We start from the raw sequence: 57,671 nt of genomic DNA, 5'->3' as shown, positions 1-57,671 counted from the left end.
ACTTGAATATTTAACACTATCAGACATCTATTTATTTACCTCCAAAGACCCTAACCAAGCTGTTAGTGGCACATTGGTATATTCATTGAGTTGTGGTTGTGCCGTAATTTCAAACCCCATACCTCATGCGGTAGAAACTTTGAAAAACGGAAATGGCGTATTGTTGGAAAACTTTGGAGATAGTAATGAGCTTGAGCAAAAAATATTGAATCTCATAGAAAACAAAGATAAGCGTGTTAACATGGCCAAAAATGCTTTTGCGAACATTCGATTTACAACTTGGGAAAATGTGGCAATAAAATACGGGTTGCTTTTTGGTAAACTAACAGAGCGCATAGAAGACTTAAGATTTAATTTACCCCCAATTAAACTAGATCATATTAAAAAACTAACCACCGATCATGGTATACTACAATTTTCAAATTTTAGTGAACCAGACATAAATTCTGGCTATACTTTAGATGATAATGCTAGGGCTTTAATAAATATGGTTATGCATTATAATTTATATGGAAAAAACTATGTGCTTAACTATGCAAATATCTATTTAGAGTTTATAGAAAATATACAAAGAAAGGACGGTTGGTTTGACAATTACATGAACCATGAGCTACAGCTAACAAAACAAAATACAGAAACTAATCTTGAAGATGCCAATGGCAGGGCTATTTGGAGTTTAGGTTATGTTATAGGACATCAAGAGATTTTGCCATCAGGTTTAATTAATCGTGCAAAAAAATGTTGGAATAAAATTATAGATAGAATAGATGATATTAATTCCCCTAGAGCCATAGCATATACTATTAAAGGACTCTGCCATTATTATGCAGCATACCAAGAAATATTAATAAAAAGTAAAGTAGACAATTTGGCAAATAAGCTTTTGCAACATTATAAAGTGAATTATGAAGAAGGCTGGCATTGGTATGAGGATTACATGACTTATGCCAATAATATATTGCCAGAGGCTATGATGTACAGTTACCTGATAACTAAAAATGAGGATTATAAAAAAATAGGAGAAATTACTTTTGATTTTTTAATGTCTCAATATTTTATGAAGCGGCAAATAAAAGTCATCTCAAACAGAGGGTGGTTTAAAAAAAAGAATGAACGTGAATTTCATGGCGAACAACCTATAGAAGTGGTTACCACGATTATTACTCTGGATTTATTTTATAGAATAACTGGTAAAACGAGATTTAAGAATCAGCTGGAAATTGCTTTTAGCTGGTTTTTAGGCAACAACCACCTTAATCAAATTATGTATAATCCTGAAAACGGTGCATCTTATGATGGATTGGAAGATACACATGTAAACATTAATCAAGGTGCAGAATCTACCCTGTGCTTTTTTAAGGCGCAAATGATAATGGATAAATATACCAGAAAAGTAACTGTTCACAATCTCCGTAAAGCAGAATCTAAAAGGCAATGGGAAAATGTTATTCCAGCAATTTTAAGTGATTAATTTTGTCTTTCATTAAGGCGGCGGATAAAAACAACCCTGCTTAATCTTGTTGTTTTCTTTCTTCTTTTAGTTGTTTACGTTCAAGTTTTCTAAAATAACCTCGCGTTAAAAAATTATGCTTAAAAGCTTCCATGTTCTGGTTGAACTTATCTGTACCTTCATTAATATTTTTAATGGTTTCTTTAAGGCTTTCAACAAATTCAGCATCATTTGAAAGGTAATTTAGGGCACCCTCACCTTCTTTCACGTTAGCAATTGTTGCATTCATATTAGTAATAACATCTGTAATTTCATTTGTGGAGTTTTCCAAATTAGTAATAATGTTTTTCATTTTTAGAGATTGCAAAGAATCATTTAATAAAGTACCTGCAATACTTTCATTAAAGTTTATTGAAGAAATAATACTGTTTAACTCTTTCATCGATTTTGATGCTTCAATACTCATAATTCTTAACTGATTTACAGTTAGTTTAAGATTGTTAGACACAATAGTATCGTTTATAAGCATTCCAAATGTGCCTTTACTATCTGCCATAGCATCTGCTATTTTTAATAATTTAGCTGTTAATAAAGCAGCATTTTCATTGGTAACACTTAAGGTATTTAGCATATCTGAAGTTCCAATTTTTGTATAGGACTTGATAATATCTCCAGATGAAATAGCCCCATTAACTCCATTACCAGGAATAATGTTTACAATCATATTTCCTACCAATCCATCTGTCCCTATAGTTGCAATTGCATCCTTTTTAATATGATTTATCATTTTTTCCTCTATTAGCATAACTACATTTATTGTAGAATCGTTAACCATAGTTATGGACTTTACTGTGCCAACATTAATACCAGAATAACGTACATTGTTACCATTTATTAACCCATTAACATTATTAAAATTGGTGCTAATTGAAAAGGTTTTAGCAAATATATTTTGGCGTTGACCAATAAAATATATGGCTACTATAAAAATGAATAACCCTATAATAACAAAAATTCCTAATTTTAGTTTTTCGTTAGTTGTTTTTTTCATGATTACTATATTTTATTTAAAAAATGCTTTTATCTTTTCATCTGTAGATGCCTTTAATTCTGCAAAAGTGCCTTCAGCATAGTTAATACCATCTATCAACAAAATCATACGTTCTGATACAACCCGAGCACAATCTACATCATGTGTTATAATAAGCGATGATGTTTGATACTGTCTTTGAATATGTCTCATAAGCTCAATGATTTCTTTTGCTGTTATGGGGTCTAATCCACTTGTAGGCTCATCATATAAAATTATTTTAGGTTTAAGTATTAATGTCCTAGCTAGTGCAACGCGCCTTTGCATACCTCCAGAAAGTTCGGCGGGCATTAAATCTATGGCATCAGCTAATCCAACACTTTCTAAGGCTTCAATAACCAATTGGGTCGTATCGGTAATAGTTCCAAATTTGTGTTTGTGTCGTCTCAAAGGAAACTCTAAATTTTCCCTTACCGTCATGGAATCATATAAAGCACTTCCTTGAAATAAAAACCCGATTTCGGTACGCAATTCATCTAAATCTATACGGTTTAATATGGTAATATCCTTACCCATTACTTTTATACTCCCGGAGTCTGCTTCCATTAAACCAACCAAACATTTTATCATAACTGACTTCCCTGAGCCTGATTTACCCATTATAACCAAATTTTCACCTTCAAAAAGTTCTAAATTAAATCCGTTTAAAACATGGTTATTTCCAAAGGCCTTTTTTAAATCTTTAATGTCAAGCATTAACTTTTTCGAGATTACCGTATCTGCTCTTTCTTGTATGTTTTGCGTTTGTTTCATCTTTTAAATTTCAAAAAATATATCGGTTACAAATACAGCAATAAAGTCGATTATAAATAATAACATGGATGAAAACACAACTGCCGAATTTGCTGCCAATCCCACACCTACAGTTCCTTTTTCACAGTAATACCCCTTAAAGCATCCAACAAGTCCGATAGCAAATCCGAAGAAATAGGTTTTAATGGTTGCAGGAATGATGTCTCCAAACTCTAGCGCATTAAACACTTTGTTAAAGTATAATTGAAATGATACTTCTCCTTTTATGTTTTCAATAATATAAGAACCATAAAGGGCAATAGCATCGCCTAAAATGACTAATATGGGTAGCATGAGTGTTGCTGCTAAAATTCTTGTAACCACTAAATATTTAAAGGGATTGGTACCAGATACTTCCATAGCATCAATTTGCTCTGTTACTCGCATAGAACCTAATTCGGCACCTATACCAGAAGCAATACGTCCAGCAAAAGTTAAAGCTATTATTACGGGGCCAATCTCTCTAATAATAGAAATACTCACCATAGAAGGCATCCAAGATTCTGCTCCAAATTCTTCTAATGTTGGTCGGGTTTGTAAGGTTATTACTAAACCTATTATGAATCCCGTAACTCCTACTAGTAGTAAAGATTTATTGCCTATACTATAACATTGCCTTAATAACTCTTTAAACTCGAAAGGTTTATTAAATAATTCTTTAAAAAACCTTCGAGCAAAATAAGTAAGCTCACCAATTTCTATAAAAAACGACTCTATTTTAACTAATTTCAGCATTTAGCAGATATTATAATTTTAAATTTATGACATCACAGTTACATATAAAATGATTAAAATCATATAGCTACTGATGTATATCATTGTAAAATCAATGGATTGCAATTATCTTTTCAATATTATTTATAAGCACATGAATTTAGGTTTGGTATTATCTGGAGGTGGTATGCGAGGAGCTGCTCATATTGGAGCTATAAAAGCTTTGGAAGAATAAGTCTAAAACCTAACACAACTAGCTGATAGAAGTGTTAATGCTGTTTTAGGGGTGTTTTATGCTTATGGCTATAATTGGGAAAATATTTTAAGGTTTTTTAAAAACTGATGGTCGTCATTTAGTAATCTAAGTTTTGTTTATACATTTAGTATTATAAAAAATCTATTAGTCATGAAAAATACTCAGGATATTCAATTTGTTGATAAAGTTATAGGAGCACTTAGAAAAACAGCTGTAGAATTAGAAGAATTTCAAGTAAAAGCTGCCTTAGGAAAAGCAGATGCTCAAGATAAGTATGAAGAGGTTAAAAAGAAATTTAATCTATTTATACATGATAGTGAGTTTAAAATAAAAGATATTAAAGAAAAAATAGTAGAACTTAACACAAAGTTTGATGAGCTACGTGTACAATTGGCATTAGGTAAAGCCGAGACTAAAGAAATCTTTAAAAAACAAAAAAAGCAAATACTTTTAATAATACATGATATTGAAGTTAAAATAAAAACGAATGAAACTTTAAATAGGATGTATGCATTAACACTTATTGAAATAGAACAATTTAAAATTCAGTTAGAGATTTTAGAACAAAAGTATACTAGAGATAAAAGAGAAGCTAAAGACACTTTTGAAAAAGGAAAAAAAGATTTCAATTCTTTTATTGATAGGTTTAAAGGCAAGTATGGAAAGAAAAAAGAAGAAACAAAACTAGAGCATTTTCAAAATGAAATCTCCGAAGCTTTTGATCATTTTAAAAAAGCATTTTCCAAAGCCTAACCGTTTAAATAAATCTAAAAAAACACAATTTAAATTGTGTTTTTTTATTTAAAATTCATCGTATAACTTTGGGAAATTAATAATCATAATCTCCTTTTTTTATATTATTTACAACTCCAAACCCCAAAATTACTGCTATAATAAAACTTATAATTCCTAATATCGATATACTCCTCCAAAGTGGGTGTATTTCATAAATTATAAATAGTGAAGCTCCAATTATTAAGGCTACCATAATAAAAGTAGTAATAAGTTGTTTTGTTATTCTTTGTAATGTATGTACCATAGGGTCTATACCCTTATGGGTTAAGTCTACTTTTATCTGACCAGAGTTTATTTTACGTATAGCATTCTTTAAATCTGATGGAAATTCTTCCATATAATCTGTAAGTTCTACAACAGAATTTGCAACTTTCTTACCCATTTTTATAAGGTTATATTTTTTCGTTACACTTGTTCTAAGATATGGCTTTGCTATTTCGAATTGTTCCAATTTGGCATCTAGTTTATTAATAACACCTTCAACAGTTACTAAAGATCTCGCAAAAAGAAAAAAGTAAGTAGGAACTTTTAATCCATGAGCAATAATAATATCCTTTAGTTCTAATAAAACTGTACTCATTTCATTTTCATGAATATCTCTCACATAATATTTTTCAACAAATTCATTTATAGCGAACTCCAAATCTCTCATATTAGAAATAGGTTCATTATTTGATAGCTGTTGTAAAGTTTTAATTATATTTTTTACATCCTTGTTTGTAATAGCTACGAATAATTTTCCGAAAATTGAAATATCTCGCGGTAACATACTTCCCATCATTCCAAAGTCTAAATAACAAATATGACTATTAGGAAGTACCAATAAATTCCCTGGATGCGGATCTGCATGAAAGAATCCATATTCAAAAATCTGTTTAAAATAGCTAATAGTAAGTCTTCTTGCAAGAACTACAGTATCAATATTTTTGGCTTTTAACTTATCAATTTGATTGATTTTAATTCCTGAAATAAACTCCATAGCTAAAACTTTTGAAGTTGTAAAAGCCGAATATACTTTAGGAGCCTCGGCAAATTGATCTAAAGTATTATCGTTTTTTAGATTATTGTAAAACCTTTGAATGTTAATAGATTCATTAATAAAATCAATTTCCTTTAGTATTGATTCTTCAAAGTTCTCAACAATTCCTCTTGGGTCAAAACTTTTTAAAGAAGGAATTCTTCTTTCTAAAACGTATGCAATTTTGTACATGGCCTTAATGTCTTCAAAAATAACTTCATCAATGCCAGATCGTTGTACTTTTAAAGCAACACGCTTACCAGAGTGTAGAGTTACATGATGTACTTGCGCTATTGATGCCGATGCAAAAGGTGTTGGATCATACCAAGCAAATAAGTTTTCTACTGTATCTTTTAATTCTGTTTCTACAACTCGTTTAGCAACACTTTTTGGCATTGGCGGCACATTGTCATGTAGTTTTTCTAATTCAATAGTTAACTCTAAAGGAACCAAATCTGGTCTATTACTTAAAATTTGTCCAAATTTCACAAACGTAGGTCCTAGCTCTTCACACACCAATCGCATTTTTGCCCATTTGCTATGGGTAAGGGCATGTTTTCTTGAAGCTTTAGGAATTAATTTTCGCATAAAAGAATATTGATTATTCTCCTCTAGATATTCTACCAAATCTTCAAAGCCATATTTTATTAAAACTTTAAGTATCTGGTTGTACCTAGAAATAGACCTAAAATTCCTTCCAATACCTGTTATAATCCCCATAGTCTTATGCTTCGATTTTATTTAACCTAGCCTCTAATAGCGCAACAGTAGCGTCTAGTTTTTCAAGTTTTTCATTTAGATATTTAATTTCATCCAAATGTGCCACATTTATTTTTTTATAAAACTTAACAATTAATTCTTGTATTTTTTCATTTAACTCTTCCTTTAATTCATGAGTTTTCAAAATTATTTTATCTGCAAATTCTAATTCATTTCCATTTTCGTCTAATTGAGATTCAGACATAATACTATTGAAATTATCTTTCCCTTTTTCTGAAAACTCACTTATTTTATCTAGAAATTTTGTGTCTTTTGCTAAATAATAAATACTAGAACTTAATGTGAGTAGCTCTAAGATTGTTTTTGTTTTCATAACCCTATAATTTGACTTAAACTAATACTAAATGTATAAACAAATAAGATATTTTAACATGATTTTAATCATGTTACAACTTGCATTAATTTTTTAATTTTAAGTTTATTAATAGAAAAAATATTAATTGTAAGGTTATGAAATCTAATTCAATAAAACTCGTAATGACTAAGGATGTAATTTATGTTTCTCCAGAGCAAAATCTTTTAGATGTAAAACATATTTATGAGAAAAAAAGATGGCATCATCATATTCCAGTTTTAGAAAATGAAAAATTAGTTGGAATGGTTAGCCTAATAGATTTCATGTATAATATTGTTGGAGCTGGGATAAATGATGACCATGCGGTTTATAAAAAGTTAAAAGTTAAGGATATAATGACTCAAAAACCTTTTCATTTAACTACTAGTGCAAGCGTTGAAGATGTTGCCAAAGTTTTATCGACTCAACACTTCCACGCTGTTCCAATTCTCGAGAACGGCAAGTTAGTAGGTATTGTTTCTACAGCTGATATTATTAATTATTACTTAAATAAAGCAATATAGTTTGCTTAAAATTGCGTCAATAATTTTCTTAAATATTATCAATAATTTTTCGAAAGATTGATAATTATCATTTCTAATTTTTATAATGAATCATATCTTTATTTCAATATAAAATATTATGAAAACTACGTTATACATACAAAACCTAAAATGCTCAGGATGTAAAACTTCAATAATATCTAAGCTTTCTGCAATAAAAGGCATTTCTAACATATCTATTAAACTTCAATATGAGACCGTCACCTTTGAACATGAAAGCAAAGAAGATGTTGAAGAGGTAAAACAACTATTATCAAAAATTGGTTATCCGCCTTTTGGCGAAAAAAACAATTTAGATTAAAAGGTGAAATCGTATGTGAGTTGCGCTACTGGAAAAATTAAAACACATGGAAACATTACATGAACAAGAAAAAATGGTGTCCTTGCCAAGGATTGGCGATAAAGCACCAGAATTTAAAGCAGTAACAACACAAGGGGATATTAATTTCCCTGAAGATTATAAAGGTAAGTGGGTTATTCTCTTTAGTCACCCTGCAGATTTCACACCTGTTTGTACTTCAGAATTTATAACCTTTTCTCACCTTGAAAACAAGTTTGACAAGGCAAACTGTAAGTTATTAGGACTTTCAATTGATGGTTTATATAGTCATATTGCTTGGTTAAGAACAATTAGAGAAAAAATAGAATTTAAAGGGATTAAAAATGAAGATGTCAAGTTTCCTTTAATTGAAGATATTACTATGGATATTGCCAAAAAATACGGTATGATTCAACCAGGTGAAAGCAAAACACAAGCTGTAAGAGCCGTATTTTTTATAGATCCCAAAGGCATTGTTAGAGCTTTAATTTATTACCCTTTGAGTTTAGGTAGAAATTTTGATGAAATATACAGAGCTTTAATTGCAATGCAAACTTCAGATAAATTTGGGGTTGCAACCCCTGCCGATTGGATCCCTGGGGACGATGTTATTATTTCTCCTGCAGGTTCATGTGGAGTAGCTGAAGAACGTATGACAAACAAAAATGGATTAACCTGTGAAGACTGGTTTTTCTGCACAAAAAAACTGGACAAAGAAACTGTTTTAAGTGAGGTTTTAAAAAATTAACAAAATTACAGCCTGTAAGATGAAGCCTAAAATATATTACTCAGTGGTTTTAGGAATAATTCTATTGGTTGTTCTTAAATTTTGCTGTCCAGGAAATATTGACCACCATATAGTATCATTTGTTTCTAATAATTCTTCCTTAACTCAAGATTATAAAAAGATATTAATTGAAAAGCCTATTACAATTGAAAACTATTTTCAATTTTTAGACTCTGTTGTTCTAAAATATGATTCTTTAGTACCCTATAAACTAAGCGAACATTTTTTAGTAAGAACAAACCCATGGATTATAGATATACTTCAAAACACAGATTATTATAGAATGAAAGCGCAAGATTCATTTGTGTTTAATCAAAAGAAGATGATTGTACTACCAAAAGGATTCTCAATAAAAATCCCTGACTCCTCAACGGCTGTAAAACTTCTAACCCTATTTAATAAAACTACTATAGATATTAATATTCCAGAATTTAAACTTCGTATTTATGAAGGTTCTTCAAAGCTCTATGAATTTCCAATACGGGTGGGACGCAATGAAAAAAAATATCTTAAAATGGCAAACAGAGTTGTAGATTTAAAAACAGAAGTAGGTAATGGTTCTATAATAAATCATGTTCGCAATCCAAGTTATTACAACCCCGTAAATGGACATCAATATTTCGTCACAAAACGAGATGATGGAAAAGTGACCAAACTACCACAAATTCCTTTTATTGAAACTGAAATAAATGGCTTAAGAAACGGACAATTAATTCATCCAACAACTAATCCAATAACCTTAAATAAAGCCTATTCTAATGGTTGTATTGGAACTAAAGAAGATGATGCTTGGATTATTTATTACTACGCTCCCATCGGTACAAAAATAAACTTAAGGTACAGTTTAAATGTAGTAGACGAAAAAGGTGAAAAGCTGGCTTTGAAAGACATTTATGGCTATAACAGATGATTTTTATATTTAAGAATTTTTTAATTCATTTTCTGTTGTCTTTTTGTCATTCCAGCAATCAAAATTATAAATAGTGGTTTCTGATATGTTGGTAAGTGCTTCATCAGTTAAAAAAGCTTGATGCCCCGTAATTAAAACATTGGGAATTGCATTTAACTTAATTATGGTATCATCATTAGGATAATCATAAGAATGGTCTTTAAAAAATAGCCCCTTTTCATTTTCATATACATCTATTCCTAAAGCTCCAATTATATTTTCTTTTAGTCCATTAATAACATGTTCAGTATTTAAAACAGCTCCTCTGGCTGTATTTATAATTATCACATTCTCTTTCATTTTTTGAATTAAATTGTCATCTATTAAGTGATGCGTATTGGTGTTTAAAGGCACATGCAATGAAATAATATCAGCTCTTTTGCATAAATCTTCCAAAAGCATATAACGCATATTATACTTATCAACTAATTCATTATTCTCTTCAATATCATACCCAATCAAATTACAACCAAAACCATACATTATTTTAGCCATTATAGAACCTATTCTACCTGTGCCAATAATCCCAATGGTTTTATTATTTAAATCGAAACCTGTTAGGTTGTTTAAATCAAAATTTAGCTTTTTTGCACGTTCATTTGATTCAATTAGCTTTCGGTTTAATGCTAATAATAAAGCTACAGCATGCTCTGCTATGGCATTTGGTGAGTAAGATGGTACATTGGCCACTTTTATGTTTAACCTTAAAGCAGTATTTAAGTTTACATTATCGTAACCAACTGAGCGCAATGAGATAAACTTAATTTTAAAATCCTTTAGCTTTTCAATAACCAAATCTGATGCATCATCAGCCGAAAATATAGAAATTCCATCAAAACCAATAGCTTTCATAGCTGTTTCAGATGATAAAGCATCATCAATAAAAGTTAGTTTGTGTTTTCTATTATTTGCCTTTTCCAAATAAGGAATTTCAAATTTTTTAGCACTATATATAAGTACTTTCATCTTTATAAATATTTACCGATTTGGTTTAGTTATAATGGCTCTATAATTGATAATCCTCGAATCAATTTATTATCAAATAAAGCTACCCCTTTTAACAAACAGCAACAATGATATTTATCATATCTATTTGTAAGTTGATCAATATCATTGTTTTACACGCTTAGTAGTAGTTACTTTAAAGCAAAATTAATCATGGCTCTTTTTATAGTCATAATAGTATTTATATTGCTTTTAGTGTCTTTGTTACTAGTACCAATTACTATATGTTTAGATACAACATCGAACCAATACTACATAGAATTACAAGGATTGATTAAAGCGGATTTTGAGCGTCATGATGTGGAAGTCTTTAGGGTAGGATTAAAAATATTTTTTATCAAATTTTATATCTATCCATTAAAAAGAAAGCGTTTGAACAAACAAAAAAAAGATAAAGAAAAGGGCTTAGCTAAAGCTAAAAAACATTTGTCCATTATCAAGATATTCAAAATATTAAAAACCTTTAAAGTGACCCATTTTTTTGCAAATATTGATACTGGGAATTATGTTTTGAATGCCAAATTATATCCATTATTCGCTCTGTTAAATTATAACAATGGAAATTTTCACATCAATTTTATAGAAATAAATCAATTGGTCATACATATTAAAAATAGACCAATATATATTTTAAAATCATTCATTAACTCTTAAATTATTACATTATGGATTTACATTTCGAAGAATTATTAGGCAAAATTACAGACTTCATTAAAACTGAAGCTAAAACAGAAACCGTTGTTGGAGAACAATTTGAACTAGGGCAGTTTAAATGTGTCCCAGTAATTAAAGTAGGTATGGGATTTGGTTCTGGTGGCGGAGAAGGCGTTGAAACCAAAACAAAAGCTCGAAAAGGTCAAGGTGCTGGTGGAGGAGCTGGTGTTGGTATAGAACCTATTGGTTTTTTGGTAACAAAAGATGAACAAATTTCTTTTATTAAAGCTGGTAAAACTCATGGTCTCGCCGCTGCTTTTGAGAAAGTACCAGACTTAATTGAAAAGGTTATTGAGAAAAGAAGCAAAGATGAAGTCCCCGCTTAATTATTATTGCTTTTTAACAATTTGTAATCAGGCTGAGTGTTTTTAATTATAAATTAAACAAATTCAGCCTGATTTTTAATATAGTCCCTTTTTACTTTATTAGAATCAAATTTAGAACTATTATCAAACTTTTCTTAAAAAGGTGCTAAATCGGTCTCACTAAATTTTAAGACTTCTTTTATCTCCCCATAAAACCTAAAAAATAATCAGTTAATTTAAAATCAATAATCTTTCAACTTATCTAAGTAAAAATTTTGAGTTTAAAAAACACTAATTCACATAATTAATTAAAAAGTATACTAATTCATTCTTTCAAAAGTTATATTTTTAGCTTTTCAATTAATTCCACAAAATGAAACGTAGTTTTTACTTTTTATTCACCTTAGCTTTTCTAATTATTTGGAGTTCATGTCGTAAAGATTTTGAATTTTCTGCCAGTACAGGTTCACTCGAATTCTCTAGAGACTCAGTATATCTAGATACTATTTTTACAAATATTGGCTCAAGCACTTATAATTTAAAGGTTTATAATAGAAGTGATGACGATATTCTCATACCCTCTATAAAATTAAGGCTTGGTCAAAATTCAGAATACCGATTAAACGTTGATGGATTAGCAGGAAAAGAATTTAACGACATCCAAATTCTTGCTAAGGACAGTATTTTTATTTTCGTAGAAACTACTATCGATATAAATAACTTCCCAAATCCCGATGGTAATTATCTATATACCGACCAAATAGAATTTGATACAGGTGCTAATCTGCAAGAAGTTGAACTTGTGACACTTGTAAAAGATGCTGTATTTATTTATCCCGATAGAGATAATACCACCAAAGTTATAGAAACCTTGACATTAAATATTGGTGGTGACTTGGTAGAAACAGATTTACAAGGTCGAGAACTACTAACTAGCGAGCTTAATTTCACCAATGAAAAACCCTATGTTATTTATGGTTTTGCGACCGTACCAGCAGGAGAAACACTAACCATTGAAGCTGGATCACGTTTACATTTTCATGATAACTCAGGTTTAATTGTATCTAATGGTGCCTCATTACAAGTTAATGGAAGCTATAGTACAGATAAAGAGTTACTGGAAAATGAAGTGATTTTTGAAGGTGACCGTTTAGAACCTAATTTCTCTAATGTCCCCGGGCAATGGGGAACGATATGGTTACTTGACGGTAGTATCAATAATAATATTAATTATGCTACTATAAAAAACGCATTAGTAGGTGTTTTATGTGATGGAAATCCTGATGAAGTAAATGACAAATTAACTATCACAAATTCTCAAATCTATAATTCAAGTAGTTTTGGTATTCTTGGGCGAAACACGTCGATAGCTGGAGAGAACGTAGTGATTAATAATGCTGGACAATCATCATTTGCTGGTACATTTGGAGGAAAATATAATTTTACACATTCAACTATTGCTAACTATTGGTCTAATGGTTTCAGGCAATTACCTGCTGTTTTAATAAACAATTTTGTTTTAGATGAAGAAAACAATGCAACTATTGCTGACCTTATGGAAGCGAATTTTAATAATTGTATTCTCTACGGAAATGACAATCCTGAAATCTTATTGGATGAAATTGAAGATGATGCAGTCGTTTTCAATTTTAAATTCACTAATTGCCTCATTCGCTTTGAAGACAATAATGATAATTTTACAGGTCCAAATTACAATTTGACTGATACCAATCATTACGAAGGCAATATTTATAATGAAGACCCTAATTTTAAAGACACAGAGCAGAACATGCTAATCATTGGAGCTGAATCTGCTGCAGTAAATATGGGTTTAGGAACATTTGCAACACAAGTTCCATTAGATATTTTAAATGTAAACAGAACAGCTTCTCCAGATATAGGAGCTTATCAGCATATTACTTTTCCAGAAGATGATTAAATTAAAAATCCCGCCAATGGCAGGATTTTTTAATATTCATATTTCAAGTTTGATAAACTAAACAAACAACGGTTTGTCCCTCATCATCATATTTACTTTATTTTTTACGGCTTCTAGAGTTGCTACATCTTCAAAATTAGTAATAACTTCATCAACCAATTCCACAATAGCAACCATATCATCTTCCTTCAATCCTCTTGTGGTCACCGCAGAAACGCCTAAACGTATTCCAGAAGTTACAAATGGTGATTTATCATCGAATGGCACCATATTCTTGTTTGCAGTAATATCTGCTTTTACAAGCGCTTGTTCTGCATCTTTACCAGATATGTTTTTGTTTCTTAAATCTATCAACATCATATGATTATCTGTTCCTCCAGAAATAATATGATACCCTTTGCCTACTAAAGCATTTGCCATAGAATTTGCGTTTTGCTTTACTTGTAATTGATAATGCAAAAAGTTATCGGTTAATGCTTCACCAAAAGCTATCGCTTTAGCAGCAATAATATGCTCTAATGGTCCACCTTGATTTCCTGGAAAAACTGCTGAATTTAGTAGAGCAGACATTTTACGTAAGTTTCCGTTTTTTAATTTTAAACCAAATGGGTTGTCAAAATCTTGTCCCATCATAATCATTCCGCCTCTTGGACCACGTAATGTTTTATGCGTTGTTGTTGTTACAATATGACAATGTGGTAACGGATCGTTTAATATTCCTTTTGCAATTAATCCTGCAGGATGTGAAATATCAGCAACTAATATGGCACCAACAGAATCTGCTATTTTACGAAAACGTTTAAAATCCATATCGCGAGAATATGCCGAAGCTCCTGCAATTATTAACTTTGGTTTTTCACGTTCTGCTACTTCAGCAACATGATCGTAATCTATTAATCCCGTTTCTTTTTTAACGCCATAAAATACCGGGTTATATAATTTACCAGAAAAATTTACTGGAGAACCATGAGTTAAATGTCCACCATGAGACAAATCGAAACCTAAAATAGTATCTCCTGGTTTTAAGCAAGCAAAAAACACAGCTGTATTTGCCTGACTCCCAGAATGTGGTTGCACATTTACATAAGCAGCTCCAAACAACGCTTTTGCTCTATCAATAGCTATTTGCTCAACTTCGTCAACAACTTCACAACCTCCATAATAACGTTTACCAGGATAGCCTTCAGCATATTTATTTGTTAATACAGAACCCGCAGCTTCCATAACTTGGTTACTTACAAAATTTTCGGATGCAATAAGTTCAATACCATGAAGTTGGCGCTCTTTTTCAGCTTGAATAAGTTCAAATATTTGTTCGTCGCGGTGCATAAAATTAAATTCTAGTTAAATATTCGGCAAAAATAGCAAATAGATTAGTCAAATTCATCAAAATATAATTATTTACCTTTAAGTTTTAAACCATTTTATTAACGGTTGCATTTAAGTTAAATTTTGACTATTTATTTCAAATAAAATAAAAAAAATGTGTACGTTTGGTTAGAATTTAATAATCATAAAATCAATTCAGGCTATGCCATTATCAGCTAACAATCCAGATAGAATCTCGTGGTTACACGTCGATAAAAATTCAGATTTTCCAATTCAGAATATCCCTTTTGGAGTATTTCTTACACGTGATGATATTATTACCATAGGAACACGAATTGGGGATACTGCAATAGATTTGGGTGCACTCCATCAATTAGGCTATTTTGAAGGCATCCCATTAACAGATGATATTTTCCTTCAAGATACACTAAATGACTTTATAGCCGATGGCAGAAAAACATGGCGTTTAGTAAGAAACCGTATTGCTGAAATATTTGATGCCGAAAATGATGGTTTAAAAAATAATAAACAACATAAGGAGATTGTGCTGTTTCGATTGGATGAAATTGAAATGAAATTACCTGTTCAAATTGGAGACTATACCGATTTTTATTCAAGTATCGAGCACGCGACTAACGTAGGAACCATGTTTAGAGACCCAGATAATGCTTTATTGCCAAACTGGTTGCACATACCTGTTGGTTATCATGGTAGAAGTTCTTCTATAATCCCTTCTGGTATACCCGTGCATAGGCCGCAGGGGCAAACGCTGCCAAATGGTGCAAGCGAGCCTGTTTTTGGCCCGAGTAGATTAGTTGATTTTGAATTAGAAATGGCGTTTATAACTACTGATGGTAATGATTTGGGAGAACCTATTCCTATTGAAGAAGCGGAAGAGTATATTTTTGGACTAGTCGTTTTTAACGATTGGAGTGCTAGAGATATCCAAAAATGGGAATATGTCCCATTAGGTCCATTTTTAGCTAAAAACTTTGCTTCCAGCATATCACCTTGGATAGTAACGCTTGACGCTCTTGAACCTTTTAGAGTTGAAGGCCCGAAACCATTAAAACCTCAATTAGACTATTTAAAATATAAAGGAAAAAAGAGTTTCGATATTAATCTTGAGGTTGCTATTCAACCAAAAGGCGCCAAAGAGTCAATAGTAAGTAAATCAAACTTCAAGTACATGTATTGGAATATGGCACAACAACTAACCCATCATACAGTTAATGGTTGTCCAATCAATTCTGGTGATATGATGGGAAGTGGTACTATTTCTGGTTCTACTCCAGATTCTTACGGATCAATGCTAGAACTTACATGGCGTGGTGAAAAACCAATTAAAATGAAAGATGGCACAGAACGTAAATTTATAAACGACCACGATACAGTTATTATGAGAGGTTATTGCGAAAAAGACGGAACACGCATTGGTTTTGGTAAAGTTGCGACTAAATTACTACCAGTTTTTACTAAAAAATAAGTTTTTACTTACTAAAATAAATAATATTTTTCATTTCATCGGATTTATTAGTATTTTATCTGCTATTTGATTATTTTGGCACCATGTTTGAAAACATAGTGAAATAACCCAAATTTACAACCGATGAAAAAATTTCTACTATTAATTATTATTGTTTCTACTGTTATTGCTTGTAATACAAGAAAGCAGGTTGAAAAAGCCGTGAGCTATGGTAATTACGATCAAGCTATCACGACGGCCATTAAAAAGCTTAGTACTAATAAAAATGCAAAACGCAAACAAGATTATGTACTCATGCTTAGAGATGCTTATATAAAAGCTACCGAACGCGATTTAAGTAGCATAGAACATCTTAAAAAAGATAACAACCCAGAGTTGTATCGTGAGATATTTCAGTTATATCTTAATCTAGATTCTAGGCAAGAAGCTATCAAACCTTTGCAACCATTAGCAATCAATGGAAAAGAAGTTATTCTTAATTTTAATGATTATAGTAGTGAAATAGCTGTTTCGAGAGAAAAGGTTTCAGACTATACCTATGAAAAAGGATTGGCATTATTAGAATCTGATAACAAATCATCAATAAGAGAAGCCTATAATGAATTACGCTATTTAGACAATATTAATCCTAATTACGAAAACACAAGAGAGTTATTAGAAGAAGCGCATCAACGTGGTATGGACTATGTTATTGTTTCAATAAATAATGATACACAGCAAATAATTCCAACTAGATTGGAAGACGAATTACTGAATTTCGACACATATGGTCTCAATAAATTTTGGAGTACGTATCATGCTAATAGAATTTCTGAATTAAAGTATGACTATGCCATGCAACTTAATTTAAAGCAGATAAATATTTCTCCTGAAAGAATTAAAGAACGTGAAATATTAAGAGAGCGCGAGATCGTTGATGGTTGGAAATATAAAAAAGATAGAAACGGAAATGTATTAAAAGATACTCTAGGTAATGATATTAAGCTAGATAAAATTGTAAATGTAAGATGCCTTATTAGAGAGGTAACTCAGGTTAAAACATCTCAGGTTATAGGTGACGTTGTTTATGTTGATTTACAATCTAACCAAGTGCTTGATTCATTTCCAATAGATAGTAATTTTATTTTTGAAAATATTTTTGTTAAAACTAGAGGTGATAAACGTGCTTTAATAAAAGAAGACAGGCAGTTTTTAAACAATAGAAGAGCACCTTTTCCGAGTAATGAACAAATGGTTTATGACACCGGAGAAGACCTAAAACTACAGCTTAAAAAAATTATAAATTCATACTCTATTAGATAATTAAAAAAAACTCCTAAATTGTATTTAGGAGTCTTTTTTAATATACTATTCTTAACATAAAATCTAAATACAGGTAAACAAAAAATTCATATTGCTTTATATTACAATTTGATTAACAGTAGTTTACGATTTTAAAACTTGAATTAATTTATTTTTACTATTTTCACTCCCCTTTAATTAATTCATAATCCCTATGAAATCACTATTAATAATATTAATTAGCATAGGCTTTTGCGCTCCAGTATTAAGTCAATCCACAGACGAACATCTTAGGCTTCAAGTGTTAAATTACGACATGGCAGAACAGAACTTTATCTTCGGAGAATGGAAGAAAGAAAATGGATCTGAAACGCATTTAAACTACCTAGGAGAAATTGTTACTAGTAATGATGAGCGTTTCAAAATAATGACCTCGAGCTGGGTTTGGGGTTATACAAGAAAAGTAACGAACTTAATATTAGTTTACGATAAGGACAACAACCTATTAGGTAATTACTACTTGAATACAAAATGTCAATTACCCAACGAAATTGTTAGCAATAAGCTAATTTTTAAACCTTCTGAGTGCGCGGAATGTGATAATGCTATTACTAAAGTTGATTTCTATGATGGTATTCCCGAAAATTTCTATTTAGGCTGTAAACGCGGGCAAGGAAATATTTATTCGTTTTATTTAAGCTATTAAAGTTTAGCTAATTTTTATAAGCCACTCCAGTTGAGCCATTTTTATTAGGTTGTAACTCATAAATATAATCCGTTTTTATATTCTTTTCGGCTCTATGGGAAACGTATAATATGGTGGCGCTACTTTCAAGTGCAATTTTATTTACTAATTCAGTGAATATTTTAGCATCTAAATCGTCTAATCCATTTGTTGGTTCGTCTAAAATCAATAACGGAGGTTGTTTCACCATAGCTCTAGCTATTAAAACCAATCGTTTATGACCTTCAGATAAAAACTGGAAACTCTTATCTTTTATGTCAAAAATATTCAAAAGTTTTAACCATTGATGTGCTATTATTATTTGTCTGTCAGACGGTGTTTTGTACAGCCCAATGGAATCTAAAAATCCAGAAATAATCATGTTTTCAATAGTATCAGATCTTCTAAAACTACGTGTTACTTCGGAAGAATAGAATCCGATATGTTTTTTTATATCCCAAACACTTTCTCCACTTCCCTTTTTCATTCCGAATAAGGTTATATCTTGTAAGTATGCTTTTGGATTATCACCAGAAATAAGTGTTAAGAGGGTGCTTTTACCTGAGCCATTAGGTCCAATTAATTGCCAAAATTCACCAGGATTAACCTCCCAACAAATATCATTGACAATTGGTCGTTCATTATAACTTACACAAACATTATTAAACTTCACTAACGGCTTAAATACTTCTTTTTTAAGAATATAATCTTGAGGTAAGGCTTCTACAAAATTCTTTGATTCTTTTTCCTTTAATTCACTTATTGAGTTTATAGAAATTAGTTTTTCTTCAAGGAATTTATAAATGCTAGTTATAAAGGGTAAAATATCTCGTTGTCTATTAACTATCTGGACAATAGGTATTTGATGACTCAATTGTATAAGTGTATTCGTTATATCCTTTTGAGCTTGTGTATCTAAACTATCAAAAACATTATCAACGATTATATACTCTGGGTTTTGGGTAATTATATGATTTAAAAGTGCCTTTTTGCGCTCTCCTTGAGATGAATTTTTTAAGCTATTTTTAGTTTGGGTAATTATATGGTATTGACCATGACGCGTTTCTTCCTCAATAAACTTATTTGAAGCTAAATCTGAAAAAAGTGCATGAGATAAACCTTCTAAATCTTCAAGAATTATACCTGAAACAATGCGTTCTATAAGTTGAATTTTATTTTCTTTATTCGAAATATAAAACGCTCTACTATGTTTAGACAAAACTTACAATTAACTAATTATATCTAAAGATTTTTGGTATGATAACCAACCAATCCATCTATTGGTCTTCGCTCAAAATTACCAACAGTAAAATCCATTTCTTGAGCCACAGATTTAATTTCATCTTGAGAGAAATAAGCAATGGATCCAGCAAAATGCACAGGGACTGTTTTTAATTCTTCTTTATATTGAAAAATCATATTTTTAGCAAATAGACGAATCCCATTTTTTATAAGGTTTATGGTATATTCTGAATCTTTATGTAAAAACATAAACTCGGCAAAATTTGCCAAATACGCATTCGGGTTGGGCTGCTTATACAAATTATATTTAATGTAATCTGCTTCCATATTAAATTTACTTCCAAATGCTATTTTAACATTTTCTGGCATGTGATTAAAATAGTAATCTCTTATAAGTTGCTTACCATAATAATTTCCAGATGCGTCATCCATTAGGGTATAGCCAAGAGATACGACGCGTTGATGTAATACTTCACCATCATAATAACTACAATTAGAACCCGTACCCATAATGCAAACAACTGCAGCTTCTTTATCATGATTAATAGTAGAATAAACAGCAGCCATAGTATCTTCCTTAACTTCTACATGAGCATTTAAAAATATATCTTGTAAAACTTCTGTTAAAAGTGCTACAGGCTTTTCTGTTCCACATCCTGCTCCATAAAAGAACACATGTGTAACGATAGCTCTATTTGCTTTTAGATCTTCATTCTTTTTAATTATTTTTCGTAATTTCTTTTCTGATAAAATTGCAGGATTAAGACCCTTTGTTCGCATTTTTTCCAGTAATTGGTTTCCATTTTTGTCTACTGCAATCCAATCTGACTTAGTAGAACCACTATCAACAATTAAAATCATAAGTATAAAGATAAAAAAACTCCACAGAATACTGTGCACTTTACACAATAACTCTGTGGAGTTATTATTACAAAATTATTTAATTTAAATCGATCCGATGTGTTGCGCTAAATCAACTAATTTAGTTGAATAACCAAACTCATTATCGTACCAAGATACTAATTTTACAAAATTATCATTTAACGCCATACTCGCGTTAGCATCAAAAGTACTTGTTTTAGGCTCAGACACGAAATCCTGAGAAACAACTCCTTCTTCCGTATATCCTAAAACACCATCTAATTCACCTTCAGAAGCTTCTTTTAAAGCAGATTTTACCTCGTCCCAAGATGCGCTTTTTTCTAAACGACAAGTTAAATCTACAACTGATACATCAACCGTAGGAATTCTAAAAGCCATACCAGTTAATTTTCCGTTTAATTCAGGAATTACTTTTCCAACAGCTTTAGCTGCACCAGTTGAAGCGGGTACAATATTGTTTAAAGAAGCACGACCTAATCTATAATCTTTTTTAGAAACACCATCAACAGTAGATTGCGTTGCTGTAGCAGCATGAACTGTAGTCATTAAACCTTCAGCAATTCCGAATTTATCGTTAATTACTTTGGCTAATGGCGCTAAACAGTTAGTTGTACAAGAAGCGTTTGATACAATTGTATCACTCGCAGTAATTTGTTTGTGGTTTACGCCCATAACAAACATAGGTGCATCAGCAGACGGCGCAGAAATGGCAACCTTTTTAGCCCCTGCTTTAATATGCTTACCAGCACCTTCTAGGTTGGTAAAGATGCCTGTACAATCTAAAACCACCTCTGCTCCAACTGCATCCCATTTTAGATCTTCTGGGTTGCGTTCTGCAGTAACTCTTATTGTGTTTCCGTTTACTATTAAGTTTCCATCTTTAGTATCAATAGTTCCATCAAACTGTCCGTGAACAGAATCAAACTTTAATAAATATGCTAAATGGTCTACATCTAGTAAATCGTTAATTCCTACTACTTCTATATCTGGTCTTCCTGCAGCTACTCTGAAAGCAATTCTACCAATTCTACCAAATCCATTAATTCCAATTTTTAATTTTGACATAATCTTAGTTATAAATGTTAAGTGCTCATAATATCTGAGACACGCAATAATTCTAAATTTATTTTTGATTTTCCTTTAATAGCATTCTCTAAAGGTGTTAATTCCATTTTATTACTAATTAATCCAACCATGAAGTTAGATTTATCTTCTAATAAAGACTCTACAGCTTTAACTCCCATTCTACTGGCTAAAACACGATCGAAACATGATGGTGCACCACCTCGTTGCATATGTCCTAAAACAGATACACGAACATCGTAGCCTTCCATGTTTTCATCAACGTATTCTTTTAATTCGAAGATGTTTTTTCCTATTTTATCACCTTCAGCTACAATAACAATGCTTGAAGACTTTCCAGATTTTCTGCTTTTATTTAAAGAATCGACCAGTCTATCTAGCCCTAAATCTTCTTCAGGTATAAGAATTTCTTCAGCACCACCAGCAATTCCAACATTTAAGGCGATATGACCAACATCGCGCCCCATAACTTCAATGAAGAATAACCTGTTATGCGAACTTGCTGTATCTCGTATTTTATCAATTGCTTCTACAACTGTATTTTGTGCTGTATCAAATCCTAAAGTGTGAGAGGTTCCAAAAATATCATTATCAATAGTTCCAGGTATTCCCATAACTGGAAAATCGAATTCTTGATTAAATATCATAGCACCTGTAAAAGTTCCATCACCTCCTATAGCAACAAGACCTCCAATTCCCGCAGCAACTAAATGATCAAACGCTTTTTGTCTGCCTTCTTTAGTTCTAAACTCTTTAGAACGCGCAGATTTTAATATAGTTCCCCCTTTGTTTATGATTCCTTTTACACTTCTGGCATCCATTTCAACGAAGTCGCCTTCCATTAGGCCTTCATAACCTCTATAAATACCAACACACGCTATATCATGATATGCACAAGTTCTAACAACCGAACGAACCGCAGCATTCATTCCTGGAGAATCACCTCCAGAAGTAAATACTCCTATTTTTTTTATCGTTTTTGGCATAAAATTTTCTAATTTGAAAGGTAAAATTACTAAACAAAAAGCACATATCTATAGCATTTACAGTAATTTAATGGGTCTGTTGACACTATAACGTTTTAGTTAATAAAAAAACTATAGTTGTAATTATATTTAAAAGGAAATAACATTTAAATCTCCATTTTTTAGTTGTCTGAAGATGATTTTATAGTTATAAAATCTGGAAGAGGTTGTTCTTTTTTTTCTAAGATTTCTTTTTCTGAAGTTTTATTCTTCTTCTTTGAATTCTTAAAAAGACCTTGAATTAATTCTTTAAATGTATCGAAATCGAGATTATAGGCAATACCTATACCTTGAGTATACCCGATTTCTTCACCAAAATTACGAATACTGTTTTCCCTGTTAAAAACCTTTGCTGTTAAAGTACCTTCTTCATTTAAAAGAAAATCAATTTCAACATCACCAGCAATAACCGTGTCGGTAGCATCTGCACCACCAACCGGTACTCCAACCTTACCATTTATAAGTACGCGGTCACTAATTTGAGTTTGTAAAGTTACTCCAAAACGATCATTTGTTCTATAATCTGGTCTGTTTTGGCCAGCTTCATAATTTAGTCCTAAATTAAATTTACTATCTCCACTAGAAAAAATACCATTAATAATACCGTTAAGTCTTTCAGCTATAGTACCAGAGAAATTTAATTCGTTTAGACCTTTCGAAAAAGAGCCTGTTGAAAGTAAATACAATGCTTGATTTTGTCTGTCATCTTGCGACTCCAATCTGTATTGAAGCTCAGATTTTATGGTTGAATTCACATTGGGAAATTCAAAATTAAAGTCAGGATCAGGCTGTTCTAGGTCTCCAATCAAACTAATATTTAATTCTACGGGAATACTTCTGTTTATGGGGTTATCAAGCAAAGGTGATGGGTTTGCCTGAGTCTTATAAATAGCTAGCATATTTAATTGTGCCTTCAACGGGTCTCCTTCCCAAGAGATTGTACCTCCTGGTTGCACCACAAACTCTTTTTGTATTAACCCTCCATAAGCAAAATTATAAACACCTTCGAATACTGAAAAATCTCCCCACATATTGAACTTGCCATTGGTGTTTATCTCAACTAAAAGTCCACCACGACCATTTCCTTTTAAGGCATGACCTGTGTTTTTATCTATGATAATTTCTAAATCTGCATCTTCAGTTACATCTAAATCAAAATCTAATTCAAGACCTTTTATTTCGTTAAAAGCTATTTCTTCACCATCAATACGTGCTTGCTTTTCTTTTTTAGTGACAAAATGTATAAATGAATTATCTCCAAAAGATTCGGTATCATTCAAAGGAATTTTAAATACAGTCCCAGCCTTTGTTTCTCCAACCACACTGATAACCAATTGCTCTGTAGGACCTTTTATACTAGCTGTACCACCTATAAAACCAGTGCCAAAATAAAGAGATTCTTCTTGCTCCTCGGTATCAAGCACTAAAAGCCGAGGTGTTTCAATATTTAAATCTAAGCGCCATTTCGATAAATTAATATGGCTAAGCGAACCATTCAATTCTCCATCTGAATTATGTCTTGTATCGGTAATTTGCAAATCTTTAAAAACAAAACTTTGATCTTTTAAACCAACAATAGCATTATCGTTAAATTTATAATCAACGTTGAGATAAGGGATTCTAAATCCAGAATCGTTTAATTTTAGTTCGCCATCTATATCGGGCTTTTTTAAATCGCCATGCACTCTGGCTTTTCCCGACACCATACCGCGAATATCTGATAAAACATCTTCCAATAATGGGTTTAGCGGGATTAAATTAAAATTATTAAAATTAAGATCTACATCAATATTTGACCGCCTGTTTCTAACACTAATATCTCCACTAGCACTAAAAGATTTTGAATCATCATCCTTAATAGAAACATCTACATTATAATTAGTTAAATTTTCATTACCCGTAATTGTTGCGTCAAAAGAACCTAAAGGAAAGTTATTCACTTTAAAATTATCTATTACTATAGTTGAGTTTGGTAAGTAACTGCCATTTTTTTGAAGAATGTCTAGATTTCCATTCACATTACCTGCTAATGCCAAACTATCAATATCTGGCGTTATTTTTGACAAGTCTATATCTTTAAAATTAAGCTTTAAATCTTTTTGGGTAGAATCCTTTATAAAACCAGACAGCTTGATTTCTTCATCATTATGATTAATCCTTAACTTATTAATATTGAATTTTGACAAATCTTTATTGAATGCGATTTTATTAAACTTGTCATCAATTTCATTAATAGACCAATTATAATCCTTAATAATAACATCAGATTTTTTAAAGCCTATAACAGACTCATTGTCTTCATTAATGGTATGATAAAAACTTAAATTGTAAATATCTTTATTGCGCTTACCTCCTTTAAATTCTGATCGCATAAACAACGTGTCATTAATAGTAGCATTAATTAAGCTGAATTTTGAAACATCGTAATAATCCGTTTTTACACTATCAATCTCGACGTAAGTATTAAATAATGGATTACTGTTATCTACCTGAATTTCAACATTTTCTACAAAATTATTTTTAAGTTTTATTTTAGGTGATTTGAAGGTAAGTCTAAATTCTTTTTCATCACTTTCCACACTCCCGCGCAAATACGTATTAGTTCCAACTTCTATTTCTGGAAGAAACACTTCTAAAATTTTATTATATATTTTAAAATTAAAATCGACACGCTGGTTATCTTCTACCTTATGTGGAATATAATTAGCATAAATGTTTCCAAGTGAATTTTCGAATAACTTTTTAAGGTCTTTAAATGAAAACCTACCATTCATAGAGCCTTCAATAATATCTGGAGAACTCACATCTATATATCTTATACTATTGTTGAATTGGGAATTGATATTAAATTCTCTGAAAAAATAAGTATTATGCTCATTTTTATAAGTAGTTTTGGTTAAACTAATTTTTCCAACCGCATCATCAAAACTACTTCCATTAACATTCATTTTTAAAGAACTATCAAAAAGAGAAATACTGTCTTTTTTTATAAAATTAAGCGCATTCAAGTTTGCATAATCAACTTTGGACTGAAAATCATATTTCCTTACATCTTCAGAGAAATCGACAAGACCACTAAAATTCATAATCAAATTCTTATCATTGATAGTAAGATTACCATCAAAAATTCTATTTCTAATAGTTCCAGCTACCTTAGTAGCTTTATAATTATACTTATTAAAGTTTGCACTAAATACATCTCCTTGCACTTCTGTATTTATAGTTTCTGCAACAAAACCCTTTCCTTTAACATCTAAATCTAAAGAAACATAGCTAACATTTGGGTCTTCAATTAAGGTGCCTAAATCGAAATCTTCTAATATTATTTTGCCACTATAATTTGCATCGTCGATATTTTTTATTTCCGTAATCTCAAGATTAGAATTTACAAAACCCAATTCTGTATCAATCTCTATATCTGCATTAACAGTAGATGAAGTGACTTTTGAAGTTCCTACTATTTTAAATTCACCCAATCGATCAAATGAAGACGGTATGGCGGCTCCCAAAACATTAGGCAATAACGATTTTAAATCTTTATAGGTTGATGACAAATTCTGAAACTTACCATCCATTAAAAAGTTATCAGGTTCTTTATTAAACAAGTTTTTAAAATTAATATCACCATAAATCTTGGTCTTTCTACTTGTATTTAATCTTAAATTAGATGTTTGTAAATCATTTAATGTCCCAGATAAATCCACATCGAACTTCGCTTTTTGTCCTACTCCAAATTCATTATAAATGGTATTAAGTTCATCTAACAAGACATTAGAATTTTTAAAACTTCCAGAAATTAAAACTTTATCGGTAAAATATTGAAGATCCTCTCGCTTGTAAGAAAATTTTAAATCTCCTTTTAAAACAGAATTTGGGGTATTAATTTGAAGATTATCAAACGTCATATCTTGTAAAGTATACTTAAAATTCGTCATCATGTTCTTCAAAACTATGCCTCTGCTAGCTTTTAGTCCTAGTGTGTTTATTCTAGTACTAACATCACTACCTTTAATTAAAAAGTTAGTTGCGTTAATGTTAAGATCTTCAAAATCAACAACCTTCGCATTCTCTCTATTTTCATCTATCAGCCTAAAATGACCATCGTAAATAGATACATCACTTGATGATAATAAAAATGAACCATCTCCTTTTGTCGGGTTATCACCTTCTAGTTTAGCAACAAATACATCTAAATTAGTATCCTTTGTCCCTTCATAGGTTTTGATATTAAATACCAAGTCCATTATATCAATATCTCCAAATACTAATTTTCCTTGATAAAGATTCCGAAAACTTAAGATTGACGTATTTAATTCGGCTATATTAATAAGTGTATCTTTCTTGTAATCTTCAACATAAATATTTTTAAATTCAATGTCTCCATTAAATTGCAAACCAACTTTATCAATATTAATATTGGTACCAAAGTCTTCATTTATGCGCTTTGTCGCATATTTACCTAAACTCGTTTGAATAGCAGGAATAGAAAATATCAACACCAAAATGATGAATAAAAGCAGTAAAATAGCTGCTAATTTGTATAGTATTTTAAGGACTTTTTTGATATTGCTAAAGTTATAACTTTATTAAGAATAAACTACATTTGCATATACGGAATAATGAATTAAGCAGACGTTTATTCGTATTCAAAATTAACAATTATTGTGCCTAATATTTATTAATGTCTTCACAAAATATTTACATTCTCGGAATTGAATCATCATGCGACGATACTGCTGCTTCTGTAATATACAACGGTAAAATTTTAAGCAATGTTGTTGCGAATCAAAAAATACATGAAGCCTATGGTGGTGTTGTACCCGAATTGGCCTCAAGAGCGCATCAACAAAACATTGTCCCGGTAGTACATGAAGCACTTAAAATAGCCAATGTTTCTAAAGAACAATTGAAAGCTATTGCTTTTACAAGTGGCCCTGGTTTAATGGGTTCTTTGTTAGTTGGAACGTCCTTTGCAAAGTCTCTAGCACTTGGCTTAAATGTTCCACTAATTGATGTAAACCACATGAAAGCACATATTCTAGCGCATTTTATAGATGAAGAAGGATTTAACAAGCCTCCTTTTCCATTTTTAGCGATGACAATTTCTGGTGGCCATACCCAAATAGTTAAGGTTGATAGCTATTTCGACATGACAGTTATTGGAGAAACAATTGATGATGCTGTTGGTGAAGCATTTGATAAAAGTGGGAAAATCCTAGGCTTAGGCTATCCTGCAGGTCCAGAAATAGATAAACGTGCTAAACTAGGAAACCCTAAAGCCTTTAAATTTACGAAACCAAAAGTAGCTGGTTTAAATTTTAGTTTTTCTGGGTTAAAAACGGCTATTTTATATTTTATCCAAAGAGAGACGAAAGCAAATCCGAATTTTATAAAAGAAAACCTAAATGATATTTGTGCGTCCATTCAATATACTATTATTGGAATTTTAATAGATAAATTGAAATTAGCATCTAAAGAAACTAACATTAAACATATTGCTATTGGTGGTGGAGTATCAGCAAATTCTGGCATTAGGCAAACTCTTAAAGATGGTGAACAAAAATTTGGCTGGACAACCTATATCCCCAAATTCGAATTCACTACTGATAATGCAGCTATGATTGCTATTGTTGGTTATTTAAAATACTTAGAAGGTGATTTCGCAGAACAAAATGTAATGGCATCAGCGCGGTTAAAAATTTAAACATTCATTTTTTAATTTTAAGTTATAAACAATCCTATCTTAAAAACTTAGCTTAAAATCATTTTAGCATTACATATTTAAGTATAAATTTGGGTTTGAATTATAAACCCACAATAATGCTTAAAAATATCCTACTATACTTATTAATTATCACTTCGTCATTAGCTTCAGCACAAAACTCTATTGAAAAAGATTTAGACAGTGTTACAAGCTTTGAAAAAGCCCAAGAATATTTAAAAACAAAAACTTTTAAAAAGAATAAATTCATAGTTTTTAATGAAGAAAATCACAAGACCACTATTGCTAAAGACCTTTTAAAACTTAGCTTAGGTGGTACAAAAACTTACGCAAATGATTATGAGAAAACAGTCTATAAAGTTTTAGAAAAAGCTAAGATTCCTTCATACAGAGCTTCCTATATTTATTTGGATGGTACAAAACATACATCAAGTGAAATAGAAGCCATTCAAAAAACGATTATCAGAAAATATAAAGATGGTGCTGGTTTCGACTTTTTAGCAAAACAGTATTCCATGGATGCTAGCCGTAAAAGAGGTGGCGATTCTGGTTGGTTTGCAAAATCTGATTTTAATACCGCTTTACAAAGTCTTATTATTAATGACAACCATGGTTTAGACGCTATTTTTAAAGCTGAAATAACTTCTAAAAATGCTTATTACGTTATTTTGAAAACTTTTGAACCAAAAAGTATTTCAGAAATTAAAGTTTTAAAGATTATTGACGACATTGAATAATGCAGCTATTCTATAATCCTGAAATATCCGAAAATACCATGCAATTTTCTTTTAACAGAGAAGAAAGTAAACACATCGTAAAGGTATTGCGTAAAAAACAAGGAGATAGATTACAAATTACAAATGGCAAAGGGTTGCTTTTTAATGCAGAGATAGCTATTTCTGACATTAAAAATTGCTTGGTACATATAATTTCAGAAACGCAGCAACCAAAGCATAATTATAAGCTTCATTTGGCCGTTGCCCCTACCAAAATGAATAATCGTTACGAATGGTTCTTAGAAAAAGTAACCGAAATTGGTATAGATAGCATCACACCTATTATTTGCGAACGTAGTGAGCGCAAAGTGATAAAGCATGAACGTTTCGATAAGATTATACTATCGGCAATGAAACAATCATTAAACTGCCACTTACCTAAATTAAATGAAGCTGTTTCATTTAAAAATTTTGTTGGGCAAGATTTTGAAGGTGATTTATTTATTGCACATTGTGAAGAAACTGATAGAAAATCGCTAAAACAGCACTTAAGGCCTAATCAAAATATCACTATTTTAATTGGTCCAGAAGGTGATTTTAGTGTTAAAGAAATCGAAATGGCATTAAAAAATAAGTTTATTCCTGTAACTTTGGGAGAAACGCGATTGCGAACAGAAACTGCGGCAATTGTGGCGTGTCATTCGGTGGCATTTGTAAACGAATAAATTTATGAAATTATATTTATCGCTTTTATTATTTCTTTTTTCTATTTCAGTCTTTAGTCAAGATTTAGCTATATTAAAATACAAAGGTGGCGGCGATTGGTACGGGAATCCAACTGCTTTGCCTAACTTGATTACTTATTGTAACAATAATATAAACACTAAAATAAGCTCAAATCCACAGACTGTAGAAGTTGGGAGTCTAGACATATTTCAATATCCATTGGTGCACATGACGGGACATGGCAATGTGTTTTTTAGTGAGGATGATGCTGAAAACCTACGAAACTATTTAATTTCTGGTGGTTTTTTGCATATTGATGACAACTACGGAATGGAACCTTATATTACCAAAGAACTTAAAAAAGTATTTCCAAATACCGAACTAGTTGAGCTACCAGCAAACCATCCCATATTCACTATATCGTATAAATTTAATTCTGGTCTTCCTAAAATACATGAGCATGATGGGAAACGCCCACAAGCGTTTGGGATTTTTCATGAAAACAGATTAGTACTGTTATTTACTTATGAAAGTGATCTAGGTGATGGTTGGGAAGATGAAGCTGTGCATAACGACCCACCAGCCGTAAGAGAAAAAGCACTAAGAATGGGCGCGAATATTATTAAATATGCTTTTGAAAATTAAATAATAAAAACTCTGTTTTCATTGCAACTGACTCATTACAATACCGACTTCAAAAAACAAAACTTTCCTATAACTCTCGTTTGCGATAATGTTACTAACGCTCCTAACATTGGAAGTTTGTTTCGGATTGCAGATGCCTTTGGAGTTGAAAAACTAATTCTTTGTGGAAAAAACATCGCATTGGAACGTAAAATAACCAAAACATCTAGAGCTACAGAAAAAGTAGTTACGTATGAAATTAAAGATTCTGCAGAAAACGTTGTAAGCGATCTTTTATACAGTGATTATCAAATAATTGCTTTAGAAATCACAGATTCTAGCATCCCAATAACTGAGTTTAACTTTAGTAAAGAAAAACCAATCTGCTTGGTTATAGGTGGTGAAAATTTTGGAATTTCTGAAGCGATATTAAATATGGCACATGCGAAAATCCATATTAATATGTTTGGTCAAAACAGTAGTATGAATGTTGTTCAAGCTAGTAATATTGCATTGTACGAAATAACCAAGCAATTGCAAGCCTAAAGTTTTTTTATCATCTCATAATCATCCATAACAAAGCCATTGCCTATATCTGTGACCAAAGGACCAACATTAATGAAGCCTAGTTTTTCATAGGCTTTTATAGAATTTATATTATTTATATTAACCGTAAGTCTGATGGAATATAAATGATATTCATTCGCTTTTTCTTCAATAAACAGCATCGCAGCCTTACCAATTTTTTTTCCTTGATATGTACTTAATACATATATTTTACTCAAGAAAAGTGCTTCTTCTTCTTTTTTAATTGAAATATAACCAACAGCATTTGAATCATAATGTATTATGAAATATTCATACCCTTGTATCATTTGAGATGTAATTGCATCGCTAGACTGATATTTGTCTAACATGTATTCTATCTGTGGCTTACCAACAATTGGTATGTAATGCTCTCGCCAAATAGTGTCTGCTAATTGAGCAATAACTTCAAAATCGGACTTAGTATTTGCTTTTTTAATTTCTGTCATATTAAATCACATATTCAAAAATCATAAAAAAATGAAAAACAGCACCAGCTAAAACAAACAAATGCCAAATAACATGATTATAAGGTATTTTTTCAATAGCATAAAAAACTATTCCTAAAGTATAAGCCAAACCACCCGCAAAAAGTAATAATATGCCATTAGGGTGTATGATTTCTGATAGATTTGAAAAATCAAAAACTATTAGCCAACCCATGATTAGATATAGTACTGTTGAGAAAACTTCAAATTTTCCTGTAAAAAATAATTTTAAAATAACGCCAAATCCTGCTATTCCCCAAACAAGGTAAAATAGCGTCCAACCCAAGCTTTGCTCTAAAGAAATCAATAAAACTGGTGTATATGTTCCAGCAATGAGGAGATAAATACTTATATGATCTATAATCCTGAAATAGTGTTTACGCCTCTCTCCTTTTACAGCATGATAAAAAGTAGAAGCACTAAAAAGTATAATGATTGAAATACCATACACAATAACACTAAACAAACTCCAATCGGTTTTAGATGTATTACAAGTAACAAGTAAGGTTAATGCAGCAATACCAAAGACAGCACCAATAGCATGCGATATGGCATTTAGTTTTTCTTCGAATAGTGACTGAATACGCATGAAATTATTTAGTATTTGACCCCAACCACTTATCGGTTAAGTCGTAAAAATCGAAATCGATAGCCGACTTTTGGCGCTCCAAACGACCACTTTGAAAATTCCGTTGTAGAATATCTTCTATTAAATAATCTTCTTTTTCATTAAGGGGGTCAAACTCACGCTTTAGAGAAATATCGAACATACTAGCCGTTGTGTTATACCAAAAGGCACGCCAACCGCTTCTCAACTCTTTAACTAAATCGAAGGTAGTACGACCTGTTTGCCTGTGAATAAGTTTTACCAAAATTTGTCCCTCGGTTCTGGTCATTTTTTTTAATTCATCTGAAAACTCACCCTCAATATACCTTTGAATCATTTTAGTATATCGCTTTTTATCGCGTTTTCTAGTCAAAGATTCCAGTCTTGCATTTAAAGAGTCAAGTCTATCTGCCGCCATTTTTGCATAAGGATATACTTTTATGGTTTTTCTTCTTAGAATTAAATAACGAATCCTATCTTTTTTACTATCAAACTTAAGCTTGTGTAATAACATTACTTCATCTAAATCGATTACCGTTCTTGGTACCGAATCGCCTTCAATAATTAAATACTCCACCACCGTTGAGTCCTGTTCAACTACGTTTGTTTGAGCAAACATAATGACAGGAATAAAAAGTAATATATATTTAAGAAAATTCATTTAAAATGTACTGGAGCATTTAGTATGCCAAAATTACTAATTTACTAAATGATAACTCTTAATTTTATCTGAATATTATGCTTTTAAAAAATAAAGCCCACTGATAAAATAATATCACTGAGCTTAAAATTTAATAAAGACGAACTGTATTAAAACCGCCTTCTATTATCATCCGATTTGGTATCAATAAGTTTATTATAAGGATCGACTCCTACCTCAACTGGTTCTTTATCAACTATTATACTTAGCTTGTTATTTATAGAAGTTATTTTATGTTTCTTCAAGTATAGCTCTATTTCTTTTGTTTCTCCATCTACTTCTTCTTCAGCAAAAACACCAATATCAACATAATCGGCAAGAGGTACAGACAATATTGGTTTTCTCATAGATTCTGTTTGGTAAGACAAGGTGTCTCCTGATTTTTCGCCGTAATACTTCTTCCCTTTATCATCATTTCTATATTTACCAACTTCGAACTCTATATCCACCTGGAATTTACCATTATCTATTTCTTTAGAGTTAATCTTAACTATCCTATTATTATATAATGTAATAGTCTCAAACATATCCTTTATAGTATATTTTAATGAATCTGGAGTAGCTTCTCTAATAAAATCCACCATTTCAATTGATGTTGTGTAAGGTGGTTCTTGAAACTTAACTTTTTCGACATAATTTTTAAGCGCATTATTTAAAACATCTTCTCCAATATAATCGCTTAAGGCATAAAAAACTAAGGATCCTTTTTGATATCTAATGTAAGGTTGTCCATCGTTATACATCAACGATTTTTCACGTTTTCTTTCAAAGGTTCTTCGCGTTAAATAATCATCTAAAGCCTTTTTTAGAAACTTTCGCATTTTGCTTTTACCATGTTCGTGCTCAAGAACTTTAAGTGACACATATTCTGATAAGCTTTCAGACATCATAGTTGCTCCCAAAACATCGGCACCTATAACTTGATGTGCCCACCATTGATGAGCGACTTCATGCACCGTTATTGCAAATGGATAATCAACACCGCCTTCTTCACTTTCATCAACATCGGCTATAAACCCAACACCTTCTGAAAATGGAATGGTATTAGGAAATGACTGTGCAAAACTACCCGAAGTCCTAGGGAATTCAATAATTCTAGCTTGCTTATGTTGGTAAGGACTAAAGTTATTAGAATTATATTCTAACGACGCTTTCATTCCTTCCATCATGCGTACCAAATTATAATCATGCGGTTCATGATAATAAATTTCTAAGTTAACATCGTTCCATTTATCCTTTTTAACTTTATATCTAGCAGAATTAAAGGCGTAAAAATTTAAAATTTTATTGTCCATTTTATAATGGAAATAGCGTCTACCACTATCAACCCATTCTTTCTGTAAATATCCCGGAGCAATTGCAATCTGATCTTCTGATGTACTTACTGTAGCTTCAAAATCTATCCAATCTGAATCCTTTGATATATAAGTGTTACCTAAAGCTGTTGAATCGGAAGGATGTGGTTTCAACTCATTTTCAGGGAGTCCGTATTTTTTTCTCGTTTCATCATCGGATAGTTCTCCTCCTGTGCTATAGCCGAGAGCAGGGAAAACTTGAAAATTATTAATAAACGTTCCGTTTTCTAATACTGGTGAATTTTTTCGTAATAGTGTATTCGGTTTATTCCAAACTTCGAAATTCAATTTTAAAGTATCATCTGGTTGTAGTCCTTTCTGGAGTTTATAAATATCGAAATTATAAAGTGTGTCTTCAGAAATAAGGGTGTTAGCTTTGTTAAATTCAAATATACTTGGGTAATCATTGTGATTTAAAAAGATACTATCAATAACCTTATTCGTTTTATTAACCATTACATAAGTCCCACTTCCTTTAAAGTTTAGCTCTTTAGGGAAAATATTCATTGCTGCTTTAACTGAAACAATCCTAGGTTGCAAGATGTTTTCATACTTTTTATATTTCTTTTCGTATTCCACACGCTGTTGTTCACTTTCTTTATTTGAAGTATACACGTTTTTGATATTATCAGTGTAATATATACCAAAGCCGATAGCTAAAAACGTAATTAAAACAGCTATAAATACTAATTTAGTAGCTCCAGTAAAACGTAATTTAAATATAGAAAGACGCTCTTTAAATGAATGTGGTAATCCGCGAACCCAAAACAGTCCAGACAAGATTAATAACCCAACTCCGGCAATAAACCAATACAGTTTGTAAACAAAATACTCAGGAAGTGTACCTCCATAACCGTTCATATCTGAATAGCTAAAAGATGCCCCACGATTATATTTAAAAACGGGTTGCTCAATAAGTGAAGAAAAAACTAATGGGAAACCTATTAAAACAACTATAAGTATAAAAAGCCCCAAATAAGGGTTTTTTACCAAGGTTTGAATAAACAACGCTAACATAGTCCATATAGCAAATTGTATGAAACGAATTAAATACAATTCATTGATATAATGTCCAAGTTCAAAATCGAAGAAGCCTTTATAAATTTGAAATATTAATCCAGAAACTAATATTACGGTTAAAAGCAATAATATCATTTTTAAAAGCGCGATATACTTAGATAATAACAAGGTCCAATTAGGAATAGGTGTTGTATCTACTAATTGATTTACGTTAGCAATTTTACCACGATGAACCAACATTCCTGCATATAAAAAAATAGAAATAATTATTGAGATACTAAATGCTGCTCCGTTTGAAAGCATTTTCCAAGTCATTGGTAATGTTTCGGTACCAAATAAATTACCAACCTCAGATAATGAAATTATCATAATTATAAGACCTACGATTACAATACTTATAAATGGCCAACTTTTAATAATATATTTAAAGTCTACATTAGAAAGTCGCCACGTAGCCTTCAGGTTTTGTACGATGGAATAATTGAAAGTAACTTTTGGCAAATTAATTTTTGTAATACCCCCAAAATTCGATTTTATAGCTCGAACACCTTTATTCTTTTTAAAATTAAGTGCTATAGCATTCTGGCTAAACGTAAAAAACTTAAACACTAAACCAAAAATTAAAGCCGCAATAGCAAACCATAGAAGTCTGTTATAAATAACAACACCTTTGATAGGTAAAGGCAATTCATTTTGCTCTGCAACTGTCCAATAACGTGTATAATAATTTGAAGCACCAGCACCGAAAGGATCTAAAATAGCCGCTAAAAATCTTGTGTCTGGGTCTGAGAATAAACTTTCTAAAAGACCTTGACCAAATATGAGTAATACAACCACTATAAAACCAGCAGCTATATTTCTAGTAAAAGCAACTGTAGCAAAAACGATTGCTCCAAATAAAATAACGTTGGGAAGTATATAAACAAAATATGGCGTGATATAAGAACTTATATTTAAAGCTCCTACCAAATCACCATTTGTTCCAGGGAGTCTAAACCCTAATATCATTCCAAAAGCAACAAGCATTACAATTAAAGTAACTACGGTTATAGCACTTAAAAATTTAGCAAATAAATAATTTGCTTTAGTAAAAGGATAGGAATATAAAATGGTATGCATCTCACTCTTAAAATCCCTATAAATAGAAACACCAACTATGGAAGGAAATAAAAAGAATATAAATATTGTTAAAGCATTAAATAAACCTGAAATACCTATAGGAGAATTAACAATTAATGAAGAACCGGTTGTTACTGTTAAAAAATCGAAAATCCCTGCTGAAGATGCCGATAAAAATAAAGACAACAAGAAAAAGATAGCAGCATAAATATAGAATCCAGGTTTTTTGAGCCAATAATTTAATTCGTGTTTGTATATAGTTGTGAACATGAGAATCTGTTTAATTAGATGATTGAAAAAAAATTAAATGTTTTGCAATTCTTCTTGCCTTAAAGCCATAAAATAAACATCATCTAATTGCGGTTTTGTTTTCACAAAATCGGCTGCTGGTTTTTCTACCCCATGTACACGAATATTTAAAGTATTATCTTGGTTGTAATTAGAGGAAAGCACATTATATGTTGCTTCCATATCTTCCAATTCGTCTCTTTGAATGACTTTCGTCCAAATTTGATTTTCAATTTCTGCAGTCGCTTCAATAGGTGTTGTGTGTTTCAAAATGCGTCCGCCATTTAATATGGCCATTTCATTACACAACTCTTTAACGTCTTCAACAATATGCGTCGAAAAAATGACGGTACAGTTTGTACCTACTTCGCGAAGCACATTTAAAAAACGATTACGTTCCGCAGGGTCTAAACCTGCTGTAGGCTCATCGACTATAATAAGTTTTGGATTATTTAATAATAATTGGGCAATTCCAAAACGTTGCTTCATACCACCAGAGTAACCAGAAACATTTTTATTTTTAACATCATATAAATTAGTGATTTCTAAAACTTCATTAACTATTTTATCTCTATCAGTTTTTGAAGCAATCCCTTTAAGGGTTGCAAAATAATGAAGTAATGCTTCCGCCGACATTTTAGGATAAACACCAAAAGATTGTGGTAAGTACCCTAGTACTTTCCGTAAGGACATCTTATCTTCTAAAACATTAATATCTCCAAAAGTAATGGTTCCCGTGTCTGCACTTTGCAATGTGGCAATGGTTCGCATTAAAGACGATTTTCCTGCACCATTTGGCCCAAGCAAACCAAACATTCCTGTTCCAATTTCTAGGCTCAAATTATCTATTGCTTTAACTCCGTTTTTATACGTTTTTGTTAAATCTTTAATGACTAACTTCATTGTTGACTGGTTTATATAATTAAATTATTCAATTAGTATTACAAAAGCCGTTTTTGTTACAAAATATTGTTTGTAATATGACATAAAAATTATGAAATCTCTTATTTTTACAAAGTACACGAAATTTAAAAACTTTCTTTTAATTCAATAAATCATTTTCATTGCTATGGCAAACAAAAGTATTCTCAATAAAAAATCAATAGACTTTTTAAGTAAATATCTCAATAACGCTGCTCCTACTGGATACGAATGGGATGGGCAAAAATTATGGATGGATTACTTAAAACCATATGTAGACGAATTTATCACAGACACCTACGGAACAGCTGTAGGCGTTATAAACCCAAGGGCAAAATATAAAGTAGTTATTGAAGGGCATGCCGATGAAATCTCTTGGTATGTAAATTATATTTCGGATAACGGACTTATTTATGTTATTAGAAATGGTGGTAGCGACCACCAAATTGCACCAAGTAAAATTGTAGATATTCATACCAAAAATGGCATTGTAAAAGGTGTATTTGGTTGGCCGGCAATTCATACTAGGAATAGAGCAAAAGAAGAGCCGCCAAAACCTGACAATATTTTTATCGATTGTGGTTGTTCGACTAAAGAAGAAGTTGAGAAAAAAGGAATTCATGTAGGATGTGTTATTACCTATCCTGATGAGTTTCACATCTTAAACAGCAATAAATTTGTGTGTCGCGCTTTAGACAATCGCATGGGTGGATTTATGATAGCTGAAGTGGCTAGATTACTTAAAGAAAACAAAAAGACATTGCCGTTTGGGTTATATATTACCAATGCAGTTCAAGAAGAAATTGGCCTACGTGGTGCCCAAATGATTACAGAAACTATTAAACCTAACGTAGCTATTGTGACTGATGTAACCCATGATACTACAACGCCTATGATAGAAAAGAAGAAAGAAGGTCATTTAGAAATTGGCAAAGGCCCTGTTGTTGCCTATGCACCTGCTGTACAGCAAAAATTGCGTGATTTAATTACGGAAACGGCTGAGGCTAAAAAAATCCCCTTTCAACGCTCTGCCTTATCACGAGCTACTGGAACAGATACTGATGCTTTTGCTTATAGCAACGGAGGTGTTGCTTCAGCATTAATTTCTTTACCACTTCGCTACATGCATACAACTGTTGAAATGGTACATAGAGATGATGTTGAAAACGTAATTAAACTTATTTATGAAACTTTGCTTAACATAAAAGACGGAGAAACATTTAGTTATTTCGATTAAAATATTTTATCATTCCCGCGAAAGCGGGAATCTTTTTTTAATGCATGGACGAATTTATAGACATTGTTGATACCAATGGCAACCCTACTGGAAAGTCAGAACTAAAATCAATTATTCACCAAAAGGGTTACTATCACAATACTGCCCACATTTGGTTTTATACTAAAAATGGTAAGATATTATTATCGCAACGATCTTCAAAAAAAACTATTTGTCCGCTAATGTGGGATGTCTCGGTTGCAGGACATATAGATGCTGGAGAAACTATTGAACAGGCAGCTGTTAGAGAAACCAAAGAAGAAATAGGTTTAACTATTTCTGAAAATAATCTCAACAAAATTGGAGTCTTCGAATGTTTTCAGGCGTACGATAACGGCATTAAAGACAACGAATTTCATAATACTTTTATTTGTCAATTACAGATTCCGTTAGCTAATTTAGAACCACAAGAAGAGGAGGTTGAAGCTTTAAAACTTGTTTCCATTAAAGATTTTAAAAAACTAATAGATACTGTTGGTGCTAATGATAATCACTTTGTACCCTCAAACAAAGGTTATTATGAATTTGTTTTACAAGAAATCAAAAACCGCTTATCTAAATGAATTTATTGCTCGTAGCCATTGCCCCGGTTTTTATTATTATCTGCTACATCTATATAAAAGACAAATATGAAAAGGAACCTAAAAAACTGTTGTTTTATAATTTCCTACTTGGTGCCATAGTCAGTATCATTATTACAACCATACTTTATTATGGGTTTGATATCGTTCTACCATTACCAAACAACACCAGCATATTTCAACAATTTATAAAAGCATTTTTGGTAGTTGGCTTAACCGAAGAATTCAGTAAATACATTATAGTTCGTTACTTCGCTCAAACCAAAAAAGCTTTTAACGAACCTTTTGATGGTATTGTTTATGCAGTCATGGTTTCTATGGGTTTTGCAGCCACCGAAAACATATTTTATGTATTAGAAGGTGGTTATCAAACGGCTTTGCTTAGAGCTTTTACGGCAGTACCAGCACATGCTACTTTTGGGTAGCTTAAAAAGAAGGGGGTTCTCTTAATCCCAATTTTCACTAGGGGTTTGAAGCTTATTCGGTTAGGAATAATGTGTGAGCAAGTTGTTTTCTAGTGGATATTGATTTTTTTATTTAAGTTCATCTTTACCTTCAATAAGATAATGGTTGCTCGCAGAACCTTTTGTACGAGCTTCAAGATGTGGAATATATTCAGGGTCTTTCATAAATGCTAAAGCATCTTCTTTTGATGGCCACTCAATAATTGTTCGAAAAGCTGCTTCAGATACTTTTCCTTCGAGCTGTTCGTGACTAGTTGTTCTTGCCAGAAACTTACCTCCGTGTTTTGAAACTAACCTGTTCGCTGATGAAACATAACCTTCTATCCATTTATCTGTGGATGGAGTTATATCTAATACTGAAAAATAAATCATAATATTGAATTTAAAATTAATTGCTATAAAACTATATTTCTATTAATTATATCTATTGCAAATTTGAGAAATTTTGTCGTTGAAAATTACTCGAAGTAGATTTTTCAGCTTGTTGCAAACGTGTGGATAAACAAACTAGTGCCTTTATTCCTCTAATATAAGTAATTATTATTTATAGTATAATATACTGGCAGCTTGGCTCCTTCATAATGCCTAATTTTTTACTGCTGTAGGAAATCAATATCAACTTCCTTCACAAATGACATTTGGTATTTTAATGGGTTACTATATGGGAAAAGCGAAATTCTCTAATAATAAAGTCCTTTTAAATTTAACAGGGTTGTTATTGGCTGTAATATTTCATGGGGCTTACGACTTTTTCCTTTTTATTGATTTTGTTCCTGGTATATGGATTGGCGCGTTCGTTTCGTTGGCAATTGGTATTATCCTGTCAAGGAAAGCAATCAAGAAGCATCAGGATGGTTCTATATTTAAAAATTCGAATTAAAATTACACCTATCGTTCTTATAATTTTAGTCGTTGAATCTACCTAATAAAATCCTTATATTTACTACTACCAATTAAGCCAAATATGAGTAAAATTTTTAAGGCATGCGTTAATAACACATTCGATTTTGATATTACCGCAAAAGACCTATCGAAAATAGATTCTTTAAAACTTACCGATTCAAAACACCATATACTTAGCGGGAATAAATCCTATAATGCTGAAATTATCACTACTGATTTCAATAAAAAATCATATAAAGTAAAAGTTAACAATAACACTTACAAAATTAACATATTCAATGAATTAGACTTATTAATTAAAGAAATGGGATTTTCAGTTGGTTCGACTAAACAAGTCAATTTTATAAAAGCTCCAATGCCTGGTTTAATCTTAGAAATAAATGTTGAAGTTGGGCAAGAAGTTAAAGAGAATGATCCGCTTTTAATTCTTGAAGCCATGAAAATGGAAAATATAATTACTTCACCTAGAGATGGAATTATTAAATCGATAGATGCAAAAAAAGGTGATGCTGTCGAGAAAAATCAACTTCTAATTAATTTCGAATAAAATGCAAAAAATATTAATTGCTAACCGTGGAGAAATAGCTATAAGAGTTATGAAAACGGCTAAAAAAATGGGTATAAAAACGGTTGCCGTTTTTTCAAAAGCAGATAGAAATGCGCCACATGTTAAGTTTGCAGATGAAGCGGTGTGTATTGGAGAAGCACCTTCAAGTCAATCATACCTTAGAGGCGATAAAATTATTGAAGTTGCTAAAAATTTAAGTATTGATGGCATACACCCTGGTTATGGCTTTTTAAGTGAAAATGCTGACTTTGCAGAATTATGCGAAGAAAACAACATTACTTTTATTGGTCCACGTTCTAAAGCTATTAAGATTATGGGAAGTAAATTAGCAGCCAAGGAAGCTGTTAAGCAATATAATATCCCAATGGTGCCTGGTATTGACGAAGCTATTACCGATGTAGACAAAGCGCATAAGATTGCTAAAGAGATAGGTTTTCCAATTCTTATAAAAGCATCTGCTGGTGGCGGAGGAAAAGGCATGCGCATCGTGGAAAAAGAAAGCGATTTAGAATCTCAAATGAATCGTGCAATTAGCGAAGCAACCTCTGCGTTCGGAGACGGATCTGTTTTTATAGAAAAGTATGTAAGCTCTCCACGCCATATCGAAATACAAGTAATGGCAGATAGTCATGGAAATATATTACACTTTTTTGAACGCGAATGTAGCATTCAACGCCGTCATCAAAAAGTGGTTGAAGAAGCACCATCAACTATTTTAACTCCAGAATTAAGAAAAAAAATGGGGGAAGCAGCCATAAAAGTAGCTCAGTCATGTGACTACTTAGGCGCTGGCACAGTAGAGTTTTTAATGGATGCTGAACATAATTTTTATTTTCTTGAAATGAATACACGTCTTCAGGTAGAACACCCCGTTTCAGAAATAATATCCGGTGTAGATTTGGTTGAACTTCAAATAAAAGTAGCTCGTGGTGAAGCATTGGAAATAAAACAGAAAGACTTGAAAATTAATGGGCATGCTCTAGAACTGCGCGTATATGCTGAAGATCCTTTAAATGATTTTCTACCAAGTGTGGGCCATTTAGATGTTTATAAAACACCTAAGGGTGACGGTATACGAGTTGATGATGGCTTTGAAGAAGGCATGGATATTCCTATTTATTACGACCCCATGCTTTCAAAATTAATTACTTATGGAAGCACTCGTGAAGAAGCTATTGAATTAATGATAAATGCTATTGATAATTACCACGTTGAAGGTGTTCAAACAACACTTCCATTTGGAAAATATGTTTGTAAACACGAAGCTTTTCGTTCTGGAAATTTTGATACACATTTTGTCAAGAAATATTATTCGCCAGAAGCTTTAAAAGAAGAAACTGAAAACGAGGCTAAAATCGCTGCACTAATAGCTATTAAACAATATATTGAGGATCAAAAGCTTTTACGTTTACCAATTTAATTATCATTCCTGCATGTTGTAGGTACCTTATTATCACTTGATATCTTATGGATTCGAAAATAAACAAACTAAACGAACTAAATACTTTAGCCAATCTTGGCGGTGGACAAAAACGAATTGACAAGCAGCACGCTAATAAAAAATTGACCGCTAGAGAACGCATAAATTATCTTATGGATGCAAGCTCTTTTGAGGAAATTGGAAAACTCGTTACACATCGCACCACAGATTTTGGTATGCAGGACCAAATTTATTTAGGTGATGGTGTAATAACCGGTTATGGAACAATTAATAATAGACTCGTTTATGTTTATGCTCAAGATTTCACCGTATTTGGAGGGTCTTTATCTGAAACCCATGCTGAAAAAATCTGTAAAATTATGGACATGGCCGTTAAAGTCGGTGCTCCCATAATTGGGTTAAACGATTCAGGAGGAGCACGCATCCAGGAGGGTGTGCGCTCTCTAGGCGGTTATGCAGATATTTTTTATAGAAATGTTAGAGCTTCTGGTGTTATCCCTCAAATATCTGCAATAATGGGACCATGTGCTGGAGGCGCAGTTTATTCTCCCGCAATAACCGACTTCACCATTATGGTTGAAAATAGTAGTTACATGTTTGTTACTGGACCTAATGTGGTTAAAACGGTAACCAATGAAACGGTTACTAGTGAAGAATTAGGTGGTGCCGAAACCCACGCATCTAAATCGGGTGTAGCTCATATAACAACTTTAAATGATGTTGAATGTCTTGAAGATATAAAAAAATTACTAAGTTATTTACCTCAAAATAATACCGAATCGACTCAAGTCTTAGACTTCAAATTAGAAGATGAAATAAGAGATGTTTTATCAGATATAATACCTGACAATGCGAATAAACCTTATGATATGCATACTGTTATTTCGGGTATTATAGATGTTGATTCCTTCTATGAGATTCATAAAGATTACGCTGAAAGCATCATTGTAGGTTTTGCACGTTTAGGAGGAAAAAGCATTGGTATTGTTGCTAATCAACCTATGTCTTTTGCTGGTGTTTTAGGTGTGAAAAGTTCCAGAAAAGCAGCACGTTTCACACGATTTTGTGATTGTTTCAATATTCCACTATTGGTACTTGTAGATGTACCTGGTTTTTTACCTGGAACCGACCAAGAATGGAATGGCATTATTGTTCATGGTGCAAAATTATTATACGCCTTAAGTGAAGCTACTGTGCCAAGAGTAACTGTTATAACTAGGAAAGCCTACGGCGGTGCATACGACGTTATGAACTCTAAGCACATAGGCGCCGATTTTAATTTTGCGTGGCCGGGGGCTGAAATTGCCGTTATGGGTGCAAAAGGTGCGAGTGAAATAATATTTAAGCGCGACATAGCTGTCGCAAATAATCCTGCAGAAAAATTAGCTGAAAAAGAAAAAGAGTATGCTGACAAGTTTGCAAATCCATATGAAGCTGCAAAAAGAGGTTTTATAGATGAAGTCATTCTTCCAAAAAACACACGACGCAAACTAATTAAAGCTTTTGCATCACTTGAAAACAAAAAAGTAGATGCTCCTAAACGCAAGCATGGAAATATTCCGCTTTAAAATATTTTCGAACTTAAGACACAAGCTAATCAATGAAGTGGAATAAACTAAAAAAAACATTAGGTCCAGGTATATTATTTGCTAGCACTGCTATTGGTGTATCCCATTTAGTGCAAAGCACTAGAGCTGGCGCTAATTATGGGTTTGCCCTTTTAGGGATGATTATAATTACAAATATTTTAAAATTTCCATTTTTCGAATATGCCGTTCGATATGCCAATGCCACAGGTGAAAGCCTTATTGAGGGTTACAAGAAATTAGGAAAACCAGTTTTATGGATTTATTTCTTAATTACAATTGCTTCCATGTTTTTTGTAACTGCAGCAGTAAGCATAGTCACTGCTGGTTTTATGGATAATCTCTTTGGACTGTCTACGCTTTGGCCTTCTTTTAAATTATTTCCAGTTGTACTTGTATTCCTGGTTAGTACTGGTGCTTTACTTACAGGGAAGTTTAGTGTATTAGATAGTTTAATAAAAACCATTGGCATCTTATTGTTTGTGTCTACAATCATCGTTTTTATTTTAACTTTAATAAATGGCCCAATAGAACATATAAATACTTTTACTCCTTTAGATGTCTTTGATGATGTTGGAATTTTATTTATTATAGCTTTAATGGGTTGGATGCCAACAGCATTAGACATGTCTTGCTGGACTAGCCTTTGGGTTGTAGAAAAAATTAAATCTACCAATTACCATCCAACACTAAAAGAAAATTTGTTTGATTTTAATCTTGGATATTGGGTAGCAGCTTTTTTGTCAATTTGTTTTGTAACTATGGGTGCCTTTTTGATTTTTGGTACTGGTAATATACTTCCAAAAGACAGTGTAGGATTTGCAAGTAGCGTTATTGATTTATACACATCAACAATTGGCGATTGGAGTTATTTAATAATTGCCATTGCTGCATTTTCTATCATGCTAGGAACCAGTATTGGTGTTTTTGATGGTTATTCGCGTGTATTGCAACATTCATCGAAGATATTATTTCTTTCAAACGACAATAAACATTCTAAACGTATTTACATCATTTCCTTAATTATTCTGGCAATTGGTTCTTTTTCAATTACGGCATTTTTTATGGGAGAATTTAAAAACCTGATAGATTTAGCAACAACCATATCCTTTTTAATAGCACCATTGGTCGCTATTGCTAATTTAAAATTGGTAAGCAAAAAGTATATTGATAAAGCGTATACCCCAAAACCCTTTATGAAACTTCTTAGCTATTTAGGGATTGTCTTCTTGACTGGGTTTGCCCTATTTTATGTGTACATTAAGTTTATAAAGTAGCGCTTCTTTTTAATTAGGAAATAATGTTTTATCTAACCCAGGAACAATTCTAAGAGCATTTTTATAGTATACTTTTTTCAAAACTTCATCAGGCAAATCCAATCCATACATGGCCCAGAACGCGTGGTATTTTTTATGATAAGGAAAATATTCATCAGCACTTTCTAGTACTCTAAAATATGTTGGAAACTCCTCTGGCTTCCAGCTATCTTTTCCGAATAAAATTCGGTCTTGATATTTTATAAAAAATGCTTTCGCAAATCGGGGTTGTCTTCCTAATTCAGCAATAATAGCACCTATGCCAACATTCATATTTGGAATTTCGTCTAGCAACTCACTTAGTTTGTCCAAATTATTCGCATACCATCCCATGTGTGCATTTATAAAAGTTGTTTCAGGATGCTTTCTAAACATATTGTGCTGTTCTGCAATTATTTGCTCCCAAGGCGCTGGATTGTTGGGCCCTCTTTTCCTTCTTGGTTTTGTTTTTAACTCCAACCATCGTTCATTATCCCCATCAAAAGCATCCCAAAACAATTTTGGATCTGCTGCATGGATAAGAACTGGAATACCCAATTCACCACAGGCTTCCCATATTGGTTCTAAACGATTGTCATCAATAGCGAGCCTTTTTCCATCGACATCTTTATTGTACATGCCTAAACTCTTATATACTTTTAATCCTCTAGCGCCATTTTTAACATCTTGCTTTAATTGTGCTACTGCCTTTACTATCCAGCCCTCTGCGCCTGCTTCATTAAAATCAATATTTGCAAAAACCACGAATCTATTTGGGTAATTGATGTTAATATTATCAACTGCTTTTTTTAAATTCTCACCTGAGCGACCACTTAAATTAACCATGATTCCCATATTTAAAGTATCCATAGCTGCAATAACTGGAGATAAGTCTTGAGTCGCCATTCGATACTGATGCCCATGTACATCTATAAACGGAAACTTGGCTTGCTTTATAACTTTACCCGGAACTACAAGCGTTGATTTAGGGTTATATTCTTCAAAAGACATCTCTTGCGCTGCAACATTTGTAACAAAAAATAGCACTATTATAAATGGGCAAATAATTTTAGAAAACATATGAATGATTTTATAGTATAAGTTATAAAAATAATCAACTTATAGAGGTGTAAAACAAGTTTAAGAAGGGTTTAACAATGTATTTTGCGTTTTAGAAAAATAGGCACATAAAAAAGCGCTCAAAATGAACGCTTCTCAATATCTAAATAAGATTATTTTATTAGAATTCTAGGTCTGCGACTAAATCGAATTCATCGTAAATAGCTTTGTCTTTTAAACCATCAAAAAAGCTTGTTGATCCATATTTAACGTCATACTGAGATCTATCAATTTTAAGTGATGCAGTAGCCTTACTTCCATAAATAGATATGCTAAAGCTAATTGGTTTAGTAATACCTTTAATAGTTAAATCTCCTGTAACATTATAGGCATTTTTACCTGAAGGCTCAACGCTAGAAAACACCAATGAAGCCGTTGGATGATTTGCAACACCAAAGAAATCATCAGACTTTAAGTGTCCTTCTAACTTACCTTTGTAGTCGCCTTCTAAATCGGTAACGGTTATTGATGTCATATCTATAACAAATTCTCCTCCTGTTAATTTATCACCTTCAAAAATCAAATCACCAGATTTAATACTAATTGTTCCTTCATGAGAGCCTGTTACTTTGTAACCTTTCCAAACCACTTTACTGGCATCAGTCTTGATTTCTTTTTTCTCTTTATCAAGTGTTGTAAAAGAAAATGTAAGTGCTGTAACGAATACTAAAATTGCAATGTTTTTTATTTTGTTTTTCATTTTTATGTTTTTTTTAATTAAAATTATTACTGCAAATATCTTGAATAACCAATAATACTTGAATAAACTAGATTATAAAATAATGTTAAACTAGTTTAATTTTTATCCTTCTAGTGCCAATTGTCCCTTTATTTTACTCATAAATTCCTTGGTTATTCCAAGATACGAAGCTAGCATATATTGTGGAATACGCTGTTCAATCTCTGGATATTGCTTGCTAAAATATTTATATCTTTCCTTCGCTGTTAAACTAAAACTTCTAACAATTCGTTTTTGTGAAGCAACAAAAGCACGCTCTATAATTTGCCTAAAAAAACGTTCAAGCTTTGGGATTTTGGTATATAATTCTTCAATAATATCGTATGCAAACAGTATCAACTCAGTATTCTCAATACATTGTACGTTATAATCGGCAGGTGTTTGTGTAATAAAGCTACCCATATCTGCAGTCCACCAATTTTCAATTGAAAACATGATTATATGTTCTTGGCCATTTTCATCTACATGAAACATCTTAGTACATCCAGAAATCACAAAACATTCATGTTTACATACATCTCCTTGTTGAACAATATATTGTCCTTTCAAAAATTTACGATAGCTAATATGCGAGATTAATAGTAACTCCTCCTCTGCTGAGAGTGTTATAAATTTACTTATGTAATTTAATAGCGGTTGCGCCTTTTCTTTATTCATCTAATAGCCTTCTATGGTAATTAATTTGTCCAAGATGATATGACAAGTGCGTTGTTAAATGAGTTAAAAAATACTCAGTACTCATTGTTGCTTTAAAAACTAAAAGCGGGTACTGCTTTTCAAGAACGCCTGGAGTTAGTTTTAACAAAGTTGATTTTACAACCTCCATGGTTTCATCAATTTGTTTCAGAATTACATCTCTCGGAACATTCTTTTGAGAAAATTCGAATTCTCTTTTTCTAACATAACCTGTATTTCCCAAAGTAGCACCAACAAAATGATTCAGATTCCCTACAATATGCAAACCCAAATTTCCAGCTGAATTATTTATCCCATTAGGAAGCAACCAAAGTTTTTCTTCGTTTGTATAAGACTCTAATTCAATCTTAAGTTGCGCTAAGTCTCTTTGAAATATTTTTATTAAAGTTTCTGTATACATATCCCATTAAATTAGTATCAAATTTAATAATAATAAAATTGCTTTATTAAATGGTTATTAGATTTTTGATTCGCTTATATAACTTACTTTTGACGAATGCAAAATCAAAAAACTTTTAAGTTAGAATTCGTAGCTCTTATGGCATCATTAATGTCTATAGTAGCACTTTCAATTGATGCGTTATTGCCTGCTCTACCTAATATTGGAACTTTTTTAAAGGTGACAAATGCGAATGATAATCAACTACTTATTACCATGATTTTTCTAGGGCTTGGTTTTGGTCAATTAATTTTTGGGCCATTATCTGATAGCTTTGGCAGAAAACCAATTGTGTATATAGGTTTTATTGTTTTTATTATTGCAAGTATTATTTGTGTTACTACCGAGAGTTTTGAAATGATGATCTTAGGCCGTGTACTTCAGGGCGTAGGTTTATCTTCTCCAAGAAGTCTTGCTCTATCAATGATAAGAGATTCTTACAGCGGAGATTATATGGCAAAAATAGTATCTATAGTAGTCATGTTTTTTATTTTAGTACCTATTGTAGCGCCTACACTAGGGCAGTTTTTAATTAGTTACTTTAGTTGGAAGTCAATTTTTTATGTTAATCTAATTTTTGGTGTTTTAATCATGGTTTGGTTTTGGTTAAGGCAACCTGAAACTTTAGCTATTAAAAATAGAATTAAATTTTCATCACATCTTTTTATTGATGGTACAAAAGAGTTTTTTAAGCATAAAGAAGCGGTTGCGTTTACGTTTGTTTCTGGTTTTATTACTGGCTCGTTTATGGTTTATTTAAGTACGTCTCAGCAAATTTTTCAAGAGCAATACAATCTAGGTCACATGTTTCCATATATTTTTGCAAGTTTAGCTATCTCTGTTGGGTTAGCTACTTTTTTGAACAGTAGATTTGTAGTTAAGTTTGGCATGTGGCGAATAGCCTATTATGCTGCAATAGCCTATACAGTTATATCAGTATTGTATGTTTTGATTTTTTTCTCTGGAAATAACCCAAGCATATATGTTTTGCTTAGTTTTTTTGCGCTACAGTTTTTTGCAGTTGGTTTTTTATTTGGAAATTTAAGAGCTTTAGCCATGCAACCCTTAGGGCATATTGCGGGTATAGGAGCCGCTATAAATGGCTTTATCTCGACAGTAATGGCAGTTCCTATTGCTAATTATATAGGTAGCTTTGTAAATACTTCTGTATTACCTCTTTTTATTGGGTTTTCAATATTTGGAATATTGTCTGTATTGGTATTTGTTTTCGTAAAGAAGAAAAGAGTTTCTTTTAATACTTAAAGGTATCTTTCCTTAATAACCTCTATGTGCCAAATATAATGTCCTAAATTAATATAGGCTGCAGCTCTTGCCGAAAGTACTGATCCATTGGCATTTCCAACAAATTTCAAATCGTTGTTATTAAAATTCTTTAACATGACTATAGAATTTTGTCTTACTGTTTTAAATTCTTCTATTAAAGTCTCTATCGATTTATTGTTAGCTCCAGATGGTTCTATATAATAGTTTTGATCAAATCCCGCTAGTGCCGTTTTATCGTGTCTCGCAATACGAAAACAGCGATGTATGAATACACGTTCTGCATCAATTAAATGCTGAAAAATTTCTTTAACAGTCCATTTATCCTCAGCATATCTATGTACTAGTTTATCCCTTGGGATTGATTCAAAAAAATCTTGAATTGCATTCAACCCAGCTAAATAGCCTTCTAGTAATTCTGTTTTATCATCAACTTGAGCTAAATAAGCGCTATAATAATGATGATGTTCTGAAGTATTAATTTCTGATTTTTTCATATTATTGAGAAAAAAGAAGTTCTTTATTAAATATTCAAAATAGTCAATATTACATCAAACAGAAAGCTCAGTTAATCAAACAGCTTACAACTTGAAATTAATAAATCAAATAATCTAATCTCTAAATAAATTACAGCTATCAGAATTGCAACTAATTTGAATCTGTCTCTTCTGGATCTAAATACTTGGGAATATTATTAGCACCAATATCATTAGAAGGATCTCCATCACCATTGGTGTCTTCATTAATAGTTAATACACCATCACCATCATCATCTGCATCAAAATAATTCGGCAAACCGTCATTATCCGTATCGTCTCCATCTAAAGTATCAGCATCAGTATTTAAAAGGAATTCTCCATCTCCATTTAAATCTTCTAAATATGAAGGAATACCATCGGCATCATGATCGTTTTCAAATGTTTGAAACAACTCAAACTTAAACATAATTGGTGTATAAGCTCCAATTATTCCAGGTCCACTTGAAAAATATGCTAAACCAGAAGGTAAGAACATAATTCCTAATCCGTTATTTACATAATCAATGGAACCATCACCTGCTTCGATAAATGATTCAGAAACATTAAACTGTGGTATTACTTTTCTCCATCCAGGAATTAATGATACTAAATCAAAATCAACAGGAGTTACCGCACTGTCAAAAACCCTCCCGTCTAATAAAAAGCCTTCATAGCTTAAGCGAACATTATCAGCAAAGGACGGTGACTCAGAGCCTCCTCCTTGATTCAATTTTAAAATATAATATTCGTAGTTTGTATCAGAAAAAATGACAGATAAAGGATCTCCAACTGCATCAATTAACTTCGTATGATTAGCTGGAGCTATTGTTTCTCCTTCAGCAAATTCAGTTATAACTATATCCGTTATACTTGGGTCTGTATTCCCTATAAAATCTCCTGAATTATAATAATGAGTTCCTAAATAATCTTGTAGTGTAGCTATATCTTCTATCTGCTGCTCTGCTCTATCTCTTAACTCAACTGTTATTACATCATTACCAGCATCATCTTTTTTACAAGAAGAAAAAACAAGTACAAAACATAAAATATATAAACTAACCTTTCCTATTCTCATTATTGCTATTTTTGAGGCGCAAGATACAATTTTAATATAATTTTGCACAAGAACATTAACGTAGTTTTCACAATAATAATATGCGTATAGACAAGTATTTATGGTGTATTAGGTATTATAAAACAAGAACCCTTGCAACAACTGCATGCAAAAAAGGACAAGTTCGAGTTAATGATGAAATTGTAAAACCCAGTAGAGAAGTTTACCCATTGGACAAAATTGAATTAAGGAAAAACCAAATACGTTACCAATTAACGGTTAATGATATACCGGAAAGTAGAATTGGTGCTAAGCTTGTAGATATTTATAGAATTGACACCACTCCTAAAGACGCCTTTGAAGCCCAAGAATTACTCAAGTACTCCAATGATTATTATAGAAAAAAAGGGGTTGGACGACCAACAAAAAAAGATAGAAGAGATATTGATGATTTTACTGATAAAAATGAGTAATTTTATTTTTCCTAAAATATTAATGATAAATGACAGCTAAAAATAATGTGATTCTTAATCATAATGAAATCACTCACAAAATAAGACGTATTGCTTTTCAAATTTATGAGAATAATGTAAATGAAAAAGATATTATTCTGGCCGGTATTGATAGTAATGGGTATATATTGGCAAAAAAATTAAAATTAGCACTTTCAAAAATATCTGATATAAAACCGATACTTTGCAAAGTAAGTATTGATAAAAAGAATCCCTGGTCAGAAATAAAAACGTCCATCCCATCTTCTGAATATAAAGATAAATCCTTGGTTTTGGTAGACGATGTCTTAAACTCTGGAACGACGTTAATTTATGGCGTAAAGCATTTTTTAAATGTACCGTTGAAAAAATTTAAAACTGCTGTTCTGGTTAATAGAAACCATAAAAAATATCCTGTAAAAGCCGATTTTAAAGGAATTTCTTTATCAACCTCGCTTCATGAGCATGTTAATGTGTTTTTAGAAGGCAAAAACTTTGAGGCTGTTTTAGAATAACTCGCAAATAATATCCTCTACAATTTCATCTTTTGTTTTATTATCAATGGTAATTTTTATTTCCGCTTGATTATAAAAAGTTGTACGTTCAAATAGATGTTTGCCTATAAACTCAGTCATAGCTTCCTCAGTTTCAATGTGAGCAATCAAAGGTCGCTGTTCCTTTTTCGCTATAAGTTTTTTTACTAAAGTTGGAATTTTAGCTTTTAAATAAATGCTTTCCACATTTTCAGCATTTATAATAAGATTCATATTATCAGTATAACATGGTGTTCCTCCGCCTACAGATAATATGATATTGTTTTTAATATTTAATAGCTCCTTCAGATAAAAAGATTCTTTTTTTCTGAAATAAATTTCTCCTTTTAATTTAAAAATTTCTGTTACAGATGCATCTTCTTTTTCTTCAATAAAATCATCTAAATCTATAAAATTATAACTCAATTTTTTAGCCAATTTTTTCCCAATACTAGACTTACCAGAAGCCATATACCCAATTAATACTAATATCATTTTTATGCTATAAATTGATTATTAAAAACATACGATTAAGTAGTGCAAAAAAACAAAAATTTCTTCAAAAAAAGTATTGTTTTATTAATTAAACATTTTATATTTGCACCCGCTAACAGCAATGTGTTAGCATTTTTAATTAATGACCTGGTAGCTCAGTTGGTAGAGCATCTCCCTTTTAAGGAGAGGGTCCTGGGTTCGAGCCCCAGCCCGGTCACTAAATCGGATATCATCCGAAATCAAAACCTTGCTAATTTTATGATTAGCAAGGTTTTATAGTTTTTAGGCAATCATTTAATTTGATGTTGTTTAGTTTTAAAAGGTCACAAATCGTCAACATATTTTAAAACTGTCAACATAACTGTCAACATATTGATAGATTGAATATAACTAAATTTTATTTTATATAGTTGATTTGACTTTCGTCTCAAATATTGTTTAACAATTAAAGACGACAACTATGCGTACTTCTTCAACATTTTCTATCCTATTTTGGATATATGCCGCACGTGCAAAAAACAATCAAACTGACATTTACGTTCGAATTACTGTAAACGGAAAACGAGTTAACATCAGTTTAAAGAAAAAAATTGATGTAAATTCTTGGGATGTGAAATCTCAAAAAATTAAAGGTAATGGAAAAACAGCCAGAGAAATCAACCACTATCTAAATGATTATCATATTCCTATGAAAATCAGAAACTAAAGATCCAATATACCTGACAGTGTACGGTCTATCCTTTTCATCTTTTTGACAATACTTAATATAATTTTTCACGCCTTGCGGAAAGCGAGTGTAGTTACCTTCATTAACTGAATATATGTTGCCCTTTTTTGGAATTTTTATGTTTGCATGAGATAGATAGAAAGAGCCAATGGCTGGGTTTAAAGTGAATCCGTTAACACCATCTCCTGTTGTATATACCAGCATAGTCGATGTACCGTAAATGACATATCCCGCAGCTATTTGTTCCTTCCCTGCTTGTAAAAAATCTTTAAGTTCAACTGGTGTTCCTACTTGAGTAACTCTTCTAAATATTGAAAAGATAGTTCCAACAGAAGCATTTACATCAATATTAGAAGAGCCATCCAAGGGATCCATTAAAACCACATATTTTCCTTTATGAGCATTATTGCTTCCGCTTATGGTAATAAATTCATCTTCTTCTTCAGAAACGATACCACAAGCGATATCTCTATTTTTTATGGCTTGAATAAATTTTTCGTTTGCAAAGACATCTAATTTTTGTTGGTCTTCTCCTTGTACATTAACATCTCCTGCACCTCCAATAATATCAACAAGTCCTGCTTTATTAACCTCATGACTAACCATTTTTGCAGCAAGCCTAATACCGTTTAAAAGTTTTGATAATTCTCCACTCGAAAACGGGAATGCATTTTGGTTCTCAATAATGAATTCTCCTAAGGTTATTTTTTTCATACTCCTTATAGTTTTATTTAATAATAGTCTTGGTTAATTATTTAAATAATCTTTCATTAACATAGCGGCACCAAAGGCACTAGCATTTTTCCTCTTAGGAAATTGGATGTTTTGCTTTGGCATCATTTGGGTTAAATATTCCACGAAAATATCGTTTCTATTAAAGCCTCCAGAAATATAAACGTCTTTCAAATTATTATTTGAGTCTAAAATACGTTCAATACCAAGATAAACACGATGGCTTATTTCAAAAATTAATTGATAATAGGCTTCTTCATAGGTATTATAATTACTAAGTTGGTGTAAATCACCAATAAAATTTGAAGCAATTTCATTTGGAAAAAACACAGACTTAGACCTAGAAAAAATCTTTGCACATAGTGCTTTGTTCAGTGTAAGTTCCAAATAATGGTTTTTATCAACATAAAAATATTCGCTTAGTTTTATAGCATTAACTTCATGTACGCGACCTAAAAACTGCATAGAAGATTTTATTTGCTTTTTGTCTGGTGTCATAAAACACAAACAATCATTCTTCAATTGATTTGCTGTTAAAGTTTCCTTGCTGAAAGGGTTCATACAGATAATCCATGTTCCTGTAGAAAGTAGAACGAATTCGTTCGCAGAGTTTTCATGACTTTCCAATAATGGAATTATAGAAGAAGAACTATCGTGCAACCCTTTGCCAATATAAATATCTTGACCATTTATGACTGATAAAGTTGCATTTTTTCCAGGCTTGGGTTCAGGTAAATTGATATCCTCTTGGGCTAGCCAGTCATGATATTCCATATCATCATAGTTCCAAGTCGCTGTATGCGCACCAACAGATGTAAAATCAGCAGTTACTTTTTTAGAAAATAAATAACTTAAATACTGTGGATAATGCAAAATGGCATCAACCTGCTTCCAAAAATGAGGCTTGCTGTTTTTTAGCCAATACATTTGTAAACCAGAGTTTAGCATACCATAAGCAGGTGATGCCGTTTTTCTTGAAAATTCTTCAACACCACCGTATGTATCATAAAACGGTGTGAAATCAACATCTAAAGGTTTTAAATAATTATAAAGCGGTGTGATTCGATTTCCTTCTTTATCTAAATACACCAAAGTGGCTCCATGAGTAGAGAAGTTAATGGCTTTTATCCTAAATTCATTTTTCTCTTGAATGATCTTTATTTCAGTTTTTATCCACTTTTCAATAGATTCAATATCATCACACGGGTAATTATCATCATCTAGAACTTCCTCAAAACGTACAGAATTCTTATAGACAACATCAAAGTTTTCATCAAACAAAAATATTTTTTTATTGGTTTTCCCAATATCAAAAACGGCTATAACCTTTTTCATTTTTTTTAATTTATGGAATGAAAAGCATCTCTTTGCTATTGTTTTGCAGAACTTAACAAGGGAAATCGCTTAAAATGATCATAAAAAGAATTTAGAAATCAATACTAAGGACTAACTCAAATAATATATTACTAATTCTATTTTAGAATATAATTTAGATTTTATTTAAAACCGTAAATAGAGCCGTAAGTACCACAAGCTCTATAATCAGCACCTTCTAGGTTTTCACCAAATGCTGACCAAGCACTTGGACGAAAAACATCCTCATCAGAAATATTATGCATATTTACAGGGATTCTTAACATCGCTGCTAATGAAATTAAATCAGCTCCTATATGTCCACAAGAAATAGCACCATGGTTAGCACCCCATTTTGACATAACAGTATAAACATCTTTGAAGTATCCTTGTCCTGTTAACCTAGGCACAAACCACGTAGTTGGCCATGTAGGATTTGTTCTTTCATCTAAAACAGAATGTATATCTTGCGGTAATTCAACACTCCAACCTTCAACTACTTGTAAAACGGGTCCAATACCTTTTACTAAGTTTATTCTGCACATAGTTAAAGGCATAGTACCTTTTGTTTTAAACTGAGATGAGAAACCACCACCTCTAAAGTACTCCCCAATGGCTGCAGGCCATTTTGTATTATCCAAACATTTTTGTGCTTCTTCTTCAGAAATTTCCCAAAATGGTTTCATAGTTGGATTTCCATCTTTATCAGACTGTTGTGCTGTGGCATCTAACGTAGTTGAACCAGAGTTTATTAAGTGAATAATACCGTCTTTGGCAATACCCGTTAATTTTTTTCCTGTTACACGTTCTACAGATTCTGGACTCCAATAGGTTCTAACATCTGAGAACAACTGTGCTGTGTTGGTTAATAAATGTCCGAATAACATAGAAACAGCATTTAAGCAATCATTTTCAGTAGCGAACACAAAAGCTTGACGAATACCATTCCAATCGAAAGATGAGTTTAATATAGATTCTGTAAAATCTGCATTTGGTTGGTAATCGGTCCATTGACGTTGCCCTTGAAAACCTCCCATAATGGCATTTCTTCCTTTAGCTTCTTCGCCAAAACCTAGTGCTTTTAATTTAGGATTTCCAATCATTATATCACGACAAATTAATGTCATTTTAACAACTTTTTCCCATTCTTGCTCTTTAACATCTGCAGCCTTTTGAGCCTCTGGACTGTTATAATCTTTTCCTTCAACACAGTTTTCTTTAGTCCAAGCTAAAGCTTTTTCATATTCATCTTTATCATAAATACCTTCATCTATACGGCGCAATATTTCAACAGATTCTACAAATTCTGCTCTTATTCCTAAGTAATCTTGTAAAAAATTAATGTCCACCATAGAGCCAGCAATTCCCATAGAACTATAACCAATTGACAAGTATGATTTTCCATTCATCTGAGCAACGGCTAAAGCAGCTTTTGTAAAACGCAATAGTTTTTTTTCGACATCTTTAGGGATACTCATATCGCCAGCATCTTGTACTTCTCTTCCGTAAATTCCAAAAGCGGGTAATCCCTTTTGTGAATATCCAGCTAAAGCAGCTGCTAAATAAACAGCTCCAGGTCTTTCAGTTCCATTAAATCCCCAAACAGCTTTTGGCATTAATGGGTCCGTATCCATAACTTCTGTACCG

General features: G+C 31.8%; 56 protein-coding genes, 1 tRNA gene and 1 pseudogene (2 of these 58 cut by a window edge). 30 read left to right on the top strand and 28 right to left on the bottom strand.

Features of this window, described 5'->3' with window-relative positions; genetic code table 11:
* Positions 1-1,471 carry the 3' portion of a glycosyltransferase gene (locus tag AC2D6V_RS12125; protein ID WP_484648462.1) on the top strand. The gene continues 830 nt to the left of window position 1, outside the view, so the window shows 1,471 of its 2,301 coding nt (coding positions 831-2,301); its start codon lies beyond the left edge, outside the window; the stop codon is at positions 1,469-1,471.
* Between the two features lie 40 nt (positions 1,472-1,511).
* Here AC2D6V_RS12125 and AC2D6V_RS12120 read toward each other — a convergent pair whose 3' ends face one another.
* The 3 genes from AC2D6V_RS12120 to AC2D6V_RS12110 are packed head-to-tail and all read right to left on the bottom strand — an operon-like array spanning position 1,512 to position 4,067.
* Positions 1,512-2,501 carry an MlaD family protein gene (locus AC2D6V_RS12120; protein WP_484648461.1) on the bottom strand — a complete coding sequence of 330 codons (990 nt, stop codon included), beginning with the start codon at positions 2,499-2,501 and terminating at the stop codon, positions 1,512-1,514.
* 12 nt (positions 2,502-2,513) lie between these two features.
* Complete coding sequence (locus tag AC2D6V_RS12115) at positions 2,514-3,236, bottom strand: ABC transporter ATP-binding protein (protein ID WP_484648833.1); 723 nt, start codon at positions 3,234-3,236, stop codon at positions 2,514-2,516.
* A gap of 60 nt (positions 3,237-3,296) precedes the next feature.
* Positions 3,297-4,067 (bottom strand): MlaE family ABC transporter permease, encoded by a 771-nt coding sequence (locus tag AC2D6V_RS12110; RefSeq protein ID WP_484648460.1) that lies wholly within the window; start codon positions 4,065-4,067, stop codon positions 3,297-3,299.
* A gap of 385 nt (positions 4,068-4,452) precedes the next feature.
* Between AC2D6V_RS12110 and AC2D6V_RS12105 the strand changes: the two genes are divergently transcribed.
* The gene (locus tag AC2D6V_RS12105) at positions 4,453-5,055 is read left to right on the top strand and encodes a hypothetical protein (protein ID WP_484648459.1); all 603 of its coding nucleotides are present in this window, start codon (positions 4,453-4,455) and stop codon (positions 5,053-5,055) included.
* 76 nt (positions 5,056-5,131) lie between these two features.
* On the opposite strand, the gene AC2D6V_RS12100 is transcribed toward AC2D6V_RS12105, so the two are convergent.
* Entirely contained in the window at positions 5,132-6,835 is a 1,704-nt protein-coding gene (locus tag AC2D6V_RS12100; RefSeq protein ID WP_484648458.1) for an ABC1 kinase family protein, read from the bottom strand.
* 4 nt (positions 6,836-6,839) lie between these two features.
* On the bottom strand, positions 6,840-7,208 hold the full coding sequence (locus AC2D6V_RS12095) for a hypothetical protein (RefSeq protein WP_484648457.1): 369 nt from the start codon (positions 7,206-7,208) through the stop codon (positions 6,840-6,842).
* 137 nt (positions 7,209-7,345) lie between these two features.
* On the opposite strand from AC2D6V_RS12095, the gene AC2D6V_RS12090 reads away from it, so the two are divergent.
* The 4 genes from AC2D6V_RS12090 to AC2D6V_RS12075 all read left to right on the top strand — a co-directional run bounded on the left by AC2D6V_RS12090 (position 7,346) and on the right by AC2D6V_RS12075 (position 9,808).
* A complete protein-coding gene (locus tag AC2D6V_RS12090; protein WP_484648456.1) occupies positions 7,346-7,753 on the top strand; it encodes a CBS domain-containing protein in 408 nt (135 codons plus the stop codon).
* Between the two features lie 118 nt (positions 7,754-7,871).
* Entirely contained in the window at positions 7,872-8,093 is a 222-nt protein-coding gene (locus AC2D6V_RS12085; protein ID WP_484648455.1) for a heavy-metal-associated domain-containing protein, read from the top strand.
* A 46-nt stretch (positions 8,094-8,139) separates the two neighbouring features.
* Entirely contained in the window at positions 8,140-8,859 is a 720-nt protein-coding gene (locus tag AC2D6V_RS12080) for a peroxiredoxin (protein ID WP_484648454.1), read from the top strand.
* Positions 8,860-8,878: 19 nt separating this feature from the next.
* Positions 8,879-9,808, top strand: a complete 930-nt coding sequence (locus AC2D6V_RS12075) for a L,D-transpeptidase (protein WP_484648453.1) — start codon at positions 8,879-8,881, stop codon at positions 9,806-9,808.
* Positions 9,809-9,817: 9 nt separating this feature from the next.
* Here AC2D6V_RS12075 and AC2D6V_RS12070 read toward each other — a convergent pair whose 3' ends face one another.
* Positions 9,818-10,813: a 2-hydroxyacid dehydrogenase gene (locus tag AC2D6V_RS12070; RefSeq protein WP_484648452.1), complete on the bottom strand. Its 996-nt coding sequence runs from the start codon at positions 10,811-10,813 to the stop codon at positions 9,818-9,820.
* 192 nt (positions 10,814-11,005) lie between these two features.
* Here AC2D6V_RS12070 and AC2D6V_RS12065 point away from each other — a divergent pair, with 192 nt between their 5' ends.
* From AC2D6V_RS12065 to AC2D6V_RS12055, 3 genes are all read left to right on the top strand, one after another.
* Positions 11,006-11,506: a hypothetical protein gene (locus tag AC2D6V_RS12065; protein ID WP_484648451.1), complete on the top strand. Its 501-nt coding sequence runs from the start codon at positions 11,006-11,008 to the stop codon at positions 11,504-11,506.
* 11 nt (positions 11,507-11,517) lie between these two features.
* Positions 11,518-11,892 carry a GerW family sporulation protein gene (locus AC2D6V_RS12060; RefSeq protein WP_484648450.1) on the top strand — a complete coding sequence of 125 codons (375 nt, stop codon included), beginning with the start codon at positions 11,518-11,520 and terminating at the stop codon, positions 11,890-11,892.
* Between the two features lie 352 nt (positions 11,893-12,244).
* Positions 12,245-13,810 carry a hypothetical protein gene (locus AC2D6V_RS12055; RefSeq protein ID WP_484648449.1) on the top strand — a complete coding sequence of 522 codons (1,566 nt, stop codon included), beginning with the start codon at positions 12,245-12,247 and terminating at the stop codon, positions 13,808-13,810.
* A 57-nt stretch (positions 13,811-13,867) separates the two neighbouring features.
* Here the strand turns inward: AC2D6V_RS12055 and glyA are convergent, their stop codons facing one another.
* Positions 13,868-15,139 (bottom strand): serine hydroxymethyltransferase, encoded by a 1,272-nt coding sequence (glyA, locus tag AC2D6V_RS12050; RefSeq protein ID WP_484648448.1) that lies wholly within the window; start codon positions 15,137-15,139, stop codon positions 13,868-13,870.
* A gap of 202 nt (positions 15,140-15,341) precedes the next feature.
* On the opposite strand from glyA, the gene fahA reads away from it, so the two are divergent.
* The 3 genes from fahA to AC2D6V_RS12035 all read left to right on the top strand — a co-directional run bounded on the left by fahA (position 15,342) and on the right by AC2D6V_RS12035 (position 18,612).
* A complete protein-coding gene (gene fahA, locus AC2D6V_RS12045) occupies positions 15,342-16,625 on the top strand; it encodes a fumarylacetoacetase (protein WP_484648447.1) in 1,284 nt (427 codons plus the stop codon).
* Positions 16,626-16,748: 123 nt separating this feature from the next.
* Positions 16,749-17,927, top strand: a complete 1,179-nt coding sequence (locus AC2D6V_RS12040; RefSeq protein ID WP_484648446.1) for a hypothetical protein — start codon at positions 16,749-16,751, stop codon at positions 17,925-17,927.
* 193 nt (positions 17,928-18,120) lie between these two features.
* Entirely contained in the window at positions 18,121-18,612 is a 492-nt protein-coding gene (locus tag AC2D6V_RS12035; protein ID WP_484648445.1) for a hypothetical protein, read from the top strand.
* 7 nt (positions 18,613-18,619) lie between these two features.
* On the opposite strand, the gene AC2D6V_RS12030 is transcribed toward AC2D6V_RS12035, so the two are convergent.
* The 5 genes from AC2D6V_RS12030 to AC2D6V_RS12010 form a co-directional block, all read right to left on the bottom strand.
* Complete coding sequence (locus AC2D6V_RS12030) at positions 18,620-19,849, bottom strand: ABC transporter ATP-binding protein (RefSeq protein WP_484648444.1); 1,230 nt, start codon at positions 19,847-19,849, stop codon at positions 18,620-18,622.
* 23 nt (positions 19,850-19,872) lie between these two features.
* A complete protein-coding gene (locus AC2D6V_RS12025; protein WP_484648443.1) occupies positions 19,873-20,733 on the bottom strand; it encodes an N-acetylglucosamine kinase in 861 nt (286 codons plus the stop codon).
* Between the two features lie 84 nt (positions 20,734-20,817).
* Entirely contained in the window at positions 20,818-21,819 is a 1,002-nt protein-coding gene (gene gap, locus AC2D6V_RS12020; RefSeq protein WP_484648442.1) for a type I glyceraldehyde-3-phosphate dehydrogenase, read from the bottom strand.
* Between the two features lie 17 nt (positions 21,820-21,836).
* Complete coding sequence (pfkA, locus tag AC2D6V_RS12015) at positions 21,837-22,823, bottom strand: 6-phosphofructokinase (protein WP_484648441.1); 987 nt, start codon at positions 22,821-22,823, stop codon at positions 21,837-21,839.
* 161 nt (positions 22,824-22,984) lie between these two features.
* Entirely contained in the window at positions 22,985-27,361 is a 4,377-nt protein-coding gene (locus AC2D6V_RS12010) for a translocation/assembly module TamB domain-containing protein (RefSeq protein ID WP_484648440.1), read from the bottom strand.
* Positions 27,362-27,543: 182 nt separating this feature from the next.
* On the opposite strand from AC2D6V_RS12010, the gene tsaD reads away from it, so the two are divergent.
* From tsaD to AC2D6V_RS11985, 5 genes are all read left to right on the top strand, one after another.
* Positions 27,544-28,566, top strand: a complete 1,023-nt coding sequence (tsaD, locus tag AC2D6V_RS12005) for a tRNA (adenosine(37)-N6)-threonylcarbamoyltransferase complex transferase subunit TsaD (RefSeq protein ID WP_484648439.1) — start codon at positions 27,544-27,546, stop codon at positions 28,564-28,566.
* Between the two features lie 116 nt (positions 28,567-28,682).
* Positions 28,683-29,321, top strand: coding sequence for a peptidylprolyl isomerase (locus tag AC2D6V_RS12000; RefSeq protein WP_484648438.1), 639 nt, complete (start codon positions 28,683-28,685; stop codon positions 29,319-29,321).
* Positions 29,321-30,025 (top strand): 16S rRNA (uracil(1498)-N(3))-methyltransferase, encoded by a 705-nt coding sequence (locus AC2D6V_RS11995; protein WP_484648437.1) that lies wholly within the window; start codon positions 29,321-29,323, stop codon positions 30,023-30,025. Before AC2D6V_RS12000 ends, AC2D6V_RS11995 begins: the two co-directional genes overlap by 1 nt.
* A gap of 4 nt (positions 30,026-30,029) precedes the next feature.
* The gene (locus tag AC2D6V_RS11990) at positions 30,030-30,671 is read left to right on the top strand and encodes a DUF4159 domain-containing protein (protein WP_484648436.1); all 642 of its coding nucleotides are present in this window, start codon (positions 30,030-30,032) and stop codon (positions 30,669-30,671) included.
* A gap of 21 nt (positions 30,672-30,692) precedes the next feature.
* Positions 30,693-31,196 carry a TrmH family RNA methyltransferase gene (locus AC2D6V_RS11985; protein ID WP_484648435.1) on the top strand — a complete coding sequence of 168 codons (504 nt, stop codon included), beginning with the start codon at positions 30,693-30,695 and terminating at the stop codon, positions 31,194-31,196.
* Here the strand turns inward: AC2D6V_RS11985 and AC2D6V_RS11980 are convergent.
* The 5 genes from AC2D6V_RS11980 to AC2D6V_RS11960 all read right to left on the bottom strand — a co-directional run bounded on the left by AC2D6V_RS11980 (position 31,193) and on the right by AC2D6V_RS11960 (position 37,715).
* Positions 31,193-31,684: a GNAT family N-acetyltransferase gene (locus AC2D6V_RS11980; RefSeq protein WP_484648434.1), complete on the bottom strand. Its 492-nt coding sequence runs from the start codon at positions 31,682-31,684 to the stop codon at positions 31,193-31,195. The two genes, AC2D6V_RS11985 and AC2D6V_RS11980, sit on opposite strands and share 4 nt — an antisense overlap.
* A gap of 1 nt (position 31,685) precedes the next feature.
* Complete coding sequence (gene trhA, locus AC2D6V_RS11975; RefSeq protein ID WP_484648433.1) at positions 31,686-32,312, bottom strand: PAQR family membrane homeostasis protein TrhA; 627 nt, start codon at positions 32,310-32,312, stop codon at positions 31,686-31,688.
* A 4-nt stretch (positions 32,313-32,316) separates the two neighbouring features.
* Positions 32,317-32,991, bottom strand: a complete 675-nt coding sequence (locus AC2D6V_RS11970) for a DUF4294 domain-containing protein (protein WP_484648432.1) — start codon at positions 32,989-32,991, stop codon at positions 32,317-32,319.
* 149 nt (positions 32,992-33,140) lie between these two features.
* A complete protein-coding gene (locus AC2D6V_RS11965; RefSeq protein WP_484648431.1) occupies positions 33,141-36,794 on the bottom strand; it encodes a M1 family aminopeptidase in 3,654 nt (1,217 codons plus the stop codon).
* Between the two features lie 33 nt (positions 36,795-36,827).
* Positions 36,828-37,715: an ABC transporter ATP-binding protein gene (locus AC2D6V_RS11960; protein ID WP_484648430.1), complete on the bottom strand. Its 888-nt coding sequence runs from the start codon at positions 37,713-37,715 to the stop codon at positions 36,828-36,830.
* Between the two features lie 166 nt (positions 37,716-37,881).
* Here AC2D6V_RS11960 and AC2D6V_RS11955 point away from each other — a divergent pair, with 166 nt between their 5' ends.
* From AC2D6V_RS11955 to AC2D6V_RS11945, 3 genes are read left to right on the top strand one after another with little or no spacing between them, the layout of a single operon-like run.
* Positions 37,882-38,970 carry a M42 family metallopeptidase gene (locus AC2D6V_RS11955; protein WP_484648429.1) on the top strand — a complete coding sequence of 363 codons (1,089 nt, stop codon included), beginning with the start codon at positions 37,882-37,884 and terminating at the stop codon, positions 38,968-38,970.
* A gap of 44 nt (positions 38,971-39,014) precedes the next feature.
* Positions 39,015-39,572, top strand: a complete 558-nt coding sequence (locus tag AC2D6V_RS11950) for an NUDIX hydrolase (RefSeq protein ID WP_484648428.1) — start codon at positions 39,015-39,017, stop codon at positions 39,570-39,572.
* Positions 39,569-40,015, top strand: coding sequence for a PrsW family intramembrane metalloprotease (locus AC2D6V_RS11945; protein ID WP_484648427.1), 447 nt, complete (start codon positions 39,569-39,571; stop codon positions 40,013-40,015). Before AC2D6V_RS11950 ends, AC2D6V_RS11945 begins: the two co-directional genes overlap by 4 nt.
* Before the next feature lie 108 nt (positions 40,016-40,123).
* Here the strand turns inward: AC2D6V_RS11945 and AC2D6V_RS11940 are convergent, their stop codons facing one another.
* A complete protein-coding gene (locus AC2D6V_RS11940; protein WP_484648426.1) occupies positions 40,124-40,426 on the bottom strand; it encodes a DUF1330 domain-containing protein in 303 nt (100 codons plus the stop codon).
* Positions 40,427-40,685: 259 nt separating this feature from the next.
* Here AC2D6V_RS11940 and AC2D6V_RS11935 point away from each other — a divergent pair, with 259 nt between their 5' ends.
* From AC2D6V_RS11935 to AC2D6V_RS11915, 5 genes are all read left to right on the top strand, one after another.
* On the top strand, positions 40,686-40,934 hold the full coding sequence (locus AC2D6V_RS11935; protein WP_484648425.1) for a PrsW family glutamic-type intramembrane protease: 249 nt from the start codon (positions 40,686-40,688) through the stop codon (positions 40,932-40,934).
* An 84-nt stretch (positions 40,935-41,018) separates the two neighbouring features.
* Entirely contained in the window at positions 41,019-41,504 is a 486-nt protein-coding gene (locus AC2D6V_RS11930) for an acyl-CoA carboxylase biotin carboxyl carrier protein subunit (protein ID WP_484648424.1), read from the top strand.
* A 1-nt stretch (position 41,505) separates the two neighbouring features.
* Entirely contained in the window at positions 41,506-42,945 is a 1,440-nt protein-coding gene (gene accC, locus AC2D6V_RS11925; RefSeq protein WP_484648423.1) for an acetyl-CoA carboxylase biotin carboxylase subunit, read from the top strand.
* Between the two features lie 47 nt (positions 42,946-42,992).
* The gene (locus tag AC2D6V_RS11920) at positions 42,993-44,534 is read left to right on the top strand and encodes an acyl-CoA carboxylase subunit beta (RefSeq protein WP_484648422.1); all 1,542 of its coding nucleotides are present in this window, start codon (positions 42,993-42,995) and stop codon (positions 44,532-44,534) included.
* Between the two features lie 32 nt (positions 44,535-44,566).
* On the top strand, positions 44,567-45,829 hold the full coding sequence (locus tag AC2D6V_RS11915) for an NRAMP family divalent metal transporter (RefSeq protein ID WP_484648421.1): 1,263 nt from the start codon (positions 44,567-44,569) through the stop codon (positions 45,827-45,829).
* A gap of 9 nt (positions 45,830-45,838) precedes the next feature.
* Here AC2D6V_RS11915 and AC2D6V_RS11910 read toward each other — a convergent pair whose 3' ends face one another.
* From AC2D6V_RS11910 to AC2D6V_RS11895, 4 genes are all read right to left on the bottom strand, one after another.
* Positions 45,839-46,927 (bottom strand): amidohydrolase family protein, encoded by a 1,089-nt coding sequence (locus AC2D6V_RS11910; protein ID WP_484648420.1) that lies wholly within the window; start codon positions 46,925-46,927, stop codon positions 45,839-45,841.
* A gap of 160 nt (positions 46,928-47,087) precedes the next feature.
* Entirely contained in the window at positions 47,088-47,666 is a 579-nt protein-coding gene (locus tag AC2D6V_RS11905; RefSeq protein WP_484648419.1) for a YceI family protein, read from the bottom strand.
* Between the two features lie 102 nt (positions 47,667-47,768).
* Positions 47,769-48,362: a Crp/Fnr family transcriptional regulator gene (locus AC2D6V_RS11900; protein ID WP_484648418.1), complete on the bottom strand. Its 594-nt coding sequence runs from the start codon at positions 48,360-48,362 to the stop codon at positions 47,769-47,771.
* On the bottom strand, positions 48,355-48,801 hold the full coding sequence (locus tag AC2D6V_RS11895; RefSeq protein WP_484648417.1) for a DinB family protein: 447 nt from the start codon (positions 48,799-48,801) through the stop codon (positions 48,355-48,357). The genes AC2D6V_RS11900 and AC2D6V_RS11895 overlap by 8 nt, the downstream gene beginning before the upstream one ends.
* A 96-nt stretch (positions 48,802-48,897) precedes the next feature.
* Here AC2D6V_RS11895 and AC2D6V_RS11890 point away from each other — a divergent pair, with 96 nt between their 5' ends.
* Complete coding sequence (locus AC2D6V_RS11890; RefSeq protein WP_484648416.1) at positions 48,898-50,103, top strand: multidrug effflux MFS transporter; 1,206 nt, start codon at positions 48,898-48,900, stop codon at positions 50,101-50,103.
* Here AC2D6V_RS11890 and AC2D6V_RS11885 read toward each other — a convergent pair.
* Positions 50,100-50,618 (bottom strand): DinB family protein, encoded by a 519-nt coding sequence (locus tag AC2D6V_RS11885; RefSeq protein WP_484648415.1) that lies wholly within the window; start codon positions 50,616-50,618, stop codon positions 50,100-50,102. The genes AC2D6V_RS11890 and AC2D6V_RS11885 overlap by 4 nt on opposite strands.
* 151 nt (positions 50,619-50,769) lie before the next feature.
* Positions 50,770-51,714, bottom strand: a complete 945-nt coding sequence (locus AC2D6V_RS11880) for an FKBP-type peptidyl-prolyl cis-trans isomerase (RefSeq protein ID WP_484648414.1) — start codon at positions 51,712-51,714, stop codon at positions 50,770-50,772.
* A gap of 80 nt (positions 51,715-51,794) precedes the next feature.
* Here AC2D6V_RS11880 and AC2D6V_RS11875 point away from each other — a divergent pair, with 80 nt between their 5' ends.
* Positions 51,795-52,166 carry an RNA-binding S4 domain-containing protein gene (locus tag AC2D6V_RS11875; protein ID WP_484648413.1) on the top strand — a complete coding sequence of 124 codons (372 nt, stop codon included), beginning with the start codon at positions 51,795-51,797 and terminating at the stop codon, positions 52,164-52,166.
* Between the two features lie 29 nt (positions 52,167-52,195).
* Positions 52,196-52,699: a phosphoribosyltransferase family protein gene (locus AC2D6V_RS11870; protein ID WP_484648412.1), complete on the top strand. Its 504-nt coding sequence runs from the start codon at positions 52,196-52,198 to the stop codon at positions 52,697-52,699.
* Here the strand turns inward: AC2D6V_RS11870 and AC2D6V_RS11865 are convergent.
* Positions 52,691-53,212, bottom strand: coding sequence for a shikimate kinase (locus AC2D6V_RS11865; protein ID WP_484648411.1), 522 nt, complete (start codon positions 53,210-53,212; stop codon positions 52,691-52,693). The genes AC2D6V_RS11870 and AC2D6V_RS11865 overlap by 9 nt on opposite strands.
* Before the next feature lie 144 nt (positions 53,213-53,356).
* Between AC2D6V_RS11865 and AC2D6V_RS11860 the strand changes: the two genes are divergently transcribed.
* Both AC2D6V_RS11860 and AC2D6V_RS11855 read left to right on the top strand, forming a co-directional pair.
* Positions 53,357-53,429, top strand: a tRNA-Lys gene (locus tag AC2D6V_RS11860).
* A 243-nt stretch (positions 53,430-53,672) separates the two neighbouring features.
* A complete protein-coding gene (locus AC2D6V_RS11855; protein WP_484648410.1) occupies positions 53,673-53,918 on the top strand; it encodes an Arm DNA-binding domain-containing protein in 246 nt (81 codons plus the stop codon).
* On the opposite strand, the pseudogene fbp reads toward AC2D6V_RS11855, so the two are convergent.
* From fbp to AC2D6V_RS11840, 3 genes and pseudogenes are all read right to left on the bottom strand, one after another.
* Positions 53,889-54,653 (bottom strand): annotated as a pseudogene (fbp, locus tag AC2D6V_RS11850) (class 1 fructose-bisphosphatase); the annotation flags it as partial. The gene AC2D6V_RS11855 and the pseudogene fbp sit on opposite strands and share 30 nt — an antisense overlap.
* Before the next feature lie 33 nt (positions 54,654-54,686).
* Positions 54,687-56,006 (bottom strand): FGGY family carbohydrate kinase, encoded by a 1,320-nt coding sequence (locus AC2D6V_RS11845; RefSeq protein WP_484648409.1) that lies wholly within the window; start codon positions 56,004-56,006, stop codon positions 54,687-54,689.
* 161 nt (positions 56,007-56,167) lie between these two features.
* Positions 56,168-57,671, bottom strand: partial view of an L-fucose isomerase gene (locus AC2D6V_RS11840; protein WP_484648408.1) — the 3' portion only. Its footprint extends 281 nt past the window's final position; 1,504 of the gene's 1,785 nt are visible here — the last part of the coding sequence; its start codon lies beyond the right edge, outside the window — the gene reads right to left on this strand; the stop codon is at positions 56,168-56,170.

This window comes from Algibacter sp. YIN40 (assembly GCF_057219435.1).
The sequence above is the reverse complement of the archived record's forward strand: the minus strand, read 5'-3'. Positions and strand labels throughout refer to the sequence as shown.

Coding starts and splice junctions, on each gene's coding strand:
- AC2D6V_RS12110 (WP_484648460.1), bottom strand. CDS start 4,067: ATGCTGAAATTAGTTAAAATAGAGTCGTTTTTTATAGAAATTGGTGAG.
- glyA (WP_484648448.1), bottom strand. CDS start 15,139: ATGCACCGCGACGAACAAATATTTGAACTTATTCAAGCTGAAAAAGAG.
- AC2D6V_RS11920 (WP_484648422.1), top strand. CDS start 42,993: ATGGATTCGAAAATAAACAAACTAAACGAACTAAATACTTTAGCCAAT.
- AC2D6V_RS11905 (WP_484648419.1), bottom strand. CDS start 47,666: ATGAAAAACAAAATAAAAAACATTGCAATTTTAGTATTCGTTACAGCA.
- AC2D6V_RS12055 (WP_484648449.1), top strand. CDS start 12,245: ATGAAACGTAGTTTTTACTTTTTATTCACCTTAGCTTTTCTAATTATT.
- trhA (WP_484648433.1), bottom strand. CDS start 32,312: ATGCGTATTCAGTCACTATTCGAAGAAAAACTAAATGCCATATCGCAT.
- AC2D6V_RS11970 (WP_484648432.1), bottom strand. CDS start 32,991: ATGAATTTTCTTAAATATATATTACTTTTTATTCCTGTCATTATGTTT.
- accC (WP_484648423.1), top strand. CDS start 41,506: ATGCAAAAAATATTAATTGCTAACCGTGGAGAAATAGCTATAAGAGTT.
- AC2D6V_RS11910 (WP_484648420.1), bottom strand. CDS start 46,927: ATGTTTTCTAAAATTATTTGCCCATTTATAATAGTGCTATTTTTTGTT.
- AC2D6V_RS11935 (WP_484648425.1), top strand. CDS start 40,686: ATGACATTTGGTATTTTAATGGGTTACTATATGGGAAAAGCGAAATTC.
- AC2D6V_RS11980 (WP_484648434.1), bottom strand. CDS start 31,684: ATGACAGAAATTAAAAAAGCAAATACTAAGTCCGATTTTGAAGTTATT.
- AC2D6V_RS11880 (WP_484648414.1), bottom strand. CDS start 51,714: ATGAGAATAGGAAAGGTTAGTTTATATATTTTATGTTTTGTACTTGTT.
- gap (WP_484648442.1), bottom strand. CDS start 21,819: ATGTCAAAATTAAAAATTGGAATTAATGGATTTGGTAGAATTGGTAGA.
- AC2D6V_RS12075 (WP_484648453.1), top strand. CDS start 8,879: ATGAAGCCTAAAATATATTACTCAGTGGTTTTAGGAATAATTCTATTG.
- AC2D6V_RS11845 (WP_484648409.1), bottom strand. CDS start 56,006: ATGAAAAAGGTTATAGCCGTTTTTGATATTGGGAAAACCAATAAAAAA.
- AC2D6V_RS11865 (WP_484648411.1), bottom strand. CDS start 53,212: ATGATATTAGTATTAATTGGGTATATGGCTTCTGGTAAGTCTAGTATT.
- AC2D6V_RS11870 (WP_484648412.1), top strand. CDS start 52,196: ATGACAGCTAAAAATAATGTGATTCTTAATCATAATGAAATCACTCAC.
- AC2D6V_RS12120 (WP_484648461.1), bottom strand. CDS start 2,501: ATGAAAAAAACAACTAACGAAAAACTAAAATTAGGAATTTTTGTTATT.
- AC2D6V_RS11885 (WP_484648415.1), bottom strand. CDS start 50,618: ATGAAAAAATCAGAAATTAATACTTCAGAACATCATCATTATTATAGC.
- AC2D6V_RS11915 (WP_484648421.1), top strand. CDS start 44,567: ATGAAGTGGAATAAACTAAAAAAAACATTAGGTCCAGGTATATTATTT.
- AC2D6V_RS11930 (WP_484648424.1), top strand. CDS start 41,019: ATGAGTAAAATTTTTAAGGCATGCGTTAATAACACATTCGATTTTGAT.
- AC2D6V_RS12035 (WP_484648445.1), top strand. CDS start 18,121: ATGAAATCACTATTAATAATATTAATTAGCATAGGCTTTTGCGCTCCA.
- AC2D6V_RS11875 (WP_484648413.1), top strand. CDS start 51,795: ATGCGTATAGACAAGTATTTATGGTGTATTAGGTATTATAAAACAAGA.
- AC2D6V_RS12070 (WP_484648452.1), bottom strand. CDS start 10,813: ATGAAAGTACTTATATATAGTGCTAAAAAATTTGAAATTCCTTATTTG.
- AC2D6V_RS12105 (WP_484648459.1), top strand. CDS start 4,453: ATGAAAAATACTCAGGATATTCAATTTGTTGATAAAGTTATAGGAGCA.
- AC2D6V_RS11900 (WP_484648418.1), bottom strand. CDS start 48,362: ATGAATAAAGAAAAGGCGCAACCGCTATTAAATTACATAAGTAAATTT.
- AC2D6V_RS12090 (WP_484648456.1), top strand. CDS start 7,346: ATGAAATCTAATTCAATAAAACTCGTAATGACTAAGGATGTAATTTAT.
- AC2D6V_RS11895 (WP_484648417.1), bottom strand. CDS start 48,801: ATGTATACAGAAACTTTAATAAAAATATTTCAAAGAGACTTAGCGCAA.
- AC2D6V_RS11890 (WP_484648416.1), top strand. CDS start 48,898: ATGCAAAATCAAAAAACTTTTAAGTTAGAATTCGTAGCTCTTATGGCA.
- AC2D6V_RS12115 (WP_484648833.1), bottom strand. CDS start 3,236: ATGCTTGACATTAAAGATTTAAAAAAGGCCTTTGGAAATAACCATGTT.
- tsaD (WP_484648439.1), top strand. CDS start 27,544: ATGTCTTCACAAAATATTTACATTCTCGGAATTGAATCATCATGCGAC.
- AC2D6V_RS11995 (WP_484648437.1), top strand. CDS start 29,321: ATGCAGCTATTCTATAATCCTGAAATATCCGAAAATACCATGCAATTT.
- AC2D6V_RS12095 (WP_484648457.1), bottom strand. CDS start 7,208: ATGAAAACAAAAACAATCTTAGAGCTACTCACATTAAGTTCTAGTATT.
- AC2D6V_RS11855 (WP_484648410.1), top strand. CDS start 53,673: ATGCGTACTTCTTCAACATTTTCTATCCTATTTTGGATATATGCCGCA.
- AC2D6V_RS12100 (WP_484648458.1), bottom strand. CDS start 6,835: ATGGGGATTATAACAGGTATTGGAAGGAATTTTAGGTCTATTTCTAGG.
- AC2D6V_RS11960 (WP_484648430.1), bottom strand. CDS start 37,715: ATGAAGTTAGTCATTAAAGATTTAACAAAAACGTATAAAAACGGAGTT.
- AC2D6V_RS11955 (WP_484648429.1), top strand. CDS start 37,882: ATGGCAAACAAAAGTATTCTCAATAAAAAATCAATAGACTTTTTAAGT.
- AC2D6V_RS12065 (WP_484648451.1), top strand. CDS start 11,006: ATGGCTCTTTTTATAGTCATAATAGTATTTATATTGCTTTTAGTGTCT.
- AC2D6V_RS11965 (WP_484648431.1), bottom strand. CDS start 36,794: ATGTTCACAACTATATACAAACACGAATTAAATTATTGGCTCAAAAAA.
- AC2D6V_RS12025 (WP_484648443.1), bottom strand. CDS start 20,733: ATGATTTTAATTGTTGATAGTGGTTCTACTAAGTCAGATTGGATTGCA.
- AC2D6V_RS12000 (WP_484648438.1), top strand. CDS start 28,683: ATGCTTAAAAATATCCTACTATACTTATTAATTATCACTTCGTCATTA.
- AC2D6V_RS12040 (WP_484648446.1), top strand. CDS start 16,749: ATGAAAAAATTTCTACTATTAATTATTATTGTTTCTACTGTTATTGCT.
- AC2D6V_RS11990 (WP_484648436.1), top strand. CDS start 30,030: ATGAAATTATATTTATCGCTTTTATTATTTCTTTTTTCTATTTCAGTC.
- pfkA (WP_484648441.1), bottom strand. CDS start 22,823: ATGCCAAAAACGATAAAAAAAATAGGAGTATTTACTTCTGGAGGTGAT.
- AC2D6V_RS12080 (WP_484648454.1), top strand. CDS start 8,140: ATGGAAACATTACATGAACAAGAAAAAATGGTGTCCTTGCCAAGGATT.
- AC2D6V_RS11940 (WP_484648426.1), bottom strand. CDS start 40,426: ATGATTTATTTTTCAGTATTAGATATAACTCCATCCACAGATAAATGG.
- AC2D6V_RS12060 (WP_484648450.1), top strand. CDS start 11,518: ATGGATTTACATTTCGAAGAATTATTAGGCAAAATTACAGACTTCATT.
- AC2D6V_RS12085 (WP_484648455.1), top strand. CDS start 7,872: ATGAAAACTACGTTATACATACAAAACCTAAAATGCTCAGGATGTAAA.
- AC2D6V_RS11945 (WP_484648427.1), top strand. CDS start 39,569: ATGAATTTATTGCTCGTAGCCATTGCCCCGGTTTTTATTATTATCTGC.
- AC2D6V_RS11950 (WP_484648428.1), top strand. CDS start 39,015: ATGGACGAATTTATAGACATTGTTGATACCAATGGCAACCCTACTGGA.
- fahA (WP_484648447.1), top strand. CDS start 15,342: ATGCCATTATCAGCTAACAATCCAGATAGAATCTCGTGGTTACACGTC.